This window comes from Nonomuraea sp. NPDC049655 (genome assembly GCF_044465465.1).
Classification (GTDB): domain Bacteria; phylum Actinomycetota; class Actinomycetes; order Streptosporangiales; family Streptosporangiaceae; genus Nonomuraea.
Map to the genome: position 1 here is coordinate 435,603 of NZ_JBITLS010000006.1, position 52,801 is coordinate 488,403.

A 52,801-nucleotide genomic window follows, 5' to 3' on the forward strand; every position below is an offset into this window, starting at 1 on the left:
GCGTCAGCGAGTGGCCTGCGGTCGGCGTGGTCACCCCGAACGCGAACGTCAACCTGCCTGCGTTCGAGTCGATCTCGGAGTGGCCGGCGGTCTCGTTCGTGCGCGACCAGGTGTTCACCCTGCCCGCGTTCGAGAGCGTCAGCGAGTGGCCTGCAATCTCGGTCACCGTCCCGATCAAGCCTGGCGACTCCCTCACCGGAGCTAGCGGTGAGGTGGAATGGAACGGCACCCTGTGGGGGCCGACGACCGGCGTCAGGGTGCTACTGCCGGTACAGGGCTGGCTGTCCACTCCGCAGACGGACAACCTGAACGAAGCCCGACCGAACAGGCACGGCGCGTGGGCGGCTAGGAAGTTGGCCCAGCAGCGCATCGTCACCCTGCAGCTGCAGGTGGATTCGGCTGCCGATCCCACGCAGGTGGACGCGCTCATCGACCAGATCGCCGCGGTGACCGGCTTCCCCGACGATGAGGCGGAACTGCCCCTCGTGGTGAAGGGGTACGGGGCCCCCACCCTCGCCTACGGGCAGGTCATAGAACGCAGCATCGATATGGACGGCGACTACAACGTGGGGCTGCCGACGGTGTCGCTGCTGATCGCCTGCTCGGATCCGCGACGGTACGGGCTGGAGCGGCCTGGTGTCACTGTCCCGCTGTCCACGGGCACCGGGTTGGGCAACAACGGCAATATCGCGACGCACCCGCTGATTCGTATCGAGGGGCCGGTCACTAACCCGGTGCTCACGAACGAGACATCAGACCGGACGTTGCAGCTCGCCATCACATTGACGGCCGGGCAAACGTTGGAGATCGACACCGACGGCGGCACCATCACCCTCGCCGGGGTGTCCAAGATGAGCGCGCTCACCGGCTCATCGGTGCCGGTGCAGGACTTCGTTCTAGGTCCCGGCTCGAACACGATCCTCTACACCGCAACGTCGGGCGGCGGCGAGGGCGCGGACTTCTTCTGGCGCGACGCCACTCTCTAACCTGTGCGACACGTGGTGAGGCGGTGGTGTTGTGGCCGCCGTCATCCGTTCGTGGACGCAGGGCATCGGCCAAGCGGCAACGTGGCAGGTCAATGCCCCGCAGGGTGTGACGTCTGGCATGTCGCTGCTGGCGTTCCTGTCGGTGGATGGTGGCGGTATCGCCAACGTTTCGGGCGGCGGCACCTGGCAGCGGATCGGCCACATCGAGGGCCTAGCCGGGACCCTGTCAGCGGTTGATGTGTGGTGGCGGCTCGGCACTAATACTGAGCCCGCCCAGTACACGATCAACCAGGCGGGCACCGCGGACGGCGTGTGCGTCGTCGTCGCCATCGCGGGGGCGGTCACCACCCAGCCGCAGGTGGGGCTGGGCAGTGCGTTCACGAACAGCCAGGCGGCGATCTCGCCCAGCATCGTGCCGGCCACGTCGAGCGGGCTGGAATTCAGATTCGCGGCCGGGACGCCGTCGAACACGACCGTCAGCTGGTCGACGCCGGTCGGGTTCGCCGAGCTGGCGGACATCCAGTCCGAGGACGACGTGTCCGGGCAGGTCGTGTGGCGCAACGTCGTGTCCACGACTGCCACGGGGCAGCAGTTCCACCTGGCCAGCACGACCCTGTTGGCGTGTGCGGCGCTGGTCGTGGTGGTGGAGGCGTCCACAGCTCAGGTGCCCGATCCGCCGCCGAGCCAGCCATTCACCCCGGGCCGGGGCACCAGTCGCTACCGGTATTCATTCATTCGTGTGCTGGACCGGCAGTATCTGGGCGACCTGGATTTGAAGGGCGTCTCGTTCGACAAGCGGCTCCTCCAAGCCGGTTCGTTCTCGGCCTCGATCCCGATCCCGAACCGGAAGGTACGGGCGCAGGTCGCCGACATCATCCCGCTCGACGACACCGTCCTCGACCGCGGCCCCGGCGTCATCTCCTGCCAGATCCTCAGAGACGGCGTCCCATGGGGCGAGTACTGGATCACGGCGGCGACGCTCGGCAGGTCCAGGCGCGGCATCCCCGCCGTCCAACTTCGGGGCAGCACGCTGGACGCCTACCTGGCGCACGTCGAGATCCAGAGCGACCTGTTCTACACCAACACTGACCAGATCGACATCGCCCGTGCCCTGCTCAACCACATGCAGGCGCAGGCCGGCGCCAACATCGGCCTCACCCTGCAGTCAGGCACGGCTGGGGTGACGAGGGATCGCACCTACCTGGACTCCGAGGGCGGCACCTACGGCCAGCGCCTGATCGAGCTCGCCCAAGTGGACGGCGGGTTCGAGTGGGCGATCGACCTGGCCCTCGTGTCCGGCGTGCTGGAGAGGCAGTGGCGGTGGGGCTACCCGACGCTCGGGCAGGCCGACCCTCAGCACGTCCTTGTCGACTCCGCGCATGGCGGCGACATCCTCGAATGGCAGGAAGAGATCGACGCCCTGCGTGGTGCTACCAGGTGGCGGGCCCGCGGCTCGTCGGTGTCGACGGACGCCTCGACCTCGTCGGTGCCGCTCGTGTCGACGGTCGCGTCCGCGACCGCTCACCTGGCCGCAGGGTGGCCGAGGCTGGACCGGACGATCTCGTATCCGACCGCGACCTTGCAGGCCACCCTCAACGACTACGCGGCGTTCTGGGCCTCTCGCGCTCCCGGCGCGCTGCGCGTGGACCAGGTGACGATCGCGCTCGGCGCGAACCCGACTCTGACGCCGAACCATCTCGGCGACACGGCGATGATCAAGCTCGACAACGAGTGGCACGTCCGCGAGAGCAGGATCCGCCGCGTGATCGGGATGCGCGTCACCCCGACCTCCCGTGACAGCGGCAAAGAGGAAGCGCAGCTCGTCTTGGAAGGGCAGGAGGCTCCCGGTGTCTGACCTCTACCCCGGCAACCTCCTCCAGGATATTCGGCAACTACAGCGCGACGTCGAGGAAATCAAGGCTCTGCTGCGGGCGCAACCAGGTAAGACCACCGCGTCCCAGGGGTGGATCATGCACTCCATGTCCGCACCTGATACGTCGGCGGTCCCGGCGGGGGGTGCGCAACTGTACTTCCGGGGCGGCCTGCTGCGTTACCGGGCGGCTGGCAACGTGTCGGAGGTGACGCTCCCTGCGCCCGTTGTGCTGGCTGATATGGGCGACATCGTCACAGCCGATGCCGGATCGACGTACACGGCGACCGTGCAGCAGTTGATCAACGAGATAAAAACGGTGGTCAGGGCCTTCCGCGCCGACGCGCGCTCGAAGGGCCTCATGCAGTAGCCGCCCCCATCGTGCCGTCCCGCTGCTGAGGGTGCGGGCGGGACGGCACCCCCAACCCCAACTCAAGATCGAAGGTGTGCGTGTGCAGGACCCGAACATCATCGGCGTTCTCCTCCAGGCCGGTTGTGCGGGGGTCGCATTCGTCCTCTTCCTCAAAGGCTGGATCGCGCCGAAGCCCTCCGTTGACCGGCTCGCCAAAGAAGCCGAGCAGTGGCGCAAGCTCTACGAAACCGAACGCGCCGCCCACGACCTGACCCGCAAGGCGCATGCGGAAGAGACCCGGGCGGAGTTGCAGGCAGCAGCAGAGGGCAGCCGGACAGCAATGGCGCTGCTGGAAGAGATCAAGCAGCGCCAGAGCGAGGCTCACCCATGACGCCAGAAGAAGAGCTGAGACGGGCCGAACAGGACGCCGCAGAGTCGAAACTCCGCGCCCAGCAGGAACTACAGCAGGCACGCGAACGCGCCAAACGAACCCGGTCCATCACCCAACGCCTGCGCGAACTGCGGGAATCGAACGGGTTCGCCGCGCTGCTCGACGACGCGTTCGGAGGCGGCCATGCATGACCCGTTGTATCTGATCGGGAACGTCCTCCTGGTCGTCACCGCGTTGATCGCGTTCGCGTGCGTGGTCTCTCAAGCGCTGCTTGCCCGCTGGTGGGAGACGGCCGCCGGCAGGCATGTGATGGCGTTCCAGGCCGAACTGGCGGCACTGGCGGGCTTGTGGGCGCTGCGGGTCTGGTTCCCCGACGTCGAGGCCATCCGCATTGCGCGGTCGATTGCGTTCGTCGGCCTGCCGGTGGTGCTCGGCTGGCGTCTTCTGATCATCCTCAAGACCTGGCGTGCCAAGCGCCGCAAGCACAAGGAGGCGCTGTGAAGGTCATCGCCCGCGCGGGCTGGAACGCCCGCGATCCGAAGAACCGGCTCACGGTGCCCTGGAGTGTACGGACTGAGTTCTTCGTCCACCACACCGACGGCCCTCCAACTCAGACCCTCAGGTCGATCCAGGACTTCCACATGGGCTCCTCCCGAGGCTGGTCGGACATCGGATACAACTGGCTCGTCGACGACGACGGCGTCATCTACGAGGGCCGCGGCTGGCTCGTCGTCGGCGCCCACTGCCCGGACCACAACAGGACCGGGATCGGTGTCGCCTACATCGGCGAGAACAGCCCGACCGACGCGGCGAAGAGGTCGATCCGCTGGCTGTACGACGAAGCCTGCCGCAAGGCCGGACGGCCGCTGAAGAAGCTCGGCCACGGCGACCGCTACCCGACCGAATGCCCTGGCTCCAGGCTGCAGGCGTGGGTGAACGCAGGCATGCCCGCCGAGCTGGTCGACGCGCCGGCCAAGAACCCCACGGAGGACATCGTGAAGGACCTGCCTGTGCTGTCGATCGGCGCCGACTGCTTCGACGTGAAGACGGTCCGGGCGCTGCTGTTCGCCCGCGGCGGGCTGAACGAGAAGGTGTACGGCGGCGCTGTTGGGCTGCGCTCGTGGCAGGAGAAGACGGTCTTCGATGCGGCGCTGTGTGAGGACGTGAAGGCGTTCCAGCGCCGCTCGAAGCTGGCCGACGACGGCGTTGTTGGGCCGCTCACCTACGCCGCTCTGCTGAGGGTGTCGTGAGCGACGGCCTCTTCGCGGCCTGGTGGCCGTACCAGACGTCTCTTCCGCGGCATCCCGAGCCCGCGGAGGAGCAGAACGAGACCGGGCGTGCGCCTGGCCTCGTCGATGAATGCAACTGACGAGCCTTCGAGCTCACACAAGGGCGGCCTGCCAGATGTGGGCCGCCCTTCGCATGTCCCCTGATAGAAGAGAGCATCCTCGATGTGCATCACCAAGCGCGCCATTCTCCTGTCCGCTGCCGCTCTCGCCGCCGGCCTGGTCGGCGCTGCGCCGGCGTCCGCTTCCGCTGACGTGCCGGGCGTGCAGATCACGCAGGTTGGCTACAACGCGTACGGGCCGGACACCATCTACAACCGCAACCAGGAGTTCGTGGACGTCAAGGCGGACGCGACCGCTGGCCGGGCCGTCAACGTGACCGGCCTGGTCGTCGCCGACCAGTGGGGCAAGTCCCACGAGGGCGCCGACGACAACCCGCGCGGCTGCAACACCTACAAGGTGACGTCGCTGCCCGGCATCACTCCGATCGACGGCAATGTGCTGCTGCCTGCCGGGCACACGATCCGCGTCTACTCCGGTGCTGGTACGCCGTCTGTGTCTGCGGGCGGGACGGTGCACGCCGTCTACATGGACTCGCGGTGCGGCTATCACGGTCACATCTGGGGCAACGGCGGCGACACCGCCTGGATCACCCTCGGCGCCAACTCGGAGTCGTTCGCGTACGACTTCGACAACGGCTACACCGTCAAGCCCTAGGAGGCTCGCATGAAGATCTTCGGCCGTGAGCCCGCGGTCATCCTCGGGTTCGTCTCCGCCGCCCTGCAGCTGCTGACGGCGTTCGTGCTGCCCCTCACCTCTGACCAGGTGGGTGCGATTAACGCGATTGCCGCGGCGGCGATCGGTGTGTGGACGGCGTTCGTCACCCGCGCTGCGGATGGCGGCTCGTCTCTGCACTCTGCGGTGCTCGGCTTCTCCCAGGCGGGCATCACGCTGGCGCTGGTGTTCGGGCTGTCCCTGTCGGGTGAGCAGACCGCGGCCATCATGGCGATCGTCGCCACGGGCCTCAGCCTGTTCGTGCGACAGGTGTCCAGCCCGAAGGCTGTCGGCCGCCCGTACTAGCCTGACTGTGCCCGCCTCTGCCACGGGACGCTGTGGCACCCGCGTAAGCGGTACAGCGGTGGGGATCCAGCAAGAAGCCCTCGCTCTCCTTCGGGAGGGCGAGGGCTTCTTTGCGTTGTACGGCTACAGCCGGGCTCGACCGCGCTCAACCATCTGCTGAGCGGAGGCCCGGCTCTTACCGATGAGGTCGGCGATCTCCTGGTAGCTCATCCGCCCTTCACGGCTCCCGGTGCCGTCCCCGACGTTCATGCGGGCCACCGTCGTCTCGCGTAGCTCCGTGAGGCGCTTCACGACGCCCTCGTAAAGCGCCTGCTCGGACGTCAGACGGCTATACAGTTCGGCGGGGTCGTCGGTGATCTCTTTCAGTTCGGCCATAAGCGCCGAGACGATCGCTTTGACGTCGCTCGGTTCGGCCTCATACCCCAAGGTGCTGCTCGGGTCAGGCATGGCGGTTCTTCCTTTCGCGTCGAGATCGCGCCACCTGTTCGGCGGCGGCTGTTCGGCAGGGCTCCTCGCCGCAGCCGTAGTCGTAGCCGGTCTTCGTGCCACAGCGCGGGCCGGGGCAGAGGAGCCGGGGGTAGAGGCGCAGCGTCGTGCCCCCGGCTCGCGCTGCCTCGACAACGGCCCGGTCGAACCCCTCGTCGCAGCGCCGCCAGCGCTGCACCGTGGGGCGCGGGATGCCTGCGGCCTCACCAGCGCTCTTCAGGGACATGCCCGATTCGAGGTTGGCGAGCAGTCGGGCTCGTTCGTCCTGGTCGTCATGCCTGAGCGAGGCGCGGCCAAGTCTGGCGATGATGTCCTGATCTAGCTTCGGGTCTTCGGCTCGGGCGTTCTGCACCTGGTGTTTCGTCAGCCCTGCCGCTTCGGTGGCGTCCTGAAGAGTTGCGCCTTGGGATAGCCGAATGAGGAGGCGTCGTCGCGCCTCGGGTGTCATTCCTGGAGCAAGACCTCGAAGGACCTCGCGGACTTGCCGCTCGAACTCGGGGTCGGTACGCCTGCGGCGATACATCCGCACGAAGTGGACGCCGGATGCCGCGCTGGCTTCCTTGAAGTTGCCGCCCGTAGCACGTAGCGCGTCCAAGAACGGGGCGTACCACGATGTGTCAACGGCGATGACCTTAGGTTTCGCCTGCTCAGCGGCCTTGCGCTCCTTCTCCTCTTCCCTCGCTCGGAATCTCTGCTCGCGGATCTTGTCCACCTTCGCGCGAAGGTTGGGGAACTTCTCCAGGTGTGTGTACAGGTTCGATCGGTGGATTCCTACGGAGCGTGCGGCATCCGTGAGCGCCATGCCGCTGGCAAGCAGGCGTACGAATTCCGCGTGCCAGGAGGTGTCGCTCCACCCGCGACGGACACGGCCCTGTTCTTGGTCTCGCCGCACCGCAGCAATCTGCGCCCGCAAGTTGGGATCTGCCCTGAGATGGTTGTAGACGGTTGGGTGGGAGACGCCCACAGCGCGGGCGGCATCCCGGAACCCCATACCTTCGCCCACAAGCTTCACGAATCTGCCATGCCAGGATGTGTCTCTCCACGGCCTGGGCATCAGTGCTGGTCGAGGCCGTACGTCTCGATGACGTCGGCGGGCAGGTGGTCTTCGACCAGGCGGCTGAAGTCGTAGTACGCAGAGGCGGCGGCGTACGCCTCGTCGTCGTTGATCAGCTTCCACATGTCGAGGCCGCAGGCTTCGAAGATTGCTTCGAGGGAGACGCCGGGGATCTCGTCGAGTTCTGCGAGTTCGGCAGCAGCGCGGCGGTGGACCCCGGTCAGGGAGAGCGCGTAGTCGGGGAGGACGACCAGCGGGGCGCCATTCCAGCCCTGCTCGCGCATGTCGGCGGCGATGGCGTCACGGTGGTCCTCGTCGCGGACCTCGTGGAGCGGCGCGTACCCGGTGGTGTCGATGAGGTCGAGACCGAGGGGGTTAAGAACCGTCGCTGGCTGCATAGCTCAAGTATGCATTGCATGGGCGAACTATGCAAGAGGTTGAGTGGTCGCAGTGACGAGCAAGCCCCCGCTTCCTCCTTCGGGAGGGGGCGGGGGCTGCTTTGTGTTGTTCAGGGCTGTACGCGCTCGATCTCGATGGCCAGAACTCCGAGCGCTTCCTTCTCTGGCCCGTAGATGCGGCGGATGTTGGCGAGCTGCTGCTCGCGCGAGGACGTCGGGTTGACCCGCTCGGCACCCTCCGTATCGAGCATCTCCTCGAACGTCTTGTACCGGGCCACCCGCTTGACCCTGGTTGCGACCTCGTCATCGCCGCACACGAAGGTGATGGAATCTCCCGCGGCCAGGTTGCGCAGGTTCGGGTACTGCACCCGCACCTCGATGCTCTTGCTGCCGTTGGCCACCAGGTCGAAGTACTGCCGGTACAGGTTCATCCGTCGGGCGGGTACGTGCGGCTCGTGGGCTGGGCGATTGGCCATGATCCGGTCCAGTTCCTGAGCGGTGTAGCTCCGGTAGAAGTTGCGCGGGTCGTCAAGCATTCTGCCGACCAGCCACACCATCGCGTCAGCGAATGACTCGACACTGCCTGGCCAGGCAGTGATATTGAGCATCCACTCGCGAGCACCAGGCGGAGATGGAACCACGCCATCGCGGATCAAGCTCTTGGAGAGCTTGGCGCCGGTGTCTGTCAGCACCATCGGCGTGAACACGCGAGGCGGGAGCGGTGGGCCGGGCATCTGCGCGGCGGCTTCGTCGACCAGTTGCGAGCCGTACGCCCAGTCGCCGCCCTTGACCATGACAGACAGGGTGACGTCGTCACGCGCCGCCATCCGTTCCTTGACCAGGTTGCGGTACAGGGTCGAGAGGTCCACGTAGGCGCTGGACTCGGGGGTGACGGACACCTCGTACTCCCCGTGGGTGAGGCACACCGCCGCGAAGGTAGCGCCGCCGGATCCGGTGTGGATGAGCTTGGTGCGTTCGGCGCGTTTCTCGGCCCAGCCGCATTTCGGGCAGGGGAACCGTAGGTGTGCGTGGCCGTGGGACGGGGCCAGCGGCCAGCGGATCTGGTCGAGTCGTCGGAGCGTGGAGAGGAACTCGTGCCGGAAGGTGGGGGCGGCCTGTTGGGTGGTGTAGGTCTGCACCTCGTAGTCCACGCCGGTAGTGGCGGACAGCGCCTCGAACAGATCGCGGTAGTACGTGACCATGAGATCTCGGACGCCGCCGGCGCCTAGGGCGTGGTGGTAGGTCCGCTGGTAGGTGTGGCCGCTTCCGGGGTCGGTGACGACCTCGTGGGGGGCGTTGTCGAGTGCGCCGAACCGGACGACCACGTCCACGGCGAACTCCTTGCGGACGGCCTCGGCGAGTAGGAAGGCGGCCGTCTGGACCAGGGCGGTGCCGAGGTGCGGGGTGCCGTTGATCTGCGTACCGACGCACATCGCGACCAGGTCTGGGCTGGTGGCCTGCAGGCGGGGACGAATCATGTCGATGCTTCGGGTCATGGCGTTGGCCAGGACGTTGTTCGGGCTGGTGATCTCCGCTGGCAGCGTGGACTTGAGCATTGATTCTCCTGGTGGGCGGCGGGGAAGGGGGCGAGCCAGCGAAGGCCGGCTACGTTGGGTGAGTATGTGCTACATACTTCATAGACTGCAGGTGGAAGGCGGTCAATGAGTATGTAGTACATACTTCCGCTAGGGTGAGGGTCGTGATCACATCAGGCAGCTATCGCGACGTGGCGGCCACCATCCGCCAGGCCATCAATGACGGCGTCTACCCCCGCGGCACCCTGCTCCCGAACGAAGACCGGCTTGCCGAAGAACTCCACGTGAACCGGGCCACCGTGAACAAGGCCCTGCGAATCTTGAAGAGTGAGGGCTTGGTCTACGTGCACATGGGCGTGGGGACCTACGTCCACAAGCTGCCGCCACTACTGCGCGACGCCGCGGTACGGCACACCCGCGCCCATCGCGAACGCGGGGGTGTACGGGGCTCCTTGGCGAGCGAGCTGGCCCAGCTCGGGTACGAGTTGAACTCCGCCAACACGGTCGGGCCCGGTCAGCCTCCTCCGGAGGTCGCCGAAGTCTTGGGCGTCGACGCCGGCATCGACAGCGTCATCGTCCGGGCGCGACGCATGAAGGCCGAAGACGTCCCGATCCAGATCGCGATCAGCTACATCCCCCGCTCCATCGCCGACGGGACACCAATCGCCGAACCAGACCCTGGAGTCGGCGGGATCAGCAGCCGCCTGGCCGAACTGGGGCATGCTCAGGTCGAGCTTGAGGAGAACATCCGAGTCCGGCCGCCCACTCCTGATGAGGCTCGCTTCCTCCGCATGATCCCTGATCAGTGGGTGTACGAGATCTTCCATGTCGGGTGGACGGCGGACGACCGGGCCGTCAAGGTCACCACCTATGTCATGCCGACGTATCAATGGAACCTGCGTTACCGCTACGCTGCGGACCCTTCGTGACCAGTGATACTGCCCCTTCGGGGGCGGCGGGCCGCGTGGGCGGGAGGCTCCTGTCACCTTTGCGTTAAGTAACCGCACACCCACTCATCGCTACAGTGAGTGACCTAATCGTCTCTCGCTGTAGTCAGATGAAGGGTCGGAGCATGTCACACCCCCCGCGTCGTATGGCCATGGCCGCCGCCATCCTCCTCGCCACCTCCATGGTGGTAGCCGCCGCCCCCGCCGCAACCGCCGCGACCGCCCAGACACACCGACTCGGACCGCTGCTGGCTGATGCAGTCGCCGAACTCCCCGTCGCCGACGAGCGACGCGAGGGCTACCAGCGCACCGCATTTCGGCACTGGATCGACGCCGACCGAGACGGATGCAACACCAGAGCCGAAGTCCTCCTGGAGGAAGCCATCGAACCGCCCGCAGTGGGCGAGAGATGTTCGCTGACCGGCGGTTCCTGGTACAGCTACTACGACGACCAGACCGTCAACGTCGCCAGCGGGCTCGATGTCGACCACCTGGTGCCACTGGCAGAGGCGTGGGACAGTGGCGCCTACGACTGGACATCCGACCAGCGGCGGGACTACGCCAACGATCTGGACGAGTCGTGGCACCTGGTCGCAGTGACAGCCCGAAGCAACAGGTCGAAAGCCGACCAAGACCCCGCCACGTGGCAGCCGCCGTACGAGCCGGCCCGCTGCCGGTACGCGGCCGAATGGACCGCGGTCAAGATGCGGTGGTCCCTCTCCATCGATACAGCCGAGCAGCAGGCGCTGACGGCGTTGGGCGAGGCGTGTCCTGACCAGCGCCTGCCGGAGGTCGGCGACCAGATGTGACGTCCTGAATCGACAAGCCCCCGCCCGGTCCTCGCGGATCGGACGGGGGCTTCGTTGCGTTCGCCTAGCTCAGGCGCGCTTCCACCGCCACTGGTGGTTGCTGTACTCGCTGCACTTGTACCGGCGGTTGGTCCCCTTCGCATACCCGTACTTACCTCGGGCGGCGGCCGGGCAGTACGCGCCAGGGGTGACACAGCTCCAGTGGTTACCGGACCGCTGGTAGGTGCAAGCGGACGTGGAAGAGGCGGCGTGGACCTGAACCGCTGCCGAGGCCGGCACGGCGACTGCGGGGACGGCGAGCGCCGAGCTGACCAGGGCGGCGGACACGAGCAGGCGTCTGAGCACTAGGGACTCCAGATGCGTGGGGGATGGAACGTGACAAGGGTGAGACGCCAGCCGGTTGCGGGAAGTTGCCGGGAGTTGCTGTCCGGATGCGGACAGGGCTCCGGGCTACTTTTCGGGTGGAGTCACGGTGTACCCCTCGCCCTCCAGGTACTTGATAGCTGTGTCGATGTCGCGGCGGATGGCCGCTTTCAACTGCATCTGATGGAACTTCTTCCTGCCCGGCTCGATGACGTCCTTCCAGTTCGGTTTCGCGTCCACCATGCGCTCGGCGATCACGAACTCGATCACGTCCTCAAGGCACCAGCGGAAGCGCCGATGGCCGGCAGGGAAGTGGAGGCGGTGAAGGCCGCGCTCCAGCAGCGGGCCGCCCCACGCGTCGAGGACGGGGGATTGGCCGTACACCTGGATGTGAGCCTCTGGGTAGCCGTCTGCCTTGTTGCGTTCGTAGTCGAAGTGGCACAGGCACGTGTCGCCGAGTTCGTCGCCGTAGATCGCGACGAAGGATGACAGGACGGTGAAGTATTCGCCTTCGGGGTCGTAGCAGAACCGGAAGGACATATCCATCCAAGCGCGGATGGCAGTACGTGGTACGGGGCGTAGGGGGAAGGGCTCGCTATCCAGGGATGTCTTCGACAGTCCCTTCGCGACGATGACGATGTCGCGATCTCGCGGAGAGACCATCGCCGTGATCCGCACGTGATCACAGACGGTGGCGTTCAGCGTGTGCTGGACGTACTCGCCGAACTTACGAGCCTCCTGGTGAACCTTCGCGACGTCAGTATTCGCGGATGAGGAGCCAGAGCTTCCTGTGCCTGAGCGACGCGAACCTACGTTCTTTAGCCTGTCGCGCCAACTCGTCATACGTGACTCCGAGCGCGTTCAGAGCCGTCTGTTTGGCCTCCTCGTACTCGTTGGCACTCAGTTCGACTACTTCGACATCCTCTGGCTGCTCGTGTCTTGGATGCTGCAGTAACGCCATCACGACCTCCTCTTCGACCCCCGACGAGCCACTCGAATTGGTCTCTTGCAGTCAAGATAACCTCGATGTGAGACAGAAAACACTGGCCGGTGCTGCTACACGTTGATCGCTGCTGGTTGTTTTCCCTGCTCTTACGGCATCGCGGAGATTGGACGAAACGCTACGCCGACACGTTGCCAAGAACTCGATAACAGTCGAGACAAGATGGAGCCCCAGCGAAGGTGAAGCTCGTCGTGTCGCACACTCGTTCGGTCGTAGGATCCTGGCGAAACACCACGCACCGGGGGAGATCCGCATGGCCGACCACGAACTGCCCGTCGACTTGATCGAGGCGCAGCGAGCGTTCTACCGGGCTGAGGAGCGCTGCGCTGAGCTGGTAGCCGCCGAGCCGTCCCCCGTCGCTGTAGCAGCGTTGGAGGCCGAGCTGAGCGACGAGCAGCGCCAGGCCCTCGCCGCGGCCCGGGAGGAGCGGCTGCAGATCGTGGAGCGGATCCACCGGCACCCGTTCTGGAAGGACGTCGAGGCCGGCGACCGGATCAAGGTGCAGGCCCGGCTGCGCGAGGCTGCCAGAGCCTGATCAGGTGTCGAGGCCGTCGGCGAGCCTCTGCTGCGCTGCCTCCGTGAGACCTGTGGGCGGCTTCTCCAGTTCGGCCAGGAGGTAGGCGAGGCGTTCTTCTGTGGTCATGTCGGCCCAGACTGGCTGCAGGTCCGGGTCGTCCTCGGGAGGTAGGTCGCTCACCTGCTCATCCTGCGGCGGAGGCTTGATCAATCGCAGGGAAGTCGTAGATTTCGACCAGGTCGGCGAGGTCCACGTGCTCAGCTAGCCGCTCGATGGTGGCGGCGTAGGCGACGTGGTAGCGGCGCCCGTTCACGGTCTGGCTCACCTTGTAGAGCGGGGCGACGTTGAGGACGATCACCTCTACTTCGATGCCGTTGGGGCCGTGCCAGCGTGTCACCCGTTCAATCTACGCAAAACGGACACATGTTCCGGACGTGGCGAGCCCCCGGCCCCATCGTGGGAAGGCCGGGGGCTCACGAACCTCAGGCAGCAAGGTCAAGCGGCTGCAGGCGCTGGCGCTCTGCAGGGGTGAGGCCGCCGAAGATGCCAAACGGGATGTCCTCAGCGAGGGCGTAGGCGAGGCAGGCAGCGCGGGCAGGGCAGGCGTGGCAGATGGTCTGCGCGGGGCCGGCTGGGGCGCCATGCTCGGGGAACCATGCCTCTGGATCAGCCTCGGCGCAGAGTGCGCCGTCCATCCACGAGGCGGCGGTCACGTAGTCGTCCAGGTCGGCCAGCGCGTCGATCAACATGAGGTCTCCTTCGTCACTTTGAGTAGTTCGCAGGATGTCCACGAGATGTCTACGAGCGATGTCCAGGAGACACCGTCTGGACATCCACCCCCCGCGTACGCGCGCACGTGTGGAGAGGCCCGGGAGCGGGAGGGGCGGTCGCCGGGGGAGAGAGGCTCACTATCCGTCACTGTCCCCGCCTCCCGGGGGCGTGGGACTCCAGTGGTAGGGCCGAGTCGGACCCACCCTCTACCTGGGCCTCCCCACCCCTGCCCGAGGGGTCATCTGGGGGTATCCGCAGGTGGGCGTGTCGGCCTCCCTCGGCCGGCTTGGGGTCGTCTCCCCCTTCGGCTCGCCCCGACCGCAGCTCCTCCTCCGCCGCCAGCGCGCCCGCGACCAGCTCCCGCTCCCCCGCGCTTCGCCGCCACTGCCCCTGCTTCGGTTGCTCGATCAGTCCCCTGCGCCGCCAGGCCGCCCGCCGTGCGCTCGCCCACGCGCGGCTACGAGGCGATACGGCGTCGTTGGACATCGCGGTGGTCACCAAGCCGGGGGAGAGGTGGACTGCCACCAGGGCGCGCAGGTGCGGATCGGTGATCTCTGTGGTGAGCGCTCCCAACTCGTCGGGCGGCTCGATCGCCTCTGTCACCACCAGGCGCCGCTCATCGGCCGCGGCTACTCGGGGCCCTCTTCGGACGGCGCGGCGCTCCCGGGCCTGGCGGACCATCTCCCGCTGCGCGTCGCTGGCATGCTGCAGCAGCGTGTCCGGCAATCCCGCCCACCTGTCGCGGTAGTACGGAAGCCGTTCCGCGGTCGAGGACTCCAGCGTGGGGGCGATGCCTTCCGTTGCTGCCGCGGCCTCCATCAACATCACGTCCGTCACCTCAGGCGTGAACAGCAAGGTCGTGTCATCAGAGCCAGACGACTGGACGTAGAACGCTCCAGGGGGCAGCTCGCTCGTCCGGAACCGGTTCCAGCCACGCAGCAGGAACTGGGAGTCGGCGTCGTTGCGGGTCCGGCCGGCGAAGCTCGTGGTGAAGTTCGGCAGCAGCTTCGGGTGCACCGAGTCCTGATTGAAGTACTGGGTGGCGCCGTGGACGGCGAGGTTGAACGCCCGCCCTTCGGACGTCACCTTGTTGGTGTCCTCGACGGTCGACGCCGCGGCTTTGCGGGTCTTGGCCCAGATGACGCGTACCTCATCGGCGAACACCTCTACGGCGGGCCAGTCTCGGGTAGCTGGAAGGACCTGGTTGTGCTCGGGCAGCAGCAGCTCGGCCCGTAGCGGGATCATTGCGGCAGCGTCGGCCATCATCTCGGCGGCCTGCTCCTCCGTCACGGCGATCCGGTCGATTCGGGGCAGCAGGTGGGCGTACGCTTTGCCGCCGGACTTGAGGTCGATCACCCAGATGAGCTTCGGCGTGTAGGCGGCCAGCAGGGCGCGCAGGCGGAGCAGGTTGGATTTGGTGGAGCCTGTCTTGCCGCCGTACAGGCCGTGGACCGCGCCGTAGCCCTCCACGAACGGGAAGACGTAGAACGGCTCTCCGTCGTCTGTGCAGCCCAGCCACACCCCGTCGTAGGCAGTTCGCGGCATCTGCGGAGGGTCGAACGCGACCGTCCGCGCTTCGATGCGGCCTTCCTGCCAGACCAGCACCACGCGGGCGGAGGAGGTGTGCTTGGGGTCCTGCCTGATGTCGCGGATGCTGCCCTTCGGCCAGTGCATCCCCGTCTCGATGTGGCGGCGGGCGGCAGGCTTGTCGATGTCCTCACGGGTGACGTTCACCGGCAGTCGGAGCGGGAACGCCACCTGGCCGGTGCCGGTCACTTCGGGTCGGGTGACGGTGACGCCGGCGAACCCGTTCGCGGCGAAGACCATCGGCAGGGCCGCGGCCCAGTTGCGGACGCGCTCGCGCAGGTGCCGCCACGCGCGCACATCACGCGGCAGCCACCAGGCGGCGAGCACCGCCGCGGTGAGGGCAAGCCATATCCCGTTGATGACTTCACTCGGCCCCCACGCGGTGGCCGCGGTCATCCACGCGCCGAGCACCACTAGGGCTCCGGCTACCGTGTCGGCCTGCACGGGGAGCACGCCTGTACGGTCCACCAGCACGCGCGCCGCGGCGGCCAGGCAAGCCATCGTCAGGGCGACAGCAGCCCACGGCGCGCCGAGCAGGTGAGCGGCGGCAGCGAGGACGTACAGCGCCGAGCATGCCCACCATGCGGCGTGCAGGTCCCGGTGCCGCCACAGCCGCCTCCCGATCCGCTTGGCCAGCCACCACCCGGGCACGCGCGCCAGCCACCACAGGAGCGGGATCGGCCACACCAGCAGCAGGACGGGCAGCGGCAGCCGCACAAACCACGGCGCCTTGCTCTCGGGAACGGAAGGTGCCGGCACCAGCTCGGTGCTGGTGCCGCCCTCGCGGTGGGCGCTCAGTGCTCCTCGTGCGGGGCGGCGCATCAGATGCCACAACGTCGCGGCGACACCGACGAGGAGCAGCGACAGCAGCATCAGATGTCCTCAGAGGAGGGGAGTGTCTGCGGTGGGTCGAGTGAGCCGATCCCGGCGGCGAGGATTACCAGGACGGCGGCAATGCCATGAAGGGCGTGCCAGCAGAACCGGGCGCATGCCGCCAGCAGGAGCAGGGCGACAACGATGGCGATCTGGAGTGAGCGGCAAACGATCCGACGCCACCCGCACACCTGCAGTCGAGCGCGAATCTGAGCCGGCGTGAGCGCGTCGGGTGACACCTCGCGGACTCCGCACACGAGGAGGGTCAGGACCAGCCACGGCAGCAGAGCACTCATGCCATGCTCCGCTTCGGGTCGGCCTTGCGGCGCTGACGCCACGGCAGCTCCGCCACCCACTCCTTGCGCTTACGGGAGGCGAGGGAGGCATCGGCGCCTGCGTGATCGGCGAGATCCTTCACGCTGGGGTAGCGGTCTTCAGCGACTTCGCTGTCCCAGAAGGAGCGCATGGCCTGGGTCTTTGAGCCGGTCCGGGGGTCGTCGTTGACCTCTTCGTTGACGCCTGCGCCGGTCAACAGCGGGGTCATGTACGGGTCGGTCGAGAGCAGCCGTTCGAGGTCGTAGGAGGCGTCGTCGTTGACGTCGAAGTTGAGTCCGCCGTTGACCGGTCCGGCGGTCAACTCGGCGGTCATCGGGAAGGTCAACTTTCCCGCCTCGCGATGGGAGGAAACGGCGCCGTTGTTGACCTTGCCATTGACCTCAGAGTTGACCTGTGTCGAGGTCATGTCGAGGGTCACGCGTTCGGTCAACGCCATCAAGGTCAGGGCGGCCCGGTCGAGTGCGCGCTGAGTGGCCTCGGCCGAGTCGAAGCGCTGCTCCTGCTCGATGGCGGCCAACGCTTCGGCGCGCTTCTCCTGGGTGACGGGGTCGGCCCAGGGGGCGATCCGCTGACGCTGGACGAGGGCGTCGACGCTGCGCAGGGTGTCGATCTGGTCGAGCAGCGCCTGCTGTGCGCTCTCGTCGGAGGCGAGGCTGGCGTGCTCGACGGCCTGGGCGACCCTCTTGCGAAACAGGCCGAGAGCCTTGCGGCGCTTGCTGTCCTTGGCCTGCTGCTGGTCGTCCACCCGCAGCACGGCGAGGGCGGCCCGACTGATGCGGCGCTGCCGGTCGACGTCGCCCGCGGTCCGGTCGGTCGCTTCGGCCAGGCCCAGCCGTACGAGGATGCGTTCGGGGGTGAGTCGCCAGTTGATGCGGCCGGTGCCGCGGATGCGGTGGCGTTCGATGGCCATGCCGCGTTCCCACAGCCACGCGGCTACGAGGGGGGCGGCCAGGCGGAAGACGGCCTCGGGGAGGCTTCGGGCGTCCATGCTGGACAGGACCGCGGTGAGAGCGGTGAGCGCCCACACGGCGATGCCGTCGATGCCGGCGGAGAAGTTCTCCCGCATGTTGCGGCGGGCGCGGACGGCCGAGGTCACAATGGCGACTTCGACGAACGCGAACAGCAGCAGCCGTAGCGGCCCGTCCAAGCCGAGCACGTCTCCGGAGAAGCGCCACATGCCTTGGGCGGATACGCCGGTCGCGATCGATGCTGCCACGATCGTCAGGACGTCCTCGACCGGCCGGCCGGACAGCCAGCGGCGGCCCTGTGCGAAGAGGCCCCGCAGCAGGAACACGGTCAGGGCCAGCCCGAGAATCCCGGCGGTCCATGGGACGTACCACGGGACAGGTCCCGTTAATTCAAGTAGGTTCTGCATCGATCGGCTCTCTCGGTGTCGCGGGAGTGTCCGGTTGCAGGGCTCTCTGTCTGGGCGGCAACCCGGGCGGAGAGTCCTTATTCGTTTGTGAGGGGGTCGTCCCTGGGGAGGTCCCGGCCCGCAGCGGGCGCCAGAGCGCTGGTTCTGGCTGCGCGAGACCTCCCCCAGGGGTGGCATTGAGTGCCCTCACCCCGGCATCCCCCTCCGGCTACCAGGGCGAGGGCGGTCTAAGGGGTCAGCGCCTCAGATGGTGCAGGTAGATGCCGTAGGCCCTCTGCATCAAAGCGGTGCGGAGAGCATGGTCAGAGATGCGAAGCCTCGCAGCCGCCCTCGCGTACTCGCCCGATATCGGCACGGGCCCGAGCTTGTTCAGCATGTGGAGCAGAGTCACAGCGGCTAGCACGTCAGCGTCCTCGGCTGGCCGCCAGGGCTTCTCCTGGTGGCCTCGCCGGCCGGATTCGGTCAGCCACCATCCGCCTTCGACGTCGATCTCGAAGTTGTAGACGACCCCCTGTGGGGCGATGGCGGCGAACTCGTCGCGGTAGTCGCGGGGGATCACTGGTCCTCCGGTTCCTGGACGACCTGCCCCACCCAGTGGCCGCCTGCTCGTTTGGGGCAGGCAGTACCGGTGGGGCCTTCCCACTTGCCGTCGGCGTTCTCCTCGACGGTGGACCCGCACGCCAGGCAGAAGAGGAAGCCCATCACAGGTCTCCCGTCCGCTGACTGGAGTCGGACGTGGGAGTGCAGGGGGCGATGCTGCGGCGGAGCCGGGCCGCGGTGAGGCGACGCCACCGCTCGAACAGCATCAGCTCGTCCTCAGCGCGGGTGCCGGTCAGGAGGTCATCAGGGCATCGCACGTCCTGACGGAGGTCTTCGGTAGCGAGGGGAGGCCCGTCATCTCCGCCGGAGGTGACCGGGCTCTCCCGGCTAGGCAAGTCGGGGAGGGCCATGCCGTTGAAGGTACTCCTAGACGAGCTATCTGGTCTAGTAGTAGATATAAGTTGTCCTGTGACTCTTAAGATCTCGACAAGAAGAATGTAGTGGTTCAATAGGGCACCAGATAGCTCATCTACCGTGCCCACGTGCTCAATCGTGAGGGACCCGTGCCGCTCTACAAGCAGGTTGCAGCCGAGATCAGGCGCCGCATCGAGAGCGGTGAGATACCGCCTGGGCACGCCGTCCCGAGCGAGCAGGAGATCGAGGACGAGTTCGACGTCTCGCGGATCACGGCGACCAAGGCGCTCCGGCTACTGCGTAGCGAGGGGGTCGTCTATCTGGTGCCGGGGCGTGGGACGTTCGTCGGCCCCGAGGATGCCCCTCGCGTGTCGAAGGCGACCAAACCGTACGAGCGGATCGCCGGCGAGCTCGCCGAGCGGATCAGGGCGGGGGAGTTGCGGCCTGAGCTGCCGATCCCGAGCGAGAAGACGCTCATGCAGCAGTACGAGGTGGCGAAGGGAACCGTCCGCCGGGCAGTTGCTCTGCTTCGTGAGCAGGGCTGGGTGTTCACAGTAGAGAAGCGCGGCAGCTACGTGTCGCCCAAGAAGGACTGGCCCAAGAGCTGACCGTCAGGGAGCAGCAGAGCGGCCCCGTCTCCTGGAGGAGGCGGGGCCGCTCTATGTGGTGCGGCGGCGTGGGCCCGACAGCCCCGCGAGGAACTGCTCCCACGCCACCGCTTCGTTCCGATCTACCCAGGTTCGTTATGGGTACACCTGGGACGACCTAGGACCACCTAGGATTTGCCCGGTTTACTGGGGTCTTCGGGGGACCACTACGTTCGTTTCATGATCAAGTGGCGACCACCGCACTTGTGGGAGCACGTCGCGGAGACGCTGCGGAGCCGCATTGTCAGCGGCGAGTACCCGCCGCAGAGTCGTATGCCGTCCATCCGCACGGTGATGCAGGAGTTCGAAGTCGGCAGGAACACGGCCCTGCATGCGTTGGAACACCTCGAAGAGGAGGGCTACGCGGTGATGGTCCAGTCTCAGGGGACGTTTGTGACGCCGCCCGAGGAGTGGCCTAGCCGGTGAGCCGCGCGGAGACGGGCCATCGCGCGTTCGCGATGGATTCGCGATGATCTTCAGATAATGATCTCGGTTGCTTGGTGATGGCTGATAAATCTAGGCACTCTGACCTGCATCAACACCGAAAAGTGCTGGTCGCCTCCTTGGCCGAATCTGCATGGTAAGGAGAAGGTCAACGGTTCGATTCCGTTTGGGGGCTCTTGTAATGAGCAGATACGACGCCCGGCCAAGGTGACTTGGAACCGGGCGTTTTTCGTTGTGCGGGTTGGGTTGGGATGCGCTTGTTTCGGGGCTTCAGCCGGCCCCAAGAAGGCTCCAAGCGCCGGCGTGTTCCATGACGGTCATGAGAAACATGTTCGCGGCCCGTGGTGTGCGCCGGGCGCTGGCTCTGATCCTGCTCTCCGTCTCGACCGTGCTGACGATCAGCGTGGCGAGCAGCCCCGCCTACGCGTGGAACCCGGCGAACGACGGCTGGCACAAATGCCTGATCGACGGCAAATGGATGTGGTGCAAGGACCTGTAGGTCCTGCGGGCGAGCCGCTCTTCCCCGTGCGGGGAGGGGCGGCTTCTCGGTTGTGCGGCTCTCATGCTCTGGCCTTCCGGGACGCGAAGGCGGGGAGGTCGATCACCTCGACCAGGTCGGCGAGGTCCACGTGGTGGACGATCTGGGCGATGGTGCCGTAGTAGCCGAGGAGGTAGCGGCGGCCGTTCACCGTCTGGGTGACCTTGATGCGTTGCCTCGCGCCGAGGGTGATGACCTCGACGAGGATGCCGCGGGGGCCGTGCCAGCGTGTCACGCCACAACTCTACGCAAAACGGACAAAAGCATAGAATGCGGACCGGCGGGCAGTAGGCCGGTGAGGGTTGGTTGCCCACACCTGAAAGCTCCGGACGCGGGGAAGCGTCCGGAGCTTTCGCGTGCCCGGCGTTGGACGTTCCGCGGGTTCGCTGCCCGGCGCTAGGCAGTCTCGTCGAGGGGCGGGTAGGCGAAGTGGCGGGTGTCGGCGAAGGTCTGCGGGCCGGTGAGCCGGTAGCCGTGGGCGGCCTCGCTGGTGGTGTGGTACGGCCCCACGTCCACGGTGTCGGCGATCGACCAGACGCCTCTCACCTGCTGTTTGACGACGTAGAGGAACTCGTTGAAGTCCAGTGAGGAGGAGACGAAGGTGTTGAGCACGGTCAGCGATCGGCGTCCCGTGGTCAGCGCCGGCGGCAGGTCCACGGACTGGTCCCGCCAGCGGTAGGTGTTCTCGACGGGCAGGGGGTGCCACGCGCCGGCGGGGGCGCCGTTCACGGTGATGGCGGCCTGCTGCATGGAGATGCCGGCGTCCAGGCGGCGGATCAGCCGTACGCCGGTGTTGGCGGGGTCCACGGTCACGGTGAACCGGCTCGCCCCTCCGTGGCCGAACGCGCGCCCGTCGTCCGAGACCGGGCGGCCGAGCGCGAAGGGCTGCACATGCCGCGGCGCCACCCACAACCCGACCACCACCCCAACCCCGACCGCCCCCACCACCACCAAAGCCCCAATCCCAACCCCCCGCCACCGCCCCCACCTCCCCCCAGCAGACGCCCCCACCCCACCCGCAGAGACCACCACCCCACCCGCCGGAGCCGCTGCCCCGCCAGCCGTGACGGCCGCCCCACCCGCCGGAGCCGCTGCCCCCCTTGCCGGCACGCCTGGCCCCCCGCCGACCGGGGAAGCGTCGGCGGGAAGACCATCGACCAGGGAAGCGACACCGGCGGGGAGCCCGCTGGCGGCGGGGACACCGCTTCCGGGCAGGGCGGCCCCGAACTCGTCCGCAGGCGGCCCGCCACCAGAACTCCCCTCAGCGGGAAGCCTGTCGGCTGGAAGCGCGCCGCCGGAGGGAGCGCCCATAGGGGGAGCGCCGAAGGCAACACCCCCGCTGGACAGAGCATCGGAAACCCCGCCTCCCGCAATCCCGTCAACGGGGATCCCACTCGCCCAAAGGCCACCTCCCGGAGCCTCACCCGCTGGAGACCCCTCACCCGGCCGCCCCTCGCCCAGCCGACTCCCGCCCGGCAAACCATCGCCCGGCAGGCCCCGGGCCAGTAGCCCTGCGCCGGGCAGTCCTGCGCCGGACAGTCCCTCGCCCGGCAGTCCTGCGCCGGGCAGACCCTCGCCCGGTAGCCCTCCGCCCCGCAGGCCCTCGCTGGGCAGGCCCCCGCCCGGGAGACCGCCCACCGGAAGTGCGCTGCCCGGAAGTGCGGCGACCGGGGGACCGTCGGCCGGAAGTGCGGCGACCGGGGGACCTGCGACTGGGGGGTCCTTGACCAGGGGGCCATCGGCGGGGAGAGCGCCGCCGGCGGAAGGGGTGACGGGCGTGGCCGCTGGGGCTGCGGCCGGGGCAGATGCCGGAGGTGTTCCACTTATCGCCATCTGAGCGCCTGTCGAGCCCTCTGCCCCTTCGTGGAACCCAGAGAATCCGGGAAGCGCAGCCCCATGGCCGGGGCCTCCAACAAGAGGTGCAGCCCCTTGGCCAGGGCCTCCAGGCGGCGTCGTGCCGAGCTCGGCACGGCTGTCGACGGGCACGGCGTCCGGCCGGCTCAGCTCCGCAGGAGGCACGGCACCCGGCTGAGGCAGCCCCTCGAGGGGACCGGCGTGCGGATGGACGGAGGCGACGTCAGGAACCCCGGAATACTCGAAGGGCGGAACGCCGGGGGACAACGCCATCCGGGTGAGCTGGAAGCCGGACGGGGGCATGCGGTTGATCCGCACACGCTCCCAGGCCCGCTCCCACTCCGGCACTCGATGCTCGGGCACCCCGCAAGCCCGCAGGAACGTCACCATCACCGCCTTCTTCGGAAACCGCCGTCCGGCCAGCATGTCCGCACAGGTCGCCCGGGGAAGCCGGGGCCCGCCCGCCCTGTCCGCCCGTGCCTGGAGCTCCCGCAACGACACGTCCGCCCGCGCGAACTGCTCGGCGAGGAGCCTCACCAGACCCTCGTGACAGCTCACCGACTCCACGCCAGGTTCCGCGCCTTCCTGGTCCTCGCCCATCGCCCCTCTCCCCGACCCGGCCTTCTTCTGTCCGACAGTGTACGAACGATGACCGTACGTGTCCGGAGGGATTTCAGGGACGTCCGAGTCAGGCTCGCCTGTGGACGACTCCGGACGAGTCTGTCCGCCCTGCTGTTGGACACCGGCGCTCGGTCGCTTTCCTGGCATTCGAGCGCAGACCAGCGCCGAAAGCCCGAGCAGCACAAGCAGAACGAGCAGAAGAGGAAGACGACATGAACAGGAAACTGGCACTCGCCGCAGGTGTCGCCGCCGTCCTTTCCGGGCTTGTCATCCCGTCCGCCCCCGCCTCGGCCGGCAGCCTCCAGTGCAACAGCGGCCGGGCCCCGGAGGACGGCTACGTCGGCCGCGCCGACTGCCACAACCCGACCGGCCAGACCTGGGTCTACCGCGCCGTGATCACGTGCGGCTGGAGCCCGGACGTCGTCGGCCCGTGGATCACGCTCGGGCCCGGAGCCTCGGGCCGGTCCGAGGGCAAGTGCGCAAGCTGGGGCAGCGGCGTCGGCGCTGTAGGCGTCGACGAACGCCAGGCATGAGACCCCGCCCGGTCCGGGCCCCCTCGGGTCCGAGGCGCGGGGCTGACAGGGCTCGGATGCGCCCTCGGATCCGAGGGGCGGGCGGGTGGGGCGCGGCTCGTCGTTGAGGAGCCGGAGCGCGGTCGAGGTGGGCGGCACCTCGCCGGACATCCGTGCGGCACGCGCTCCCCTTGCGCGGTCGCACGGGTGTCCACCGCACTCTCTTGCGCCCCCGGGGTCGTCCGCCCAGGGCTGTCCGCGTCTGTCCGCTTCGCCACTGCGCTGGCTTCGGCTGCGTGACACCTCCGGGTGGGCGCAGGCGTCCGCTGCGGGCCCTCTCCGCCGCTGCGTCGGCGTCCGTCGCGGACACCCCTCCGTCTCCCGCGCGGGTCGTCCCCGCGTGGAGGCGTGCCGCCGGCGTTCGCCGGGGGCACGCCCGTTCGCCGTACGGACGGGCGTCGCCGGCGGCCGCCGGGGGGCCCTTCCGACCACCGCGTGGACGGGCGTCGCCGGGGTGTGTTCGGTGCTGCGTGCCTGGTCCGGAGGTTCGCGTCGGTAAAGGGGGGCTGCTAGTGTGGCGATGGCCTCCGCGGGTGATTCCCCAGGCGAGACCCAGGTGGCATGATCGGATTTCGGTTGTCGGAGGTTCCTGGGGCATACTGGTAGCACCCCACCCGATCAGGTGAGTTACTAATGTGCTCCCAGCTTCGGGTATCCTCTACGGGCCGGGAGTTTCCGGCCAAGGCGGAGTAGCTCAGTCAGGCAGAGCAAACGGCTCATAATCGTTGTGTCGCCGGTTCAAGTCCGGCCTCCGCTACTACCCAATCCCAGGTCGGTCGGCCTGGGTACGGGTGTGTCCATGTCCCGAACGTAGAAAGGCACTCCCAAGTGGCTGCCACCGACGTTAGGCCGAAGATCACGCTGGCCTGCCAGGAGTGCAAGCACCGCAACTACATCACGCGGAAGAACCGGCGCAACGACCCGGATCGGCTTGAGCTGAAGAAGTACTGCCCGAACTGCCGCTGCCACCGCGCGCACCGCGAAACCCGCTAGCGGTACTTCTGCCTCCATATCGCACAACCGGCGTCCCGGACGGGGCGCCGGTTTGTCGTGTTTTCACTGCTTTGAGGCGCCTTCTTAGGCGCTGACCCGGGTCCCGGCAAAAAGCACGCCATGAGCGGCGACAGCCGAACCTTGTTCTGTTACCGTCTGCCTCAGCAGCGCTCGTTGAAGACATACGAGGGAGCACTGATGGCCTTGAACCGTGACTTCGTGGGCAGGACCTATCCATCCGCCGCCCCGTACGAGGTCAGCCGGGTGAAGATCAAGGAGTTCGCGACGGCGATCGGCGACAACAACCCGGTCTACCGCGACAGGGAGGCCGCCAGGGCCGCCGGATACCCCGACGTGATCGCGCCGCCCACGTTCCCCATCGTGTTCAGCCTGCAGGCGGGCGGCGAGGCGCTGGTCGACCCCGAGCTGGGCCTGAACCTGGCGATGGTGGTCCACGGCGAGCAGCGGTTCGAGTACGTCAGGCCCGTCTGCGCGGGCGACGAGCTGGTCACCACCGCGACGATCACCGACATCAGGAGCGTCGGACGCAACGAGCTGCTGACGATCAGGAGCGACGTGACGACGGTCGCCGGAGAGCCGGTCTGCACGACCTACAACACGATCGTCGAGCGCGGAGGGGCGGGCTGAGATGGCGGCCACGGTGAGGTACGACGAGGTCGAGGTCGGGCAGGAGCTCCCGGTCGTGGGCTACAACGTCCGGCGGCTGAACCTCGTCATGTACGCCGGCGCCTCCGGCGACTTCAACCAGATCCACTGGAACGAGCGCTTCGCCCGGACGGTCGGGCTGCCCGACGTGATCGCGCACGGCATGTTCACGATGGCGCAGGCGGGCCGGTTCATCACGGACTGGGCGGGCGATCCGGGCGCCGTGCTGGACTTCGGCGTGCGGTTCTCGTCGATGGTGATCGTGCCCGACGACGACCAGGGCGCGACGATCTCGGTGAGCGGGGTCGTCGAGGAGAAGCTGGAGGACAAGCGGGTGGTCGTCGGGCTGACGGCCAAGGCGGGTGACGCGAGGGTCCTGTCGAAGGCGCGTGCGGTGGTACAGCTCTCCTGATCCCGTGATATGTCGGGCGGGTCGCGGGTAGCCCGTGTTGTTATGAGTGAAGTTCCGCGACAGGTCTGGCCCACCGTCCGTTCCATCCCCGTGTCGTCCGTGACCGATGCCAAGCCTCCTGCTCACCTGCGTCCCGCGTCCCCTGAACAGGTGGGGGGCAGCAGCGGCACCGGACGGGACACCACGGGCGGTTCGGCCACCGGCGTCGGCACGGGCCGCGCCCGGCCCAGGGGCGCGGGCGCGCACGGGAACCCTGCCGCCGCGCTGGGCTTCTCCGGCGACCCCGGCCAGCACGGCGACCCCGACGACACGATGCTGCACGCCCAGCGCGTCTGGGACGGCACCCTCGCCACGAACCGCATGGACGACCTGGGCGTCAACACCGAACGCCAGCGCGTCGAGACCAAGGACGTGACGGTCTCTGCCGGGCTGCTCGTGGACGGCCGGCCCGGGGACGTGCTGGAGTGCGTCCGGTCGGTGATCCAGCACACGCGCGCCCGGATCCTGGCCCTCGACCTGGGGAACGTCGACGGCGCGGGAGACGTCCTGGACGAGCTGGCCGAACGGCACCCGGAGCGGATCGTGGTGTGGCACGTCGCCGAGACCTCGCGGGCGGCCGGGGGCACGGCGGGGTGGGGGGAGGGCCGTACCAAGCTGTTGCGGCTGGACGAGTCCGAGGTGCACGTGCTGATGGAGACCTCGCTCGCGCTGACGGGGGACGCCTTGACGCCGCTGGTGGCGGCCATCGTGGAAGGGGCGGTGGCGGCGGGGTGGCAGGCGGCCAAGGCCGAGGAGCCCGGCAGGGTGGGGGCGTTGCGCTGCGACCTGATGGCGGTGCGCAGGTCGGCGGCGCTGGGGGCCTTCCCCGAGGGCGCGGAGCGCGGCGAGGAGGCCGACCTGGAGTTCTCCCGCGCGCTGGAGGGCGGCCTGGTGGTGCCCGAGGGCCCCCTCCCGGTCCACCGCCTCGGCTCCCCCCACCACCACGACCAGCCCCTCCACAGCTGACCCCCCGCCCCTGCCCCGTGGAGCCGATCGGCGGCGTCGGCGCGGGCGCGTGCACGGGCGGGCGGGTGGCGGTCCGGGTCGGAGGAGGCTGCAGGGAGCGGGTGGCGGGCTCAGGGGGCCGCCAGTGGGAGCGGCGGTGCGAGAGGGTGCCGCCAGGAATGGTGGCGGTTCGGGGCGGGGGAGCCGTTGGGGGATGCCGCCCGGGGTTGGTTCGGGGAGGAGGTGGCCGTTGGAGGCGGGGCGGTTCGCGGTTGTGCGGGGGCTGTAGGGGGTTCGGGGCGGTGTCGTGGGGGCTGGGGGGCTCATAAGCTTGGGGGCCATGGAGATGCTCGCGTCGCACACCACCCTGGGCCTGGGCGGCCCCGCCCGCGACTTCGCCGAGGCAGTCACGGCGGAGCAGCTCGTGTCCCTCGTCGCCGAGGCCGACATGAACGGGGTGCCGACCCTGGTGCTCGGCGGCGGCAGCAACGTGGTGATCGGTGACGAAGGCTTCGACGGCCTGGTCGTCAAGGTGGCCACCGAGGGCGTGACGGTCTCCAGGGACGGCGAGCAGGTGCTGCTCACGGTCGAGGCCGGCCAGGACTGGGATCGGCTGGTCGAGCGGGCCGTGGCCGAGGGGTGGTCCGGCATCGAGTGCATGTCCGGCATCCCGGGCCTGGTGGGCTCGACGCCGATCCAGAACGTCGGCGCGTACGGCCAGGAGGTGGCGCAGACCATCAGGTGCGTACGGGCCTACGACCGGCTCACCCGGCAGGTGGTCGACCTGGAGGCGCGCCAGTGCGGGTTCTCCTACCGCGACAGCGCGTTCAAGCGGGACCTGTCGCGGCACGTGGTGCTCGCCGTGACGTACGCACTGGACGTGTCGGACATGTCCGGCCCGGTGGCCTACCAGGAGCTGGCCGGGCGGCTCGGGGTGGAGCTCGGCGGCCGCGTGCCCCTCGGGCCGGCCCGTGAGGCCGTCCTGGGGCTGCGGCGGGGCAAGGGCATGGTCTTCGATCCGGCGGCCGACCCCGACAGCCGCAGCGCGGGCTCGTTCTTCACCAACCCGATCCTGACCGCCGAGGAGGCCGCCGAGCTGGCCGGACGCGCTCCCGGCCACCCCCGCTGGGACATGCCCGACGGCCGCGTCAAGGTGCCGGCCGCCTGGCTGATCGAGCAGGCGGGCTTCCCCAAGGGCTACGAGCGCGGCCCGGTGCGCATCTCCACCAAGCACACGCTGGCCCTCACCAACCCCGCGGGCGCCGCCTCCACGGCCGACCTGCTGGGGCTGGCCGTGGAGGTGCGTGACGGGGTGCGGGAGAAGTTCGGCGTGACGCTGGTCAACGAGCCGGTGCTGGTCGGCTGCACACTGACGGCCGAGCCGGTGTCCGAGCTGGGGGATCAGCCGGTGGAATGACGGCTCTACGTGGGCTGTTATGGTGTGTTGGTAATTCCGAAGGGGAGTAGTCCCAATCGTGTGATCGACATACTGGCGCGTGATCGCGCCCGGTCACACGGGCCTTGACGGGCGGACGAGACCTTCGGCCTGGCAGTCATGGACAAAGACGCTGCCGGGCCGAAAGTCGTGCCCGAAGATCCCCCGGGTGCCTGCTTCCGGTCTGGTCGCGGGAAAGAGGACCGGTTGGAAGCGTTCTGGATCAGTCTCGCGGTCATTTTCGTGGCCGAACTCGGTGACAAGAGCCAGCTCATGGCGATGACGTTCGCCACCCGTTTCAAGCCCTGGCCCGTGCTCGCGGGCATCACCATCGCCACCACCGTCGTGCACCTGCTGAGCGTGGCCGTGGGCGGGCTGGTCGGGAAGGCGCTGCCGACGACGGCCATCTCGATCGTGGCCGGCATCGCCTTCCTCGGGTTCGCCCTGTGGACGTTGCGGGGCGACGAGCTGACCAAGGAGGAAGAGGACAAGGCCCGCAAGACGACCAGGAACGTCCTGGTCGCGGTGACCGTGGCGTTCTTCCTGAGCGAGCTGGGCGACAAGACGATGCTCGCCACGATCACCCTGGCCACGCAGCACGGCTGGGTCGGCACGTGGATCGGCTCGACCGTGGGCATGGTCGCCGCCGACGCCCTGGCCATCCTGGTGGGCCGCCTGCTCGGCAAGCACCTGCCCGAGAAGGTCATCCGGTACGGCGCGGCCGCCGCGTTCGCGGTGTTCGGCGTCATCCTGCTGGTCGAGGCGCTGATCTAGCAGCGCGGCAGTCGTTCGTGGACGTCGGCGAGCAGGCCGAGCACGGGCTCGCGGCGCTCCCTGGCGAAGGCGGCCTCCACCGCCCGGGCCGCGGGCCCGTCGCCGAGCCAGGCGAGGACCTGGGCGTGGGCGGGGGCGTCGCGATTCCAGAAGGCGTTGGTCAGCCGCCGCCCGGACAGGCCGTCGGTGACGAAGTCGCGCAGGTGGGCGATCGCCGCCTCGCTCTCCAGCCCGGCCCAGGCGTCGAGGAAGGGCGCCAGGTCGACGCCGGTGGCGGCGACGGCGCACAACACCGTGCCGGCCGGCGGACGGGACGGATGGCGGCGCAGCGTGCCGAGCCACCACTCGTGCAGGAACGCGGTGACGGCCGCGCGTTCGCCGCCCGGCCAGCCGTGCCAGCCGGCGACGGCCAGCTTGCCGAGGACGATCTCCGGGTCGGGGTAGGAGAACGCGTCGGCCGCCGCGCATTCGAGCAGGCGCGGCAGGAAGTAGCGGAAGGCGGGGACGTCTCCCCACGTGGTGAGCGCCTTGGCCGCATAGCGGGCCAGCGAGCCCGCCTCGATCGCCGAGACCGGGCCGGACAGCAGGCACGCCTGCTCGCCCGGCTCGACGCAGTGGGGGCAGCCGGGCACGCTCGCGGGCCTCGCGACGGCTCCGAACACCTCGTAGAGCCGCCCGAGGGCCGTCGCCGTCAGTCGAGGGTGAAGTAGTCGGGGCCCGCGTAACGGCCGGTGGCGAGCTTCTGGCGCTGCATGAGCAGGTCGTTGAGCAGCGAGGACGCGCCCAGCCTGAACCAGTCGGGGGAGAGCCAGTCGTCGCCCGCCGTCTCGTTGACCAGCACCAGGTTCTTGATGGCGTCCTTGGTCGTGCGGATGCCGCCGGCCGGCTTCACGCCCACCTGGCGGCCGGTGGTGTCGCGGAAGTCGCGCACCGCCTCCAGCATGATCAGGGTCACCGGCAGCGTGGCCGCGGGGGACACCTTGCCGGTGGAGGTCTTGATGAAGTCGGCGCCCGCGATCATGGCCAGCCAGGACGCCCGGCGCACGTTGTCGTAGGTCGCCAGCTCGCCCGTCTCCAGGATCACCTTCAGGTGCGCGGCGCCGCAGGCGGCCTTCACCGCGACGATCTCGTCGTGGACCTTCATGTAGTCGCCGGACAGGAAAGCGCCGCGGTCGATCACCATGTCGATCTCGTCGGCGCCCGCGGCCACGGCCAGCGCCGTGTCGCTCACCTTGACCTCCAGCGAGGAGCGCCCGCTGGGGAACGCGGTGGCGACCGAGGCCACCTTGACCCCCGACCCGGCCACCGCCCGGACGGCCACCTCCACCATGTCGGGATAGACGCACACCGCCGCCACCTTGGGGGCGCCGCCGCCCGGGTGCACGGCCTTGGTGCACATGGCCCGCACCTTGCCCGCCGTGTCGGCGCCTTCGAGCGTCGTCAGGTCGACCATGGAGATGGCCAGGTCGATGGCCTGGGCCTTGGCCGTGGTCTTGATGGAACGGGTGCCGAGCATGGCCGCCCGCTGGTCGGCGCCCACCCGGTCGACTCCGGGAAGGCCGTGCAGGAAGGCGCGCAGCGTCGCGTGGGACGAGGCGACGTCCGCGAGCGAGGTAGTCACAGTTGACACCTTCACAGCATCGCCGACCAGGGCCACTACCTCCAAACCGGACGGACGGGAACGCCGCCTAAGGCGTGGCGGGCCCCGTCCTAGGTATGTCCGGCCCCGCGTACGCCCGCAGATAGGTCATCCACCCGATGTGGCGGGCCGGGCCTTAGGCCGAACATTGAAGATGTCAGGGAAAAGCAGCAAATGTTCAGGAGAACACGATGAACCCCGAACTCGAGTACGAGCTCATGAAGTCCCACGCCAGCGAGCTCCGGCGGGCCGCCGCCGAGCACCGCCGAGTACGCGAGGCCATGAAGGGAAACAAGGCCGAGCGTCGCTCGGTCTTCGGCAAGCTCCGTTCGTCATGACCGCCCCCAGAGAGCCCGGCCGCGTCATCAGTTGTGGCGGCCGGGCCTCTGAACCCCCCTGAAACCCCGTCGAAACTGATTGATAGGGCATGGCATGCTGAACGACATGCTGGGACGTTCGGTGAGTCCCGTCTTCGTCGGGCGGGCGGAGCAGCTCGCCGCTCTCGCAGAGAGCTTCGACGAGGCACGTAAGGGCACGGTGACGGCCGTGCTCATGGGCGGGGAGGCTGGGGTCGGCAAGAGCCGGCTCGTGCAGCGCTTCGCCGAGTCCTGCGTGGCCGACGGCGCGCAGGTGCTGGTCGGCGGCTGTGTGGAGCTGTCGGCCGAGGGCCTTGCCTACGCGCCCTTCACCGCCGCGCTCAGGCAGCTCGTCAGGGAGCAGGGCCCCGCCGCGGTGGCCGCGCTGCTGCCCGAAGGCGCCCAGCGAGACCTGGCCAGGCTGCTGCCGGAGTTCGGCGAGCCCAGCGGCGACGGGGAGACGGATACGGGCCGCGCCCGGCTCTTCGAGCAGTTCCTCACCCTTCTCGAACGCCTCGCGGACAGCCGCCCCACGGTCCTCGTCATCGAGGACATCCACTGGGCCGACCGCTCCAGCCGCGACCTGATCGCGTTCCTCAGCCGCAACCTGCACGCCCCGCAGGTGCTCATCGTCATGACCTACCGCTCCGACGACCTCCACCGGCAACATCCGCTCCGCCCCGTGCTGGCCGAGCTCGGCCGGGTGAACGGCGTTCACCGTCTCGACCTGCCCCGCCTGTCGCGCGACGAGGTGGCCGCGCAGATGGCCGGCATCCTCGGCTCCGCGCCGGAATATGTGAAGGTCCAGAAAGTCTACGAACGCAGCGAGGGCATCCCGCTGTTCGTGGAGGCGCTGCTCGACGGCGGCGAGGACTGCACGTTCCCCGAGTCCATGCAGGACCTCATCCTCAGCGCCGTCGAACGGCTGCCCGAGGACACCCAGCGCGTCCTGCGCATGGCCGCGGCCGGCGGCAACCGGGTCGGCCACGCGCTGCTGGCCGCCGTCAGCGGGCTGTCGGAGATCGAGCTGGAGGCGGCCCTGCGTCCCGCCATCGCCGGGAACGTGCTGCAGATCGCCGACAACCGCGCCTACGTCTTCCGGCACGCGCTGATCCAGGAGGCCGTGCACGAGGAGTTACTGCCGGGGGAGCACCAGCGCCTGCACTCCCGGTACGCCGAGGAGATCTCCAAGGACCGCTCGCTCGTCCCGCCCGGCCGCGCCGCCGTCGAGCTGGCCCACCACTGGTACGGAGCCCGCAACGACCTCTGGGCCCTGGTGTCGGCCTGGGAGGCCGCGCAGAAGTCGTTCAAGGCGTACGCCTACACCGAGGCCGTGCCGCTGCTGGAACGCGTGCTCATGCTCTGGGACCGGGTCCCCGACGCCGCCCGGCGCATCGGCGTCGACCACACCGCCGTGCTCGAACGCGCCTCCGAGGCCGCGAACGCCGGCGGCGAGGTGGACAAGGGCGTGAAGTTCGTCAAGGCCGCCCTCGCCGAGCTGGACGAGACCAAGGAGCCGGGCCGGGTGGCCCAGCTCATCGTGCGGCAGGCGTCGTTCAAGGCGTCGAAGGGCCAGATGGGCGTCATCGAGCTGCTCCGGCACGCCCTGCGGCTGGCGCCCGAGCCGGGCCCGGTGCGCGCGGAGGTCGTCATGCCGCTGAGCAGGCAGCTCATGCTCCGCGGCCAGATCACCGAGGGCGAGGAGCTGATCCACGAGGGCCTCGACCTGGTCAGGCGGTCCGGCGACAAGTGCCTCGAAGGCGACCTGCTGATGAACCTGGCGCTCGGCCACTCGCTCAGAGGCGAGCTGGAGCGGGTCATCGCCGTCAACGAGCAGGCGATGGCACTCGGCAAGACCGAGAGCTCGGGCCGCATCATCATCAGGGCGATCGGCAACAACATCGACTCCCTCATCGACATGGGCCGCGCCGAGGAGGCCCTGCGCCTGTCGGAGGAGGGCTGGGAGTACGCCAAGAAGTACGGCAGGCTGCGCGGCAGCGGGCTGTTCATCCTCAACAACTGGGCCGAGGCGCTGGAGTCGCTCGGCCGCTGGGACGAGGCGCTCGACCTCGTGGACAGCGCGCTCAACTACGGGCCCGTCCTGCGCACCCAGTACGCGCTGCTGCGCGTCCGGGCCGACATCGGGCTGGCCAGGGGCGACCTGCAGCGCGTCGAGGGCATCCTGTCGGAGATCGGCGTGCTGAAGGACCGTCCCGAGGACTTCGTCCAGGACGTGATCAGCAACGCGCGGCTGCACATCGGCTGGCACCTGCTCAAGGGTGAGCCGTGGGCGGCGCTGGCCGTGGCCGAGCGGGCGCTGTCGCATCCGAGGCTGCCGAGCAAGGCCATGCTGGGCTGGCGGCTGCTCTCCCTGTTGCGCACGGTCTGCGACGCGGCGGAGGACCTCGAACCCGGCCGGACCGCCGCGGTACGGGCGCACGCCGCGGAAGTGGCGGCCGAGCTGACGATCAGCGGGCCGGTGGCGGAGGCGTACCGACTGTCCTACAGCGGCGACTTCGACGCCTCGGCGGCGGCGTGGGAGCGGCTGATGCGTCCGCACAACCAGGCCAAGGCCCTGCTGCGGGCGGCCGGCGTCGCGGCCAGGAGCGGTGACCGGGAGGGCGCGGCGTCCAGGCTGCGGCAGGCGCGTCCACTCGCCGCCGCGCTGCGCGCCATCCCGCTCGCCGAGGAGATCGAGGCGCTGTCGCGGCGCGTGGGCGGCGGCCCGCAGGCCCAGGAGACGCCATCGGAGCTGCTGACGCCGCGTGAGCTGGAGGTGCTGCGCCTGGTGACCCAGGGCCGCACCAACCGCGACATCGCCGCCGAACTGTTCATCTCGGCGAAAACCGTCAGTGTGCACGTCTCGAACATCCTGGCCAAGCTGGGTGTCACCACGCGCGGAGAGGCCGCCGCGGCGGCGCATCGGCTGTCACTCCTGTCCTAGGAGCTCCGGGCCCCTCTGAGCACTCGGACCGACCGTCTACGCTGGCAAGGTGATGTCCCTATACCTCACCCTGGCGTGACGGCGATGTTCGACTACGCACCCGCGCCAGAGTCGCGCGACATTGTCGATCTCAAGCCGTCGTACGGGTTGTTCATCAACGGTGAGTTCGTGGACGGCTCCGGCTCCCCCTTCAAGACGGTCAACCCGGCGACGGAGGAGAAGCTGGCGGAAGTCGCCTCGGCCTCCTCCGACGACGTCGACCGGGCCGTGCAGGCGGCGCGCAAGGCGTTCGGCGTGTGGAGCGCCCTGCCGGGCGCCGAGCGGGCCAAGTACCTGTTCCGCATCGCGCGCCTGATCCAGGAGCGGGCCCGCGAGCTGGCCGTCCTGGAGTCCCTCGACAACGGCAAGCCCATCCGCGAGTCGCGCGACGTCGACCTGCCGCTGGTCGCGGCCCACTTCTTCTACTACGCGGGCTGGGCCGACAAGCTGGCCTACGCCGGGTTCGGCCGGAGGACGACAGACGGGCACAGCGGTACCAAGCCGCTCGGCGTGGCCGGGCAGGTCATCCCGTGGAACTTCCCGCTGCTCATGCTGGCCTGGAAGATCGCTCCCGCGCTGGCCTGCGGCAACACGGTGGTGCTCAAGCCCGCCGAGACGACCCCGCTGACCGCGCTGCTGTTCGCGGAGATCTGTCAGCAGGCCGAGCTGCCGCCCGGCGTGGTCAACATCGTGACCGGCGCGGGCGACACCGGCGCCGCCCTGGTGGCCCACCCCGACGTCAACAAGGTGGCCTTCACCGGCTCGACCGAGGTCGGCCGGATCATCGCCCGCGCGGTCGCGGGCACCGACAAGAAGCTCACGCTGGAGCTCGGCGGCAAGGCCGCGAACATCGTGTTCGAGGACGCCGCCGTCGACCAGGCGGTCGAGGGCATCGTCAACGGCATCTTCTTCAACCAGGGCCACGTCTGCTGCGCGGGCTCGCGGCTGCTGGTGCAGGAGTCCGTCCACGACGAGTTGCTGGAGTCGCTGAAGCGGCGGCTCGGCACGCTGCGGCTCGGCGACCCGCTGGACAAGAACACCGACATCGGCGCGATCAACTCGGCCGAGCAGCTCGCCAAGATCCGCGAGCTGTCCGAGGCCGGGGCCGACGAGGGCGCCGAGCGCTGGTCGCCCGCGTGCGAGCTGCCCGAGCGGGGCTACTGGTTCCCGCCCACCCTGTTCACCGGGGTCGCCCAGTCCCACCGGATCGCCCGGGAGGAGATCTTCGGGCCGGTGCTGTCCGTGCTGACCTTCCGCACCCCGGCCGAGGCCGTGGAGAAGGCCAACAACACCCCGTACGGGCTGTCGGCCGGGGTCTGGACCGAGAAGGGCTCGCGCATCCTGTGGATGGCCGACCGGCTGCGAGCCGGGGTCGTCTGGGCCAACACGTTCAACAAGTTCGACCCCACCTCGCCGTTCGGCGGCTACAAGGAGTCGGGGTACGGCCGTGAGGGCGGGCTCGCCGGGCTGGAGGCCTACCTTGACGTGTGATCATCGCCGTGCCGGGCGGTCCGGGCGGCGCGCCCAGGCCACCCGCGGGCACGCCTTCGCCCGCGCCGGCCGGCCCGTACGCGTCGGCTGGTACGCCCACCGCTGCGGCGTCAGCAGGTGCGGCCAGGTGTTCGCCCCGGTCCAGACGTCGCAGGAGTCCACGTGGAGAGGTCGGGGCGATGAGTAGGTTGTCCGTCAGAAAGACCTACAAGCTGTACATCGGCGGGGCCTTCCCGCGCTCGGAGAGTGGGAGGTCCTATCCCGTGACCTCGCCCAAGGGCGACTTCCTCGCCAACGCCTCGCGCGCCTCGCGCAAGGACGCGCGCGACGCCGTGGTGGCCGCGCGCAAGGCGTTCCCCGGCTGGTCCGGCGCGACCCCCTACAACCGGGGGCAGATCCTCTACCGCGTCGCCGAGATGCTGGAGGGGCGGCGCGGGCAGTTCGCCGAGGAGCTGGGCCTGGGCAAGAAGGCCGCCCTTGAGTCGGTGGACGCGGCGGTCGACCGGCTGGTCTGGTACGCGGGCTGGTCCGACAAGATCACGGCGGTGCGCGGGTCGGCGAACCCGGTGGCGGGGCCGTACCTCAACCTGTCCTCGCCGGAGCCGACCGGGGTCGTGGCCGTGGTCGCGCCCGCCGATCCGCTGCTCGGGCTGGTGTCCGTGGTCGCGCCGGTGATCGTCACCGGCAACACGTGCGTCGTGGTCGCCTCCGAGCCCTCGCCGCTCGCCTCGATCACGCTGGCCGAGGTGCTGGCCACGTCCGACCTGCCGGGCGGGGTGGTCAACATCCTGACCGGTCAGCAGGCCGAGCTGGCGCCCTGGCTGGCCGCGCACATGGACGTCAACGCGCTCGACCTCACCGGGGTCGAGGACGCCGACCTGGCGCTGCGCTGCGAGCAGGAGGCGGCCGAGAACCTCAAGCGGGTGCTGCGTCCGGTGCGCGAGGACTGGACGGCCGATCCGGGGCTAGGGCGGATGACGCGGTTCCTGGAGACCAAGACCGTCTGGCACCCGGCCGGCGTCTAGAAGAAGCAGGCGTCCAGAAAGAGCAGGCGGTCAGGAGAAGCCGGGCGGGCGTAGCGGCGGGTGGGCCGCCTGGAGCTGGGCGGCCAGGGCCAGCAGGTGCGGCTCGCCGCCCGGCGGCGCCACGAGCTGCACGCCGATCGGCAGCGCGCTGGAGTGCGTGGCGACCGGCACGGCCATCGCGGGCCAGCCGCACAGGTTCCACGGGCCCGTGGTGGGCGCGTACCTGACGTTGGCCAGCAGGTTGGGCAGGAGGCCGCGCCCGCCCCAGCGGTCGGCGCGCGGCGGCAGGGCGGCGAGCGCCGGCGTGATCATCACGTCGGCGTCGCCGAACCAGGTGTCGGCGCCGTAGCCGCTCCAGCGTTCGCGGCCGCGCCGGCCGTCCAGGCCGATCCTGGTGAGCACGCGGCCGGCGCGGGCCAGCGCGCGGGTGCGGCGTTCCAGTCCGTGCGGATCGAGACCGTCGGCGGCGGCTGCGGCCCGGCCGAGCCAGGTGGCCACGGCGGCGGGGCCGAGCCAGGCGGGCAGGCGGTGCGGGTGCTCGACCACGGTGTGCCCGGCGTGCCGCAACGTCTCGGCGGCCGCTCGCACCGCCGCCTGGAACTCCCGGTCCACGGGCAGGCCCGGCGGCAGCGGCTGAGGGGCGTAGGCCACCCGCAGGTCGAACGGCTCCGGGCTGTCCTGCGGCGGTTGCGGCTCCCACACCTCGTCGTCGTCGGCCCAGACCGAGCGCAGCATGCGCGGCTTCGGCTCGACCCGGTGGCCGGTACGCCACGCCTCGGCCAGCGCCGGATCGGCGGCCAGGACGGACAGCGCGAGCGACAGGTCGGCCGCGGTCGTGGCGAGGGGGCCGTTCTCGGTGAGCCCGTCCCAGTCGTCGGCGGGCGGCGGGACCAGGCCCGTTCCCGGCTTGACGGCCAGCACGCCGCAGCAGGCGCCCGGGATGCGCAGCGACCCCATGCCGTCGTTGCCGAGCGCGATCGGCACCATCCCGGCCGCCACCGCCGCCGCGCTGCCCGAGGACGAGCCGCCGGCGGTGCGGGCGAGGTTCCAGGGGTTGCGCACGACGCCGTACGGGCTGTCGCCGAAGCCGACCAGCCCCAGCTCCGGCAGGTTGGTCAGCCCGACGATCACCGCGCCCGCCGCGCGCAGGCGGGCCACGGCCGGATGGTCCTCCCGGGCGGGCGCGCCGGACGTGGCCGCCGAGCCGCCGCGGGTGGGCTCGCCGGCCACCTCCAGGTTGTCCTTGACCGCCACCGGGACCCCGGCGAGCGGCAGGTCGGCCAGGTCGCGGCGGTCGCCCACGGCCCGCGCCTCGTCCATCGCCTGCTTCCTGACCAGCCGGAAGGCGCCCACCCGGGAATCCCGCTCGGAGATGCGGTGAAGGTGCTCCTCCACGACGGTCGTGGCCGTGACGTCGCCGCGCCGGACGGCCGCCGCGATCTCGATGGCGGTCCTGCCTGCCCACAACATGTCTAGAGTGTGCAGGTTTTCACTCTTCCTTGCGAGAGCCCCTGCCGGGCTCCCGCCCGGCCTCCTTCAGCGCCAGCCGCAGCGCGAACTCGATCTGCGCGTTGATGCTGCGCAGGTCGTCGGCCGCCCACTTCGCGATGGCGTCGTAGACGGCCGGGTCGAGGCGGAGCAGGAGCTTCTTGCGCTCAGGCATACAGACTGCCGGCGTTCACCACCGGCTGGGTCGCCCGGTCGCCGCACAGGACGACCAGGAGGTTGGAGACCATCTGGGCCTTGCGCTCCTCGTCGAGCTCCACGACCCCCTCGGCGGCCAGCCGGTCGAGCGCGAGCTGGACCATGCCGACCGCGCCCTCGACGATCCTGGTGCGGGCGGCCACCACCTGGCTGGCCTGCTGGCGCACCAGCATGGCCTGGGCGATCTCCGGCGCGTAGGCCAGGTGGGTGATGCGGGCCTCCAGGATCTCGATCCCGGCCAGCTCGGTGCGCTCGCGCAGCTCGGCGGTCAGCTCGCCGGCGACCTCGGCGCCGTCGCGCAGGCTGGTGCGCTCGGGCTCGTGCGAGTCGTACGGGTGGGTGGTCGCGAGGTGGCGCACGGCTGCCTCGGACTGGATCGCGATGTACTCCTCGTAGTCGTCGACGGAGAAGGCGGCCTTGGCCGTGTCGGTGACCTTGTAGACCACCACCGCGGCGATCTCGACCGGGTTGCCGTCGGCGTCGTTGACCTTGAGCTTGGCGGTCTCGAAGTTGCGCACCCGGAGGCTGATGCGGCGCTTGGTGGTGAACGGCGTCACCCACTGCAGCCCCGCCACGTTGACCGTGCCGACGTAGCGGCCGAGGAACTGCACGACCTTGGCCTCGTTGGGGTTGACCACGGTGAAGCCGGAGGCCACGAGCGCGAAGAGCACGATCCAGGCTATGCCGAGCGTCTTGATCGAGACCAGCGCCGCGCCGCCCAGCAGGAGGAGGACGAGCAGGACGAGGAACCCGTTGACCCGGAAAGCACGACGTTCCATCGCGACTCCTTGCTATCGAAGTGATATCACCATGATAGCCATATAAACTCCATGCGCGTGAACGGATCTTCACTCGCCATCCGCCAGCGCTCGCTGGGCGACCCTTCGATCGAGTTCCCGCTGTCCCCGCCGCTCACCAGGGGCTGCCCGCGCACCAGCACCGCTGAGATCGCCTATCCGGTCGAGGTCGTCTACGACTACGCGGGCGTCGACAAGGGGCTGTTCGACCAGGAGCCGGGGCCGGACATCGCGCGGTGGTCGCCGCTGCTGCCGTCCCTGGAGGCGCCGACGCTGGGGGAGGGCGGGACGCCGCTGCTGGAGTTCGAGGGGATCCACGTCAAGGACGAGTCCCAGAACCCGACCTGGTCGCACAAGGACCGGCTGAACCGGGTGGCGGTCAGCGCGGCCCTGGCGGAGGGGGCTGCCGGGGTGGTGGTGGCCTCGTCCGGCAACCACGGCGCCTCGGCCGCCGCGTACGCCGCCCGCGCCGGGCTGCCGGCCATCGTGCTGGCCTCGGCGGACTCGCCGGCCGGCGTGCAGGCGTTCGTGCGGGCGTACGGGGCCAAGGTGTTCTCCGTGCCGGCGGAGGAGCGGTGGCCGCTGCTGCGGGAGGTCGTGGACCGGCTGGGCTACCACCCGGTCAGCAACCAGACCGTGACCCACACCGGCCACCCGTTCGGCCCGGAGGGCTACAAGACGATCGCGTACGAGCTGTTCCTCCAGCTCCGACGGCTGCCCGCGGCGGTCTTCGCGCCCACCGGGTACGCCGAGCTGCTGTTCGGGATGTGGAAGGGCTTCACCGAGCTGCGGCTGCTCGGGCTGTCCGGGGACGTGCCGCGGATGTTCTCCTGCGAGCCGGCCGCGGGCGGCCCCAACGCGCGGGCCCTGGCCGCGGGCTCTCCCGCGGCGGTCGTCGAGCTGGGGGCCAGCCGGGCCTACGGGATCGCGGGGTCGGTGGGCGGCCACCGGGGCGTGCTGGCGGTGCGCGACAGCGGCGGCGAGGCGGTGCTCGTGACGGACGACGAGATGCGCGCCGCCCAGCGGGACCTGGCGCGGCAGGGCATATGGCAGGAGCTGTCGGGCGCGGCGGGCCTGGCGGGCTACCGGAAGCTGCGCCGGGACTTCGACGGGCCGGTGGTGTGCGTGGGCACGTCGAGCGGGTTCAAGGACATGGGGGTGGGCGAGGCGGCCCATCCGGTCCGCGCCGGTCTGACGGTGGCCGACCTGACGGACTGACCGCGCCCGGTCTGTCAGGGCTTGAGCAGGATGCGGAGGGGACCGAGGGTGGTGAAGCCGTGGGCGAGGGCGGCCGACGGATCGCTCTCGTAGCCGACCAGCGGGCGGCCGGGGAACAGCTCGGCCGCCATCGCCACCGTGCCCTCCCAGGCGGCGGACTCGTCGCAGCCCGAGGCGAAGACGTTCGAGACGCCCGTCACCGTGCCGCTCGCGCTGAGCGCCGCGCCGCAGACCACGTCGGCCCCGATGCGGCCGCACACCAGCCGTACGTGCGGCTCGTCGAGCAGCGCGGGCGGGAACAGGCCGGGCGCGCCGCCGGAGAAGCACGCCTGCGCCCACTCCTCCAGCACCCTGGGGTCGGCGGCCACCTCCCACACGATCGGGTCGCCGGTGGCCGCCCGGAGGGGACGCTCGGGCGCGACGGGCGCGGGCCGGGCGATCCACTGGGCGGTGAACAGCACGTCGAAGCCCGGCAGGTCGAGCGTGCCGAAGCTGTCCTTGACCGAGGCGCCCGAACCCGCGTCGATGTGGCCGAGCACGTCGGCCGGCCCGGCGTCGGGGGCGAGCGTGACGGCGTCGGGGTACAGGACGGGCGTCCTGGCCGGGTTGGTCCAGGCGAGCGGCCCGAAGACGCCGGGACGGCCGTGCGCCCGGCACATCGTGTCGCACCAGGCGGCGTTGTCGCGGACGGCTTCGTCGATCAAGGTCTGCTCCGGTTGACGCGGCGGGTCGGCGGCGCGGTGAGCGGATCCTCCGGCCATGGATGCTTAGGGTAGCGGCCCCTCATCTCGGCCCGTACGGACCGGTAGCCCTCGCGCCAGAACGAGGCCAGGTCCGCGGTCACCGCCACCGGACGGCCCGCCGGGGACAGCAGGTGGACCAGCAGGGGGACGCCGGCGAGCCGCGGCGTCTCCTCCCAGCCGAACAGCTCCTGCAGCTTCACCGCGAGCACCGGCTGCTCGCCGGAGTAGTCGATCCTGATCTGCGAGCCGCTGGGCACCTCGACGCGTTCGGGGGCCACGTTCTCCAGGCGCTCGCTCCACGGGATCAGGCGGCGCAGGGCGGCGGCCACGTCGATGCGTTCGACGTCGGCGCGGCGGCGGGCCCTGGACAGCTCCGGCTCCAGCCACTGGTCGGCCAGGGCGATCAGGTCGTCGGTGGCGGGCCACGGGGGGCCGATCGCGCGATGGGCGAAGGTCAGGCGGTCCTTGAGGTCCTTCGCCTGTCTCGTCCAGGTCAGGAGGTCTTCGGTGCGCAGGCCGTGCAGGATGGCGGGGCGCACGTCGGCGTCCTTGAGCGGCGTGGCGGACAGCTCGATCGCGCCCAGGCGTTCGACCACGCGGGCCGACACGTCGCCGCGCCGCTCGCCCGGCGGCACCCGCCAGGCGACCTCCTCCTCGACCGTGACGGGCAGGGCCAGCCTGGCGATCTCCTCGTCGATCACCACGGCCTGGCGCACCCGGGCCGAGGCCGAGCCCGTGGGCCGGTCGGCGACGGCGATCGCCAGCCACGGCGCGGTGGACAGCCTGGAGCCCTCGGCGAGCTGGGCCTGTGTGCCCGACGCCATGAGATAGCCGCCGCCGCGCCGTCGCGCCACGCGTTCCGGGAACGCCAGCGCCACCGCCATCCCGGCCAGCGCGTCGTCACCGACCTCGCGCACGTCCGGGCCCTGGCCGGAGGCGCGGGCGAGGCGCCTGGTCTCCTGGCGCCAGCGGGCCGCGAAGCCGGTGCCGCCGCTGCGGGCCGCACGCCAGACCTCCGCGAGGTCGTCGCCCGCGTCCCTGGGCAGCTGCTCCGACAGCAGCGCCACCACCTCGGCGGCCCGCGGGCCGAGGTCGAGCAGGGCTCTGGCCAGGCGGGGATGCACGCCGGCGAGCGCCATGCGCCGCCCGCGACCGGTCACCCGGCCGGCCTCCAGCGCGCCCAGCGCCTCAAGGGTGCGGACGGCGGCCGCCATCGCGGCGGGCGGCGGCCGGTCGAGCAGGGCGAGGCCGACCGCGTCCGCGTCGCCCCAGCAGGCCGCCTGGAGGGCGAACCCGGTCAGGTCGGCCAGCGCGATCTCCGGCCGCGCGTGGTCGGCCAGGCGTTCGTGCTCGGCCGCCGTCCAGCAGCGGTACACGGCCCCGGGGGCCTCCCGCCCGGCGCGGCCGGCCCGCTGGTCGGCGGACGCCTTCGAGACCCTGACCGTGGTGAGCGAGCCGAGCCCCCTGGCGTGGTCGGTACGGGGTTCGCGGGCCAGCCCCGAGTCCACCACCACGCGGACGCCCGGCACCGTCAGGCTCGACTCGGCCACCGACGTGGCCAGCACGACCCGGCGGCCGGCCCCGGGCGACAGGACGGCGTCCTGGACGCGCGCCGGCGCCTGGCCGTGCACCTGGAGCACGTCGAGGTCGCCCAGCATCCCGGCGACCCGGGCGATCTCCCCCACACCGGGCAGGAAGCACAGCACGTCGCCGTCGCGCTCGGCGTACGCCCGCCGGACGACCGAGGCCACGTGCGACAGCAGCGCCGGATCGACGCGCAGGCCGTGGGGCGGCGCGACCGGACGCTCCGGCGGCGCCCACACGGTCTCCACGGGATGAGCCGTCCCCGAGGCGGCCACCACGGGCCCGCCGATCAGCTGTGACCAGGGGGCCGCGTCGGCGGTGGCCGAGGTGGCCAGCAGCCGCAGATCGGGGCGGAGCGTCTCGCGCACGTCGAGCAGGAACGCGAGGGCGGTGTCGGCGTCGAGATGGCGTTCGTGGCACTCGTCGAGCACGACCGCATCGACCCCGGCGAGCTCCTGGTCGCGCTGGAGCCGCTGGAGCAGCACGCCGGTGGTGACGACCTCGACCATGGGGTTCGCCCCGGTGTGCCGCTCGCCGCGGATCGTGTAGCTGACGCCCATGCGCCGGGCCGCCGCGCGGACGGCCAGCCGCCGGGGCTCGGCGACCAGCACCCGCAGCCCGGTTTCGGCCAGCGCCAGGGGCACGACCGTGGTCTTGCCCGTGCCGGGCGGCGCGGTGAGCACCGCCGTGCCGTGGCGCTCCAGCGTGGCGAGCAGCTCGGGGAGCGCGTCGTGGATCGGCAGCCGGTCAGGCGGGGGCATGCGAGGCCGACAAGACGGAGTCGAGCAGGCCGGGGAAACGTTCGTCGAGGTCGCCGCGGCGCAGGCTGATGTACTTGAGCCGGCCCTCCTGCTTGGAGACGATCACGCCGGCCTCGCGCAGCGAGCGGTAGTGGTGGGACGCCGTCGACTTGTGGACGCCGAGATGGTCGCCCGCGGCGGTGCACGTCATCTCGCCGAGGGTGGCCAGGCGGACCACGATCTCCAGCCGGACGGGGTCGGCGAGCGCACGCAGGACCTCGGTGAGCTGGATGTCCTCCTTCGCGGGGTGCGGTAGCAGGCGCATGGTGGCACCCTACCTCGCTCTGATTGTTTGACAACTATCCAACTGTAATGACAGTTTGATGCCCGTCCAACTAATTGGCTGGAGGTTCCATGAGTTCCCGGCTCTATCCCCTTGCTGCCGGAAATTTCGCCATCGGTACTGGCATGTTCGTCACCGCCGGGCTGCTCACCCCCATCTCCGCGGACCTCGGGATCTCCACGTCCGCCGCCGGGCAGCTCATGACCGTGTTCGCCCTGGCGTACGCGCTGCTGTCCCCCTTGCTGGCCGCGCTCACCGCCCGCCTGTCGCGCAAGCGGCTGCTGCTGCTGGCGCTGGCCGTGTTCGTCGCGGGCAACGTGCTGACCGCGCTGGCTCCGACGTACCCGCTGGTCATGGCCACGCGGGTGGTGGCCGCGGCCGGGGCGGCGATGTTCACCCCGACCGCCTCGGGCGTGGCCAACGCGCTGACCTCGCCCGAGCGGCGCGGGCGGGCGCTGGCGCTGGTGATGGGCGGGCTGAGCGTCTCCTCGGCCGTCGGCGTGCCGTTGGGCACCTGGCTGGGCTCGGCCTCGGGCTGGCGGGCGACGATGTGGCTGGTCGTCGGGCTCGGCGTGATCGGCTTCGCCGGGGTGGCGGCGCTCGTGCCGGACGTGCGGGTCGCCGTGTCGGGACGGCTCGGCGAGCGCTTCGCGCCGCTGGCCGACCGGCGGGTGCTGGTGGTGCTGGTCACCCAGCTGCTGATGTTCGGCGCCGGGTTCACCGCCTACACCTACATCGGGTCGCTGTTCGACCTGCCGCTGCCGGCCGTGTTGTGGGCGTGGGGGCTCGGCGGCATCGTGGGCAACCAGCTCGGCGGGCGCCTCACCGACGCCTACGGGCCGCGCCGGATGGTGCTGATCGGCCTGGCCGCCTCCACGGTCTTCCTGGCCCTGATCCCCGTCGCGAACCTGGCCCTGCCGATCGCGCTGGTCTGGGCGCTCCTGTGGGGCGCGCTCGGCTGGCTGGTAGCGCCGGCCCAGCAGTTCAGGACGGTGGCCGCGGTGCCGGACAACGTGCCCATCGGGCTCGGCCTGCTGTCGTCCGCCCAGTACGTCGGCCTGTTCGCGGCCGGCATCGCGGGCGGCGTGGCCCTGGACGCCTACGGCCGGGCCGGGGTGGTCGTGCTGGCCACCGGGCTCGGCGTGGCGGCGCTGCTGTTCACCCTGGCGACCTACCCCCGGGCGGCGGCGATGTCGTCGAGCGAGAGCGTGCCCGTCAGGTAACGCTGGACGTTGGGCGCGGTCAGGGCCGCGACCTGGCCGGCGGGCAGCGAGGCCAGCGGGTCGAGCCGGAGCATGTAGCGGATCATGGCCAGGCCGAGCAGCTGCGAGGCCGCCAGCAGCGCGCGGACCTCGGGATGGGCGCCGGGCAGCCGGCGGGCGATCGGGGCCAGCAGCTCCCGGCCCAGCAGCTCCTTCAGCAGCGCGGCCGTCGCCGGGGTGGCGGCGGCCGCGTGCAGCACGGCCGAGAGCCGGGGGCCGTGCCGCGGGTCCTCCCACAACTCCAGGTAGCGGGTCACCAGCCGCTCGCCGATGCCGGACGCGTCGCCGTCGAGGGCGCCGACCATCAGCGCGACCGGCATGCTGGCCTTGATCGCGGCCTCGAACAGGCCGTCTTTGTTGCCGAAGAAGTGCATCACCAGCGCCGGATCGACGCCCGCGGCCCGCGCCACGGCCCTGATCGTGGTGCCGCCGTAGCCGTGGGCGGCGAAGGACTCCATCGCCGCCTCCAGGATCTCCTGCCTGGTCTGCGGGTTTCCCGGTCGTCTTCCGCGTTCCTCGGCCATGGGGCTATTCAACCACGTGGAATTCATCTACCCTCGAATTCAACATCGATGAACTCATCAGGTGGTGAAAAATGCGCAGGATCATTGGCCTCGTGGTCGGGGTCGCGCTGCTGGGGATGGTGTTCGCCGGGTCGTTCCTCGGGGCCTTCCACGCGCCGGAACCGCACGGCGTGCCCGTCGCCGTCGTCGCGCCCGCCGGGCAGGTGCGGCAGCTCCAGAGCGGCATCGACGGGCGGCGGCCGGGGGCGTTCACGCTGAGCCCGTACGGGTCGGCCGAGGCCGCGCGGGCCGCGCTGCTGGAGCGGGAGGTGGACGCCGTGCTCGTCCCGGGGGAGGGCAGGCTGGTGGTGGCGAGCGCGGGCGGCCGCACCGGCGCCACGGTGATCACCGCCGCCTTCCAGGGGGCCGCGCAGGCGCAGGGCCGCACCCTGGAGGTCGAGGACGCCGTCCCGCTGCCGCCCGGTGACGCCGGCGGCATCGCCGGCATGTTCTACGTGCTCAGCGTGCTCCTGCCGGGGATCGCGCTGGCCGTGCTGCTCGCCCGGGTCGCGCCGGGCCTGGGCGCGGCGGCGCGGACGGGCGTCCTGGCCGCGGGCTCGCTGGTGGCGGGCACGGCCGTCGCGTGGCTGGCCGACGTGGTGTTCGGCGCGCTGCCGGGCAGCTTCGTCCCGCTGGTGGCGGTCTCGTCGGGCATCGCGCTGGCGGTCGGCCTGGTGGTCGCCGGGCTGGTCAAGGTCATCGGCCCGCCGGGGGTGGGGGTGGCGGCGCTGCTGTTCGTCCCGATCGGGCTTCCGGCCAGCGGCGGGCCGCTCGGCGCCCGTTACATCCCCGAGTGGTACGCCGCCGTCGGCCGCGTCCTGCCCGTGGGCCCGGCCGCCGAGGCGGTGCGCAACACGGTGTTCTTCGGCGGGGCCGCCCTGTGGACGCCGGTCGGGGTGCTGGCCCTGTGGGCGCTGCTCGGCCTGGTCCTGCTCGCCCTGCCCGGACGCCGGGCGCGGCCGGCCCCCGCCGCCCCGCGCACGCCGGTGGCCGTCTGATCTTCTCCGCCTCGGAGGTGACCTGCGGTCGCCCCGCAGGCGGACGACGGGTGGCGGCGGCGGCACGTACCGTCGCCGCCATGTTCAGGAACCAGGTGACCTTCCGCCGCGTCGCGGCGGGCACGTTGCTCATCGCGGCCCCGCTCCTGCAGCTCGTGGCCGTCGTCATCGACCCCGGCACGTGGGGCGACTCCCGCGAGGCGGTCAGCTACGGCGACAACCCCGCGCTGGCCCAGGCGGAGTCGGCGCTCTACCACTGGAGCTGGATGCTCATGGGCCTGGCGGCCATCGCCCTGGTCCACCTCACCAGGCGCAAGGCCACTGTGCTCGGCCACATCGCCGGGGCGGCGACGGCCATCGGCTACATCTCGACGTCGGCCCTGCTGATGATCGACCCCGTCGAGTGGTGGCTGGGCCGGCACAACCCGCCGGAGCAGGCGCAGAAGATCCTCGACGAGATGCTGAACCTGCCCGGCGTGATCTTCGGCTTCCAGATGCCGTGGATGTTCTTCGCCGTGCTGGGCCTGCCGCTGCTGGTCGTCGCCGTGTGGCGGGCCGGGTTCGTCGGCTGGTGGGTGCCGCTGCTGGTCTTCGTCGGGTACGTCGTCTCCTTCCCCATCGAGTACGGCCCCGTGACCGTGCTGTTCTGGGCCCTGCCCGTCGCCGGCCTCGGCTGGACCGGCCTGAAGGTGCTGCGCATGGGCGACGAGGCGTGGGCGGCCTACTACCCCTCGCCCGCCCTCGACCGGACGGCCGTGTCGGCCTAGGCCTGGGCCGGGATATAGCCCAGGGTGACCGCCAGGATGACGAGGAAGCCCAGCACGATGCGGTAGATCACGAACGCGGTGAACCGGTGGGTGCTGATGTACTTCAGGAACCAGGCCACCGCCGCGTAGCCGACGGCGAACGAGATCAGCGTCGCCAGGATGGTGGGCCCCCACGCGGGGGCCTGCCCCTCGCCGATGTCCTTCAGCTCGAACGCCCCCGAGGCCAGCACGGCGGGGATGGCCAGCAGGAACGAGTATTTGGCGGCGTCCTCGCGGCGGTAGTCGAGCAGCAGGCCGGCCGTGATCGTGCCGCCCGAGCGGGAGACGCCCGGGATGAGGGCCAGCGCCTGCGCGAAGCCGTAGACGATGGCGTGGGTGAAGCTGAGGTGCTTCTCCAGCGTGAGCTTGTTGCGCGCGGTGCGGTCGGCGAACCACAGGATGCAGCCGAAGACGATCAGCGTCGTGCCGACCACGCGCAGGTCGCGGAAGACGGTCTCGATCTGGTCCTTGAACGCCAGGCCCAGCACGCCGATCGGGAGCGTGCCGACGATGACGTACCAGCCCATGCGGGCGGCCCAGTGGCCGCGCAGCTCCCGGTCGAACAGCGAGCGGACCCAGGTGGAGACGATCTCCCACAGCTCCTTGCGGAAGTAGATGAGCACCGCGGCCTCGGTGCCCAGCTGGATGACCGCCGTGAAGGCCGCCCCCGGGTCCTGCCAGCCGACCAAGGCCGAGACCACACGGATGTGGGCGCTGGAGGAGATCGGCAGGAACTCCGTGAGCCCCTGGACGAGCCCCAGCACCACCGCTTCGAGCCAGCCGATCACGACTACACCTTCCGGTTACGGGAGTGACCAGGGTGAGGTTAGCGGAAACGGGGGCCGCGCAGTTGCCCGCCCAGCAGGTTGAGCAGGCCGGGGGAGAGCCGGCCCGCTCTCAGCGTCCGGCCCACGCCGCGGCGTTCGCCCTGGCGTAGTCGGCGAAGTCGCGGGCCGGACGGCCCAGCGCCTCCACGACGCCGTCCGCCACGTGGGCGTTGCGGCCGTCGAGCACCTCGGTGAACAGCCCGGTCAGGCCCTCGGCCTCCTCCTTCGGCACGCCCGCCGCCACGGCCCCGGCCACGTACTCCTCCGGCGTGACCTCGATGGAGGTGATCGTGCGGCCCGTGGCCTTCGACAGCTCGGCCGCCGCGTCGGCGAACGTCAGCAGCCTCGGGCCGGTGAGCTCGTACAGGCGGCCCGCGTGGCCGTCCTGGGTGAGGGCGGCCACGGCGACGTCGGCGATGTCGTCGGCGTCCACGAACGGCTCGGGCACGTCGGCCACCGGGATCGCCAGCACGCCGTCGAGGACCTGGTCGAGCAGGAAGCCCTCGCTGAAGTTCTGCATGAACCAGCCGCAGCGCACGATCGTCCAGTCGAGGCCGGACTCCCGCACGGTCCGCTCGCTCGCCTCGGCGCCCGGCTCGCCCCGGCCCGACAGCAGCACCAGCCGCCGCACCCCGGCGTCCGCGGCGAGCCGGGTGAGCTCCAGGACGTCCTCGTACGCGCCGGGCAACGCCAGGTCGGGGTAGTAGGACACGTACACGGACTCGACGCCGTCGAGCGCGGCGGCCCAGGTGGAGCGGTCCGCCCAGTCGAAGGACGGCGTGGCCGAGCGGGAGCCGATCCGCACGGGAAGGCCGAGAGAGGTGAGCCGGTCAGCGACACGGCGGCCGGTCTTGCCGGTTCCGCCCAGAACCAAAATCGTCATGCATCTAGTAAGCCGTCATACCCATAAGACTCTCCATGGTTGAGAAGCGCGTTGCCATATGCGATCGTCTAGCCCATGGATCAGCTCGCGGCATTGCTCGACGGACCGAGAGCGCGGAGCGCCTTCCTGCTCCGGTCCATCCTCGACCCGCCGTGGTCGATGCGCATCCAGGACGAGGCCCCGCTCACGCTGGTGGCCCTGGTGTCCGGTGAGGCGTGGGTGCTGCCGGACAAGGGCGAGCCGGCCCGCCTCGAACCCGGGCAGGTGGCCATCCTGCGAGGGCCGGAGCCGTACGTGGTGGCCGACGCCCCCGGCACCGCGCCGCAGATCGTCATCCACCCCGGCCAGCGCTGCACCACCCTCGACGGCGAGTCGCTGTACCAGTCGATGGACCTCGGCGTGCGCACCTGGGGCAACGACCCGGCGGGCGGCACCGTGCTGATCACCGGCACGTACACGCTGGAGGGCGAGGTCAGCAGGCGCCTGCTCGACGCGCTGCCCCAGCTCCTCGTGCAGCCCGGCGGGCCGGTCATCGCGCTGCTCGGCGCCGAGATCGTCAAGGACGACCCGGGCCAGTCCGCGGTGCTCGACCGGCTGCTCGACCTGCTGCTGATCGCCGTGCTGCGGTCGTGGTTCGCCACGCACGAGGCGCCCGCCTGGTACCGCGCGATGGGCGACCCGATCGTGGGCAGGGCGATGCGGATGTTGCACAACAACCCCGCCCATCCCTGGACGGTCGCCGCCCTCGCCACCGAGGTGGGGGTCTCCAGGGCGGCGCTGGCCAGGCGGTTCACCGACCTGGTGGGGGAGCCGCCGATGTCCTTCCTCACCGACTGGCGGCTCGCGCTCGCCGCCGACCTGCTGCGCGAGCCCGACGCCACGGTCGGCTCGGTGGCCAGGAAGGTCGGCTACGGCAGCCCGTTCGCGCTCAGCGCGGCCTTCAAGCGCGTACGCGGCGTCAGCCCCCAGGAGCACCGGGCCGGAGCGGCGAGGTGAAGCCCCTGCTGCTGCTCGACGTCGACGGCGTGCTCAACCCGATGGGACGCCCGACGCCCGACTTCCGGCGCTACCGCTGCACGATCGGCACCGAGGTCTACACCGTGCACCTCAACCCCCGCCACGGCCGCCGGCTGCTCGACCTGGCCCTGACCACGGGCGCCGAGCTGGTCTGGGCCACCACCTGGGAGCAGCACGCCAACGAGTGGATCTCTCCCAGGATCGGCCTGCCCACGCTCCCGGTCGTCACCATGGGCCCTGAGCGGACCCGTACCGAGCACGGCGAGATGTTCAAGACGCCGCACGTCGCCGCGTACGCCGGTCGGCGGCCGTTCGTGTGGTTCGACGACCAGGTGTGGGCGCAGGACGAGCAGTACCTCAGGGTCGATCAGGGTCTGGAGAATTTCCTGTTGATCCACGTCGATCCCAGACATGGACTGACCAGGGAACATCTGGGCATGGCTCATGAGTGGCTGACCCTTACAGGGTTTTCTCAGGGTCCCTAGCGGGATATCGGCGGCACTGCTGTCCGTTTTACCGGTAGGTCATCACGACACGGAGGAACAGCATGTACCGCTCAAGGGAGCACAGGATTCTGGCCGGCGTCTGCGGCGGGCTCGCCGACAAGATGGGCCTGCCCCCGACCCTCGTCCGCATCCTCTGGCTGCTGCTGTCGCTCATCCCCGGCCCGCTCTGGGTGGTCTACGTCGCCATGTGGATCCTCGTCCCGGAGGAGCCGAGGGGCTACTCCCACTGACGCGTCCGCCGGCTCGCCGAACCACCGCGTGAGCGCCACCGCGGCGGGCTCCGCGCAGGGTTCGGCCCAGGCCACGTAACCGTCGGGCCGCACCAGCAGCCCGCGGTCGCCGGGCACCACGTCCACCCGATCGGCCCAGCGCGCCCCCACGGCGAGCAGGGCCGGGTCGGAGGTGACAAGCAGCCCGCGCCCGTCGTCCAGCCGCAGGCCCTCGGGCATGAAGGCGCCGACGAGCGGATTCGGGCCCGTCGCGTACCGCACCGACACCGCGCTCACGTCCTCGGCCAGCATCCTGTTGGCCTCGGGGACGGTCATGAGCTGGGCGAACAGGTCGCGCAACCGGGTCGTCCCGGCGTCCGGCGCGGCCAGCTCGACCTGTTGCAGGGTGTTGGCCAGCACGGCGGCGGCCACCGGGTGCCGTTCGGCGTGGTAGCTGTCGAGCAGCCCGGCCGGGGCCGTCCCGCGCACCGCCAGGGCCAGTTTCCAGCCCAGGTTGACGGCGTCCTGGAGGCCGGTGTTCATCCCCTGGCCGCCGAACGGCATGTGCACGTGGGCCGCGTCGCCGGCCAGGAACACCCGGCCGGCCCGGTAGCGCTCGGCCTGCCTGGCCGCGTCGGAGAAGCGGGACAGCCAGGTCGCCCCGGTGATCTCGGGGGCGGCGTCCCCGAGGTGCCGCCGCACGCTGGCCGCGAACTCCTCGATCGTCACGGGCGCGTCCCTGTCCGCGTGCACCCGGCCGTGGTCGACGGTCAGGATCCTGGTCGTGCCGTCGGGCCGGACGAACGGCCACTGGAACAGGCCGTGGCCGGTGCGGACCCAGCCGGTCGGCGTACCGCCGGCCACCGTGACGTCGCCGACGTAGGCGGCCAGGGTGGCGGGGGTGCCGGGGAAGGCGATCCCGGCCAGCTTGCGCACCGTGCTCCGGCCGCCGTCGCAGCCGACGAGCCAGGCCGCCCGGTACGCCGTGCCGTCGCCGGTCTCGACCGTCACGCCCGACCCGTCCTGCGTCAGGCCGGTCACCGCCCGGCCCCGGACGATCTCCGCGCCCAGTTCCAGCGCCCGCGCCTCCAGGATCTCCTCCACCCGCGACTGCGGGACCAGCAGCCCGTACGGGTGCGGGGTCCGCGTGGCCGTCAGGTCGAGCACCCGCATGCCGGCGAAGTGCTGCAGGTCCAGGCGGGGCGCGTCGCCGAGCCGGTCGAGCAGCCCGCGCATGGCGAAGGTGTCGACCGAGCGGGGGTGCAGGTTGAGCGCCCTGGACAGGCCGGTGGGGGCGGCGAGTCGTTCGAGCACGAGCGTGCGCACGCCACGCAGGCGCAGCTCGCAGGCCAGCATCAGGCCGACCGGACCGGCCCCGGCGATGACGACGTCCATCCACGTCTCCTTATCAACGATAAGTGCTTATCAGTGATAAAGCCTTATCCTTGATAAGTTGTCAAGCGTGGAACGGCGGACGGCGGTACGCGCGGCCCTGCGGCTGCTCAACGAGGTGGGCATCGACGGGCTGACCACCCGCAGGCTGGCCGACGAGCTGGGCGTGAAGCAGCCGGCCCTCTACTGGCACTTCAAGAGCAAGCAGGAGCTGCTCGACGAGATGGCCGAGGAGATGCTCGCCGACACGCTGGAGCGTCTCGACGTGCCCGAACCGGGTCAGGAATGGGACAACTGGCTCATGTCCCGCGGCCGGGCGATCCGCGGCACGCTGCTGTCGTACCGGGACGGCGCGCTCGTGCACGCCGGGTCCCGGCCCACGCCGCGCCGGCTGGCCGAGCTCCCGGCGCTCATCAGGCCGCTGACCGAGGCGGGATTCACCGGCGAACAGGCGGTCAGGGCGCTGATCGCGGTCGGCAGGTTCGCCCTTGGCTCGGCGATCGACGAGCGCGGCCCGGCCGTGCCGCTCGACGCGCGGCCGATGGAGGACCCCGACGGCGACTTCGAGTTCGGGCTGCGTGCGCTGGTGTCCGGGATGCGTCTTATCCTCGAAGGATGAGGGCAAGGCCGCTGACACTTCTGCAGGACGATCTGGTCGACTACGACACGGCGATGGAGCGCATGACCGACCTCGTCGGGCAGCGCCAGCGCGACGAACGGCCGGACACGCTCTGGCTGCTCAGCCACCCGCCCGTCTACACCGTCGGCCGGCGCACCCCCGCCGAGCACCTGCCCGACCCCG

64 protein-coding genes, 1 tRNA gene and 1 pseudogene (1 of these 66 running past the window's edge) are annotated in these 52,801 nt (G+C 70.3%); 37 read left to right on the forward strand and 29 right to left on the reverse strand.

The features are described from left to right. Positions 1-26 precede the first annotated feature (26 nt). The 9 genes from ACIBQ6_RS22200 (at position 27) to ACIBQ6_RS22240 (ending at position 5,965) form a co-directional block, all read left to right on the forward strand. Complete coding sequence (locus tag ACIBQ6_RS22200; RefSeq protein ID WP_397214067.1) at positions 27-986, forward strand: phage distal tail protein; 960 nt, start codon at positions 27-29, stop codon at positions 984-986. Between the two features lie 31 nt (positions 987-1,017). Next, entirely contained in the window at positions 1,018-2,841 is a 1,824-nt protein-coding gene (locus ACIBQ6_RS22205; protein ID WP_397214069.1) for a hypothetical protein, read from the forward strand. Then, complete coding sequence (locus tag ACIBQ6_RS22210; RefSeq protein ID WP_397214071.1) at positions 2,834-3,226, forward strand: hypothetical protein; 393 nt, start codon at positions 2,834-2,836, stop codon at positions 3,224-3,226. Before ACIBQ6_RS22205 ends, ACIBQ6_RS22210 begins: the two co-directional genes overlap by 8 nt. Positions 3,227-3,308: 82 nt before the next feature. Next, positions 3,309-3,599 (forward strand): hypothetical protein, encoded by a 291-nt coding sequence (locus tag ACIBQ6_RS22215; RefSeq protein WP_397214073.1) that lies wholly within the window; start codon positions 3,309-3,311, stop codon positions 3,597-3,599. Then, complete coding sequence (locus ACIBQ6_RS22220; protein ID WP_397214075.1) at positions 3,596-3,790, forward strand: hypothetical protein; 195 nt, start codon at positions 3,596-3,598, stop codon at positions 3,788-3,790. Before ACIBQ6_RS22215 ends, ACIBQ6_RS22220 begins: the two co-directional genes overlap by 4 nt. After that, positions 3,783-4,100 (forward strand): hypothetical protein, encoded by a 318-nt coding sequence (locus ACIBQ6_RS22225; protein WP_397214077.1) that lies wholly within the window; start codon positions 3,783-3,785, stop codon positions 4,098-4,100. The genes ACIBQ6_RS22220 and ACIBQ6_RS22225 overlap by 8 nt, the downstream gene beginning before the upstream one ends. Further along, complete coding sequence (locus ACIBQ6_RS22230; protein ID WP_397214079.1) at positions 4,097-4,849, forward strand: N-acetylmuramoyl-L-alanine amidase; 753 nt, start codon at positions 4,097-4,099, stop codon at positions 4,847-4,849. The genes ACIBQ6_RS22225 and ACIBQ6_RS22230 overlap by 4 nt, the downstream gene beginning before the upstream one ends. Positions 4,850-5,149: 300 nt before the next feature. Next, entirely contained in the window at positions 5,150-5,602 is a 453-nt protein-coding gene (locus ACIBQ6_RS22235) for a hypothetical protein (protein WP_397214081.1), read from the forward strand. A gap of 9 nt (positions 5,603-5,611) precedes the next feature. Beyond that, positions 5,612-5,965 (forward strand): hypothetical protein, encoded by a 354-nt coding sequence (locus ACIBQ6_RS22240; RefSeq protein ID WP_397214083.1) that lies wholly within the window; start codon positions 5,612-5,614, stop codon positions 5,963-5,965. A gap of 123 nt (positions 5,966-6,088) precedes the next feature. Here the strand turns inward: ACIBQ6_RS22240 and ACIBQ6_RS22245 are convergent, their stop codons facing one another. From ACIBQ6_RS22245 to ACIBQ6_RS22260, 4 genes are all read right to left on the reverse strand, one after another. Beyond that, complete coding sequence (locus ACIBQ6_RS22245; RefSeq protein WP_397214085.1) at positions 6,089-6,412, reverse strand: hypothetical protein; 324 nt, start codon at positions 6,410-6,412, stop codon at positions 6,089-6,091. Beyond that, entirely contained in the window at positions 6,405-7,463 is a 1,059-nt protein-coding gene (locus ACIBQ6_RS22250) for a helix-turn-helix domain-containing protein (protein WP_397214087.1), read from the reverse strand. Before ACIBQ6_RS22250 ends, ACIBQ6_RS22245 begins: the two co-directional genes overlap by 8 nt. A 41-nt stretch (positions 7,464-7,504) precedes the next feature. Beyond that, positions 7,505-7,903, reverse strand: coding sequence for a hypothetical protein (locus ACIBQ6_RS22255; protein ID WP_397214089.1), 399 nt, complete (start codon positions 7,901-7,903; stop codon positions 7,505-7,507). A gap of 110 nt (positions 7,904-8,013) precedes the next feature. Next, positions 8,014-9,459, reverse strand: coding sequence for an ASCH domain-containing protein (locus tag ACIBQ6_RS22260; RefSeq protein WP_397214091.1), 1,446 nt, complete (start codon positions 9,457-9,459; stop codon positions 8,014-8,016). A gap of 143 nt (positions 9,460-9,602) precedes the next feature. On the opposite strand from ACIBQ6_RS22260, the gene ACIBQ6_RS22265 reads away from it, so the two are divergent. Beyond that, a complete protein-coding gene (locus ACIBQ6_RS22265; protein ID WP_397214094.1) occupies positions 9,603-10,367 on the forward strand; it encodes a GntR family transcriptional regulator in 765 nt (254 codons plus the stop codon). Positions 10,368-10,537: 170 nt separating this feature from the next. Next, the gene (locus ACIBQ6_RS22270) at positions 10,538-11,194 is read left to right on the forward strand and encodes an HNH endonuclease family protein (protein WP_397214097.1); all 657 of its coding nucleotides are present in this window, start codon (positions 10,538-10,540) and stop codon (positions 11,192-11,194) included. Positions 11,195-11,644: 450 nt separating this feature from the next. On the opposite strand, the gene ACIBQ6_RS22275 is transcribed toward ACIBQ6_RS22270, so the two are convergent. Beyond that, positions 11,645-12,235: a hypothetical protein gene (locus tag ACIBQ6_RS22275; protein ID WP_397214100.1), complete on the reverse strand. Its 591-nt coding sequence runs from the start codon at positions 12,233-12,235 to the stop codon at positions 11,645-11,647. A 79-nt stretch (positions 12,236-12,314) separates the two neighbouring features. Then, entirely contained in the window at positions 12,315-12,518 is a 204-nt protein-coding gene (locus ACIBQ6_RS22280) for a hypothetical protein (protein ID WP_397214102.1), read from the reverse strand. A gap of 295 nt (positions 12,519-12,813) precedes the next feature. On the opposite strand from ACIBQ6_RS22280, the gene ACIBQ6_RS22285 reads away from it, so the two are divergent. After that, a complete protein-coding gene (locus tag ACIBQ6_RS22285) occupies positions 12,814-13,095 on the forward strand; it encodes a hypothetical protein (RefSeq protein WP_397214104.1) in 282 nt (93 codons plus the stop codon). Here ACIBQ6_RS22285 and ACIBQ6_RS22290 read toward each other — a convergent pair whose 3' ends face one another. The 9 genes from ACIBQ6_RS22290 to ACIBQ6_RS22330 form a co-directional block, all read right to left on the reverse strand. Next, on the reverse strand, positions 13,096-13,257 hold the full coding sequence (locus ACIBQ6_RS22290; RefSeq protein WP_397214107.1) for a hypothetical protein: 162 nt from the start codon (positions 13,255-13,257) through the stop codon (positions 13,096-13,098). 4 nt (positions 13,258-13,261) lie between these two features. Beyond that, complete coding sequence (locus ACIBQ6_RS22295) at positions 13,262-13,474, reverse strand: hypothetical protein (RefSeq protein ID WP_397214109.1); 213 nt, start codon at positions 13,472-13,474, stop codon at positions 13,262-13,264. Between the two features lie 85 nt (positions 13,475-13,559). Next, positions 13,560-13,826 (reverse strand): WhiB family transcriptional regulator, encoded by a 267-nt coding sequence (locus ACIBQ6_RS22300; RefSeq protein ID WP_397214110.1) that lies wholly within the window; start codon positions 13,824-13,826, stop codon positions 13,560-13,562. A 166-nt stretch (positions 13,827-13,992) separates the two neighbouring features. Then, positions 13,993-16,308, reverse strand: coding sequence for a hypothetical protein (locus ACIBQ6_RS22305; RefSeq protein WP_397214112.1), 2,316 nt, complete (start codon positions 16,306-16,308; stop codon positions 13,993-13,995). Continuing rightward, positions 16,308-16,604: a hypothetical protein gene (locus ACIBQ6_RS22310; RefSeq protein WP_397214114.1), complete on the reverse strand. Its 297-nt coding sequence runs from the start codon at positions 16,602-16,604 to the stop codon at positions 16,308-16,310. The genes ACIBQ6_RS22305 and ACIBQ6_RS22310 overlap by 1 nt, the downstream gene beginning before the upstream one ends. Then, positions 16,601-18,019: a hypothetical protein gene (locus ACIBQ6_RS22315; protein WP_397214116.1), complete on the reverse strand. Its 1,419-nt coding sequence runs from the start codon at positions 18,017-18,019 to the stop codon at positions 16,601-16,603. Before ACIBQ6_RS22315 ends, ACIBQ6_RS22310 begins: the two co-directional genes overlap by 4 nt. Before the next feature lie 235 nt (positions 18,020-18,254). Next, the gene (locus ACIBQ6_RS22320) at positions 18,255-18,578 is read right to left on the reverse strand and encodes a hypothetical protein (RefSeq protein WP_397214118.1); all 324 of its coding nucleotides are present in this window, start codon (positions 18,576-18,578) and stop codon (positions 18,255-18,257) included. Further along, positions 18,575-18,721, reverse strand: a complete 147-nt coding sequence (locus ACIBQ6_RS22325) for a hypothetical protein (protein ID WP_397214120.1) — start codon at positions 18,719-18,721, stop codon at positions 18,575-18,577. The genes ACIBQ6_RS22320 and ACIBQ6_RS22325 overlap by 4 nt, the downstream gene beginning before the upstream one ends. Beyond that, entirely contained in the window at positions 18,721-18,876 is a 156-nt protein-coding gene (locus tag ACIBQ6_RS22330; RefSeq protein WP_397214122.1) for a hypothetical protein, read from the reverse strand. Before ACIBQ6_RS22330 ends, ACIBQ6_RS22325 begins: the two co-directional genes overlap by 1 nt. A gap of 225 nt (positions 18,877-19,101) precedes the next feature. Here ACIBQ6_RS22330 and ACIBQ6_RS22335 point away from each other — a divergent pair, with 225 nt between their 5' ends. The 3 genes from ACIBQ6_RS22335 (at position 19,102) to ACIBQ6_RS22345 (ending at position 20,563) form a co-directional block, all read left to right on the forward strand. Next, on the forward strand, positions 19,102-19,581 hold the full coding sequence (locus ACIBQ6_RS22335) for a GntR family transcriptional regulator (protein WP_397214124.1): 480 nt from the start codon (positions 19,102-19,104) through the stop codon (positions 19,579-19,581). Between the two features lie 219 nt (positions 19,582-19,800). Further along, positions 19,801-20,046, forward strand: coding sequence for a winged helix-turn-helix domain-containing protein (locus ACIBQ6_RS22340; protein ID WP_397214126.1), 246 nt, complete (start codon positions 19,801-19,803; stop codon positions 20,044-20,046). Positions 20,047-20,383: 337 nt separating this feature from the next. Then, entirely contained in the window at positions 20,384-20,563 is a 180-nt protein-coding gene (locus ACIBQ6_RS22345; protein ID WP_352320986.1) for a hypothetical protein, read from the forward strand. A 61-nt stretch (positions 20,564-20,624) separates the two neighbouring features. Here ACIBQ6_RS22345 and ACIBQ6_RS22350 read toward each other — a convergent pair whose 3' ends face one another. Together ACIBQ6_RS22350 and ACIBQ6_RS22355 are read right to left on the reverse strand one after the other, a co-directional pair. After that, complete coding sequence (locus tag ACIBQ6_RS22350; protein WP_358289744.1) at positions 20,625-20,837, reverse strand: hypothetical protein; 213 nt, start codon at positions 20,835-20,837, stop codon at positions 20,625-20,627. 161 nt (positions 20,838-20,998) lie between these two features. Beyond that, the gene (locus ACIBQ6_RS22355) at positions 20,999-21,556 is read right to left on the reverse strand and encodes a hypothetical protein (RefSeq protein WP_397214128.1); all 558 of its coding nucleotides are present in this window, start codon (positions 21,554-21,556) and stop codon (positions 20,999-21,001) included. Positions 21,557-23,289: 1,733 nt separating this feature from the next. Here ACIBQ6_RS22355 and ACIBQ6_RS22360 point away from each other — a divergent pair. The 8 genes from ACIBQ6_RS22360 (at position 23,290) to ACIBQ6_RS22395 (ending at position 28,913) form a co-directional block, all read left to right on the forward strand. After that, on the forward strand, positions 23,290-23,610 hold the full coding sequence (locus ACIBQ6_RS22360; RefSeq protein ID WP_357966825.1) for a hypothetical protein: 321 nt from the start codon (positions 23,290-23,292) through the stop codon (positions 23,608-23,610). Positions 23,611-24,332: 722 nt separating this feature from the next. Further along, positions 24,333-24,406: transfer RNA gene (locus ACIBQ6_RS22365), tRNA-Met, on the forward strand. Between the two features lie 71 nt (positions 24,407-24,477). Continuing rightward, positions 24,478-24,642 (forward strand): 50S ribosomal protein L33, encoded by a 165-nt coding sequence (gene rpmG, locus ACIBQ6_RS22370; RefSeq protein ID WP_019632658.1) that lies wholly within the window; start codon positions 24,478-24,480, stop codon positions 24,640-24,642. 198 nt (positions 24,643-24,840) lie between these two features. Further along, positions 24,841-25,290 carry a MaoC family dehydratase N-terminal domain-containing protein gene (locus ACIBQ6_RS22375; protein ID WP_397214130.1) on the forward strand — a complete coding sequence of 150 codons (450 nt, stop codon included), beginning with the start codon at positions 24,841-24,843 and terminating at the stop codon, positions 25,288-25,290. A gap of 1 nt (position 25,291) precedes the next feature. Continuing rightward, positions 25,292-25,720: a MaoC family dehydratase gene (locus tag ACIBQ6_RS22380; RefSeq protein ID WP_397214132.1), complete on the forward strand. Its 429-nt coding sequence runs from the start codon at positions 25,292-25,294 to the stop codon at positions 25,718-25,720. Positions 25,721-25,870: 150 nt separating this feature from the next. Beyond that, entirely contained in the window at positions 25,871-26,725 is an 855-nt protein-coding gene (locus ACIBQ6_RS22385; RefSeq protein ID WP_397214134.1) for a hypothetical protein, read from the forward strand. A gap of 319 nt (positions 26,726-27,044) precedes the next feature. Continuing rightward, a complete protein-coding gene (locus ACIBQ6_RS22390; protein WP_397214136.1) occupies positions 27,045-28,121 on the forward strand; it encodes a UDP-N-acetylmuramate dehydrogenase in 1,077 nt (358 codons plus the stop codon). Between the two features lie 225 nt (positions 28,122-28,346). Continuing rightward, positions 28,347-28,913, forward strand: a complete 567-nt coding sequence (locus tag ACIBQ6_RS22395) for a TMEM165/GDT1 family protein (protein WP_352355745.1) — start codon at positions 28,347-28,349, stop codon at positions 28,911-28,913. On the opposite strand, the gene ACIBQ6_RS22400 is transcribed toward ACIBQ6_RS22395, so the two are convergent. Together ACIBQ6_RS22400 and deoC are read right to left on the reverse strand one after the other, a co-directional pair. Beyond that, positions 28,910-29,575 (reverse strand): hypothetical protein, encoded by a 666-nt coding sequence (locus tag ACIBQ6_RS22400; protein WP_397214138.1) that lies wholly within the window; start codon positions 29,573-29,575, stop codon positions 28,910-28,912. The two genes, ACIBQ6_RS22395 and ACIBQ6_RS22400, sit on opposite strands and share 4 nt — an antisense overlap. Positions 29,576-29,604: 29 nt before the next feature. Further along, positions 29,605-30,534, reverse strand: a complete 930-nt coding sequence (gene deoC / locus ACIBQ6_RS22405) for a deoxyribose-phosphate aldolase (protein ID WP_352355741.1) — start codon at positions 30,532-30,534, stop codon at positions 29,605-29,607. Between the two features lie 209 nt (positions 30,535-30,743). Between deoC and ACIBQ6_RS22410 the strand changes: the two genes are divergently transcribed. From ACIBQ6_RS22410 to ACIBQ6_RS22430, 5 genes are all read left to right on the forward strand, one after another. Further along, positions 30,744-30,890 carry a hypothetical protein gene (locus tag ACIBQ6_RS22410; RefSeq protein ID WP_358289730.1) on the forward strand — a complete coding sequence of 49 codons (147 nt, stop codon included), beginning with the start codon at positions 30,744-30,746 and terminating at the stop codon, positions 30,888-30,890. A 106-nt stretch (positions 30,891-30,996) separates the two neighbouring features. Beyond that, positions 30,997-33,852, forward strand: a complete 2,856-nt coding sequence (locus ACIBQ6_RS22415; protein WP_397214140.1) for an AAA family ATPase — start codon at positions 30,997-30,999, stop codon at positions 33,850-33,852. An 84-nt stretch (positions 33,853-33,936) separates the two neighbouring features. After that, positions 33,937-35,382: an aldehyde dehydrogenase family protein gene (locus ACIBQ6_RS22420; protein ID WP_358289725.1), complete on the forward strand. Its 1,446-nt coding sequence runs from the start codon at positions 33,937-33,939 to the stop codon at positions 35,380-35,382. Further along, positions 35,372-35,569 carry a hypothetical protein gene (locus ACIBQ6_RS22425; RefSeq protein WP_358289687.1) on the forward strand — a complete coding sequence of 66 codons (198 nt, stop codon included), beginning with the start codon at positions 35,372-35,374 and terminating at the stop codon, positions 35,567-35,569. The genes ACIBQ6_RS22420 and ACIBQ6_RS22425 overlap by 11 nt, the downstream gene beginning before the upstream one ends. Beyond that, positions 35,562-36,407 carry an aldehyde dehydrogenase family protein gene (locus ACIBQ6_RS22430; protein ID WP_352355733.1) on the forward strand — a complete coding sequence of 282 codons (846 nt, stop codon included), beginning with the start codon at positions 35,562-35,564 and terminating at the stop codon, positions 36,405-36,407. The genes ACIBQ6_RS22425 and ACIBQ6_RS22430 overlap by 8 nt, the downstream gene beginning before the upstream one ends. A gap of 30 nt (positions 36,408-36,437) precedes the next feature. Here ACIBQ6_RS22430 and ACIBQ6_RS22435 read toward each other — a convergent pair whose 3' ends face one another. From ACIBQ6_RS22435 to ACIBQ6_RS22445, 3 genes are read right to left on the reverse strand one after another with little or no spacing between them, the layout of a single operon-like run. Next, the gene (locus ACIBQ6_RS22435; protein ID WP_358289684.1) at positions 36,438-37,877 is read right to left on the reverse strand and encodes an amidase; all 1,440 of its coding nucleotides are present in this window, start codon (positions 37,875-37,877) and stop codon (positions 36,438-36,440) included. Between the two features lie 19 nt (positions 37,878-37,896). Next, positions 37,897-38,070 (reverse strand): hypothetical protein, encoded by a 174-nt coding sequence (locus ACIBQ6_RS22440; protein ID WP_352321015.1) that lies wholly within the window; start codon positions 38,068-38,070, stop codon positions 37,897-37,899. After that, a complete protein-coding gene (locus ACIBQ6_RS22445; RefSeq protein WP_358289681.1) occupies positions 38,063-38,890 on the reverse strand; it encodes an SPFH domain-containing protein in 828 nt (275 codons plus the stop codon). The genes ACIBQ6_RS22440 and ACIBQ6_RS22445 overlap by 8 nt, the downstream gene beginning before the upstream one ends. Positions 38,891-38,947: 57 nt before the next feature. Between ACIBQ6_RS22445 and ACIBQ6_RS22450 the strand changes: the two genes are divergently transcribed. After that, positions 38,948-40,126: a pyridoxal-phosphate dependent enzyme gene (locus tag ACIBQ6_RS22450; RefSeq protein ID WP_397214142.1), complete on the forward strand. Its 1,179-nt coding sequence runs from the start codon at positions 38,948-38,950 to the stop codon at positions 40,124-40,126. A 14-nt stretch (positions 40,127-40,140) separates the two neighbouring features. On the opposite strand, the gene ACIBQ6_RS22455 is transcribed toward ACIBQ6_RS22450, so the two are convergent. The 3 genes from ACIBQ6_RS22455 to ACIBQ6_RS22465 are packed head-to-tail and all read right to left on the reverse strand — an operon-like array spanning position 40,141 to position 43,518. Further along, entirely contained in the window at positions 40,141-40,830 is a 690-nt protein-coding gene (locus tag ACIBQ6_RS22455; protein ID WP_397214144.1) for a hypothetical protein, read from the reverse strand. After that, positions 40,827-43,214, reverse strand: a complete 2,388-nt coding sequence (hrpB, locus tag ACIBQ6_RS22460; protein WP_397214146.1) for an ATP-dependent helicase HrpB — start codon at positions 43,212-43,214, stop codon at positions 40,827-40,829. Before hrpB ends, ACIBQ6_RS22455 begins: the two co-directional genes overlap by 4 nt. Beyond that, the gene (locus tag ACIBQ6_RS22465) at positions 43,201-43,518 is read right to left on the reverse strand and encodes a helix-turn-helix transcriptional regulator (RefSeq protein ID WP_352321025.1); all 318 of its coding nucleotides are present in this window, start codon (positions 43,516-43,518) and stop codon (positions 43,201-43,203) included. Before ACIBQ6_RS22465 ends, hrpB begins: the two co-directional genes overlap by 14 nt. Positions 43,519-43,607: 89 nt before the next feature. On the opposite strand from ACIBQ6_RS22465, the gene ACIBQ6_RS22470 reads away from it, so the two are divergent. Continuing rightward, positions 43,608-44,759, forward strand: a complete 1,152-nt coding sequence (locus tag ACIBQ6_RS22470; RefSeq protein ID WP_397214149.1) for an MFS transporter — start codon at positions 43,608-43,610, stop codon at positions 44,757-44,759. Here ACIBQ6_RS22470 and ACIBQ6_RS22475 read toward each other — a convergent pair. Further along, positions 44,708-45,322, reverse strand: a complete 615-nt coding sequence (locus tag ACIBQ6_RS22475) for a TetR family transcriptional regulator (protein WP_397214151.1) — start codon at positions 45,320-45,322, stop codon at positions 44,708-44,710. The two genes, ACIBQ6_RS22470 and ACIBQ6_RS22475, sit on opposite strands and share 52 nt — an antisense overlap. A gap of 71 nt (positions 45,323-45,393) precedes the next feature. On the opposite strand from ACIBQ6_RS22475, the gene ACIBQ6_RS22480 reads away from it, so the two are divergent. Both ACIBQ6_RS22480 and ACIBQ6_RS22485 read left to right on the forward strand, forming a co-directional pair. After that, positions 45,394-46,359 carry a hypothetical protein gene (locus ACIBQ6_RS22480; protein WP_397214153.1) on the forward strand — a complete coding sequence of 322 codons (966 nt, stop codon included), beginning with the start codon at positions 45,394-45,396 and terminating at the stop codon, positions 46,357-46,359. Positions 46,360-46,439: 80 nt separating this feature from the next. Then, positions 46,440-47,126, forward strand: a complete 687-nt coding sequence (locus ACIBQ6_RS22485; RefSeq protein WP_397214155.1) for a hypothetical protein — start codon at positions 46,440-46,442, stop codon at positions 47,124-47,126. Here ACIBQ6_RS22485 and ACIBQ6_RS22490 read toward each other — a convergent pair. Then, positions 47,123-47,953, reverse strand: a complete 831-nt coding sequence (locus tag ACIBQ6_RS22490) for an undecaprenyl-diphosphate phosphatase (protein WP_397214157.1) — start codon at positions 47,951-47,953, stop codon at positions 47,123-47,125. The two genes, ACIBQ6_RS22485 and ACIBQ6_RS22490, sit on opposite strands and share 4 nt — an antisense overlap. A gap of 109 nt (positions 47,954-48,062) precedes the next feature. Then, entirely contained in the window at positions 48,063-48,875 is an 813-nt protein-coding gene (locus tag ACIBQ6_RS22495; RefSeq protein ID WP_397214159.1) for an NAD(P)H-binding protein, read from the reverse strand. A gap of 75 nt (positions 48,876-48,950) precedes the next feature. Between ACIBQ6_RS22495 and ACIBQ6_RS22500 the strand changes: the two genes are divergently transcribed. The 3 genes from ACIBQ6_RS22500 to ACIBQ6_RS22510 all read left to right on the forward strand — a co-directional run bounded on the left by ACIBQ6_RS22500 (position 48,951) and on the right by ACIBQ6_RS22510 (position 50,628). Continuing rightward, complete coding sequence (locus ACIBQ6_RS22500; RefSeq protein ID WP_397214161.1) at positions 48,951-49,871, forward strand: AraC family transcriptional regulator; 921 nt, start codon at positions 48,951-48,953, stop codon at positions 49,869-49,871. Then, the gene (locus ACIBQ6_RS22505; protein WP_358289653.1) at positions 49,868-50,377 is read left to right on the forward strand and encodes an HAD domain-containing protein; all 510 of its coding nucleotides are present in this window, start codon (positions 49,868-49,870) and stop codon (positions 50,375-50,377) included. The genes ACIBQ6_RS22500 and ACIBQ6_RS22505 overlap by 4 nt, the downstream gene beginning before the upstream one ends. Before the next feature lie 122 nt (positions 50,378-50,499). Beyond that, positions 50,500-50,628 carry a PspC domain-containing protein gene (locus tag ACIBQ6_RS22510; RefSeq protein ID WP_397214255.1) on the forward strand — a complete coding sequence of 43 codons (129 nt, stop codon included), beginning with the start codon at positions 50,500-50,502 and terminating at the stop codon, positions 50,626-50,628. Positions 50,629-50,649: 21 nt separating this feature from the next. On the opposite strand, the pseudogene ACIBQ6_RS22515 reads toward ACIBQ6_RS22510, so the two are convergent. Next, positions 50,650-52,002: pseudogene (locus ACIBQ6_RS22515) on the reverse strand (FAD-dependent monooxygenase); the annotation flags it as partial. 67 nt (positions 52,003-52,069) lie between these two features. Between ACIBQ6_RS22515 and ACIBQ6_RS22520 the strand changes: the two are divergent. Both ACIBQ6_RS22520 and lipB read left to right on the forward strand, forming a co-directional pair. Beyond that, positions 52,070-52,618, forward strand: a complete 549-nt coding sequence (locus ACIBQ6_RS22520) for a TetR family transcriptional regulator (protein ID WP_397214163.1) — start codon at positions 52,070-52,072, stop codon at positions 52,616-52,618. Further along, positions 52,615-52,801 carry the start of a lipoyl(octanoyl) transferase LipB gene (gene lipB / locus ACIBQ6_RS22525; RefSeq protein WP_358289648.1) on the forward strand. The gene runs 449 nt beyond the window's last position, so 187 of the gene's 636 nt are visible here — the first part of the coding sequence; the start codon lies at positions 52,615-52,617; the stop codon falls past the right edge of the window. Before ACIBQ6_RS22520 ends, lipB begins: the two co-directional genes overlap by 4 nt.

What these genes read in the sequence shown, in the direction of transcription:
- ACIBQ6_RS22305 (WP_397214112.1), bottom strand. Translation starts at nt 16,308, where the DNA reads ATGCTGCTGTCGCTGCTCCTCGTCGGTGTCGCCGCGACGTTGTGGCAT.
- ACIBQ6_RS22220 (WP_397214075.1), top strand. Translation starts at nt 3,596, where the DNA reads ATGACGCCAGAAGAAGAGCTGAGACGGGCCGAACAGGACGCCGCAGAG.
- ACIBQ6_RS22465 (WP_352321025.1), bottom strand. Translation starts at nt 43,518, where the DNA reads ATGCGCCTGCTACCGCACCCCGCGAAGGAGGACATCCAGCTCACCGAG.
- ACIBQ6_RS22430 (WP_352355733.1), top strand. Translation starts at nt 35,562, where the DNA reads ATGAGTAGGTTGTCCGTCAGAAAGACCTACAAGCTGTACATCGGCGGG.
- ACIBQ6_RS22340 (WP_397214126.1), top strand. Translation starts at nt 19,801, where the DNA reads ATGATCAAGTGGCGACCACCGCACTTGTGGGAGCACGTCGCGGAGACG.
- ACIBQ6_RS22470 (WP_397214149.1), top strand. Translation starts at nt 43,608, where the DNA reads ATGAGTTCCCGGCTCTATCCCCTTGCTGCCGGAAATTTCGCCATCGGT.
- ACIBQ6_RS22285 (WP_397214104.1), top strand. Translation starts at nt 12,814, where the DNA reads ATGGCCGACCACGAACTGCCCGTCGACTTGATCGAGGCGCAGCGAGCG.
- ACIBQ6_RS22225 (WP_397214077.1), top strand. Translation starts at nt 3,783, where the DNA reads ATGCATGACCCGTTGTATCTGATCGGGAACGTCCTCCTGGTCGTCACC.
- ACIBQ6_RS22245 (WP_397214085.1), bottom strand. Translation starts at nt 6,412, where the DNA reads ATGCCTGACCCGAGCAGCACCTTGGGGTATGAGGCCGAACCGAGCGAC.
- ACIBQ6_RS22360 (WP_357966825.1), top strand. Translation starts at nt 23,290, where the DNA reads ATGAACAGGAAACTGGCACTCGCCGCAGGTGTCGCCGCCGTCCTTTCC.
- ACIBQ6_RS22300 (WP_397214110.1), bottom strand. Translation starts at nt 13,826, where the DNA reads ATGTTGATCGACGCGCTGGCCGACCTGGACGACTACGTGACCGCCGCC.
- ACIBQ6_RS22500 (WP_397214161.1), top strand. Translation starts at nt 48,951, where the DNA reads ATGGATCAGCTCGCGGCATTGCTCGACGGACCGAGAGCGCGGAGCGCC.
- ACIBQ6_RS22280 (WP_397214102.1), bottom strand. Translation starts at nt 12,518, where the DNA reads ATGGCGTTACTGCAGCATCCAAGACACGAGCAGCCAGAGGATGTCGAA.
- ACIBQ6_RS22310 (WP_397214114.1), bottom strand. Translation starts at nt 16,604, where the DNA reads ATGAGTGCTCTGCTGCCGTGGCTGGTCCTGACCCTCCTCGTGTGCGGA.
- ACIBQ6_RS22475 (WP_397214151.1), bottom strand. Translation starts at nt 45,322, where the DNA reads ATGGCCGAGGAACGCGGAAGACGACCGGGAAACCCGCAGACCAGGCAG.
- ACIBQ6_RS22440 (WP_352321015.1), bottom strand. Translation starts at nt 38,070, where the DNA reads ATGCCTGAGCGCAAGAAGCTCCTGCTCCGCCTCGACCCGGCCGTCTAC.
- hrpB (WP_397214146.1), bottom strand. Translation starts at nt 43,214, where the DNA reads ATGCCCCCGCCTGACCGGCTGCCGATCCACGACGCGCTCCCCGAGCTG.
- ACIBQ6_RS22325 (WP_397214120.1), bottom strand. Translation starts at nt 18,721, where the DNA reads ATGGGCTTCCTCTTCTGCCTGGCGTGCGGGTCCACCGTCGAGGAGAAC.
- ACIBQ6_RS22270 (WP_397214097.1), top strand. Translation starts at nt 10,538, where the DNA reads ATGGCCGCCGCCATCCTCCTCGCCACCTCCATGGTGGTAGCCGCCGCC.
- ACIBQ6_RS22410 (WP_358289730.1), top strand. Translation starts at nt 30,744, where the DNA reads ATGAACCCCGAACTCGAGTACGAGCTCATGAAGTCCCACGCCAGCGAG.
- ACIBQ6_RS22435 (WP_358289684.1), bottom strand. Translation starts at nt 37,877, where the DNA reads ATGTTGTGGGCAGGCAGGACCGCCATCGAGATCGCGGCGGCCGTCCGG.
- ACIBQ6_RS22375 (WP_397214130.1), top strand. Translation starts at nt 24,841, where the DNA reads ATGGCCTTGAACCGTGACTTCGTGGGCAGGACCTATCCATCCGCCGCC.
- ACIBQ6_RS22240 (WP_397214083.1), top strand. Translation starts at nt 5,612, where the DNA reads ATGAAGATCTTCGGCCGTGAGCCCGCGGTCATCCTCGGGTTCGTCTCC.
- ACIBQ6_RS22485 (WP_397214155.1), top strand. Translation starts at nt 46,440, where the DNA reads ATGTTCAGGAACCAGGTGACCTTCCGCCGCGTCGCGGCGGGCACGTTG.
- ACIBQ6_RS22420 (WP_358289725.1), top strand. Translation starts at nt 33,937, where the DNA reads ATGTTCGACTACGCACCCGCGCCAGAGTCGCGCGACATTGTCGATCTC.
- ACIBQ6_RS22495 (WP_397214159.1), bottom strand. Translation starts at nt 48,875, where the DNA reads ATGACGATTTTGGTTCTGGGCGGAACCGGCAAGACCGGCCGCCGTGTC.
- ACIBQ6_RS22260 (WP_397214091.1), bottom strand. Translation starts at nt 9,459, where the DNA reads ATGCTCAAGTCCACGCTGCCAGCGGAGATCACCAGCCCGAACAACGTC.
- ACIBQ6_RS22480 (WP_397214153.1), top strand. Translation starts at nt 45,394, where the DNA reads ATGCGCAGGATCATTGGCCTCGTGGTCGGGGTCGCGCTGCTGGGGATG.
- ACIBQ6_RS22255 (WP_397214089.1), bottom strand. Translation starts at nt 7,903, where the DNA reads ATGCAGCCAGCGACGGTTCTTAACCCCCTCGGTCTCGACCTCATCGAC.
- ACIBQ6_RS22390 (WP_397214136.1), top strand. Translation starts at nt 27,045, where the DNA reads ATGGAGATGCTCGCGTCGCACACCACCCTGGGCCTGGGCGGCCCCGCC.
- ACIBQ6_RS22380 (WP_397214132.1), top strand. Translation starts at nt 25,292, where the DNA reads ATGGCGGCCACGGTGAGGTACGACGAGGTCGAGGTCGGGCAGGAGCTC.
- ACIBQ6_RS22315 (WP_397214116.1), bottom strand. Translation starts at nt 18,019, where the DNA reads ATGCAGAACCTACTTGAATTAACGGGACCTGTCCCGTGGTACGTCCCA.
- ACIBQ6_RS22510 (WP_397214255.1), top strand. Translation starts at nt 50,500, where the DNA reads ATGGGCCTGCCCCCGACCCTCGTCCGCATCCTCTGGCTGCTGCTGTCG.
- ACIBQ6_RS22345 (WP_352320986.1), top strand. Translation starts at nt 20,384, where the DNA reads ATGAGAAACATGTTCGCGGCCCGTGGTGTGCGCCGGGCGCTGGCTCTG.
- ACIBQ6_RS22445 (WP_358289681.1), bottom strand. Translation starts at nt 38,890, where the DNA reads ATGGAACGTCGTGCTTTCCGGGTCAACGGGTTCCTCGTCCTGCTCGTC.
- ACIBQ6_RS22415 (WP_397214140.1), top strand. Translation starts at nt 30,997, where the DNA reads ATGCTGGGACGTTCGGTGAGTCCCGTCTTCGTCGGGCGGGCGGAGCAG.